This is a genomic window from Streptomyces sp. NPDC048192, from assembly GCF_043202415.1.
GTDB lineage: Bacteria > Actinomycetota > Actinomycetes > Streptomycetales > Streptomycetaceae > Streptomyces.
In genome coordinates, this window is sequence record NZ_JBIDAL010000012.1 from 226219 (window position 1) to 272882 (window position 46664).

Annotated in this window: 49 protein-coding genes and 1 tRNA gene (1 of these 50 running past the window's edge); 22 read left to right on the plus strand and 28 right to left on the minus strand. The window is 70.9% G+C overall.

Annotated features, from left to right (window positions below; genetic code table 11):
- Positions 1-356 carry the 3' portion of a DUF3427 domain-containing protein gene (locus ACGFZN_RS26495; RefSeq protein ID WP_393860977.1) on the plus strand. Its footprint begins 2794 nt before the window's first position, so 356 of the gene's 3150 nt are visible here — the last part of the coding sequence; its start codon lies beyond the left edge, outside the window; the stop codon is at positions 354-356.
- A 13-nt stretch (positions 357-369) separates the two neighbouring features.
- On the opposite strand, the gene ACGFZN_RS26500 is transcribed toward ACGFZN_RS26495, so the two are convergent.
- Entirely contained in the window at positions 370-1023 is a 654-nt protein-coding gene (locus ACGFZN_RS26500; protein WP_393860978.1) for an ATP-binding protein, read from the minus strand.
- A 212-nt stretch (positions 1024-1235) separates the two neighbouring features.
- On the opposite strand from ACGFZN_RS26500, the gene ACGFZN_RS26505 reads away from it, so the two are divergent.
- Both ACGFZN_RS26505 and ACGFZN_RS26510 read left to right on the plus strand, forming a co-directional pair.
- A complete protein-coding gene (locus ACGFZN_RS26505; protein WP_393860979.1) occupies positions 1236-2081 on the plus strand; it encodes a helix-turn-helix domain-containing protein in 846 nt (281 codons plus the stop codon).
- Positions 2081-2281, plus strand: coding sequence for a DUF397 domain-containing protein (locus tag ACGFZN_RS26510; protein ID WP_393860980.1), 201 nt, complete (start codon positions 2081-2083; stop codon positions 2279-2281). Before ACGFZN_RS26505 ends, ACGFZN_RS26510 begins: the two co-directional genes overlap by 1 nt.
- Positions 2282-2506: 225 nt before the next feature.
- Here the strand turns inward: ACGFZN_RS26510 and ACGFZN_RS26515 are convergent, their stop codons facing one another.
- The gene (locus tag ACGFZN_RS26515; RefSeq protein WP_393860981.1) at positions 2507-2986 is read right to left on the minus strand and encodes a DUF2267 domain-containing protein; all 480 of its coding nucleotides are present in this window, start codon (positions 2984-2986) and stop codon (positions 2507-2509) included.
- A gap of 254 nt (positions 2987-3240) precedes the next feature.
- Entirely contained in the window at positions 3241-3666 is a 426-nt protein-coding gene (locus ACGFZN_RS26520) for an Hsp20/alpha crystallin family protein (protein WP_393860982.1), read from the minus strand.
- A gap of 170 nt (positions 3667-3836) precedes the next feature.
- Here ACGFZN_RS26520 and ACGFZN_RS26525 point away from each other — a divergent pair, with 170 nt between their 5' ends.
- Positions 3837-4139, plus strand: a complete 303-nt coding sequence (locus ACGFZN_RS26525) for a hypothetical protein (protein WP_330339730.1) — start codon at positions 3837-3839, stop codon at positions 4137-4139.
- Between the two features lie 208 nt (positions 4140-4347).
- Here the strand turns inward: ACGFZN_RS26525 and ACGFZN_RS26530 are convergent, their stop codons facing one another.
- On the minus strand, positions 4348-5301 hold the full coding sequence (locus ACGFZN_RS26530; RefSeq protein ID WP_393860983.1) for a GlxA family transcriptional regulator: 954 nt from the start codon (positions 5299-5301) through the stop codon (positions 4348-4350).
- A gap of 164 nt (positions 5302-5465) precedes the next feature.
- Between ACGFZN_RS26530 and ACGFZN_RS26535 the strand changes: the two genes are divergently transcribed.
- Positions 5466-5909 (plus strand): hypothetical protein, encoded by a 444-nt coding sequence (locus ACGFZN_RS26535; protein ID WP_393860984.1) that lies wholly within the window; start codon positions 5466-5468, stop codon positions 5907-5909.
- Between the two features lie 145 nt (positions 5910-6054).
- Here the strand turns inward: ACGFZN_RS26535 and ACGFZN_RS26540 are convergent, their stop codons facing one another.
- Together ACGFZN_RS26540 and ACGFZN_RS26545 are read right to left on the minus strand one after the other, a co-directional pair.
- The gene (locus ACGFZN_RS26540) at positions 6055-7623 is read right to left on the minus strand and encodes an MFS transporter (RefSeq protein ID WP_393860985.1); all 1569 of its coding nucleotides are present in this window, start codon (positions 7621-7623) and stop codon (positions 6055-6057) included.
- A 195-nt stretch (positions 7624-7818) separates the two neighbouring features.
- A complete protein-coding gene (locus ACGFZN_RS26545; RefSeq protein ID WP_393860986.1) occupies positions 7819-9135 on the minus strand; it encodes a DUF445 domain-containing protein in 1317 nt (438 codons plus the stop codon).
- Between the two features lie 257 nt (positions 9136-9392).
- Here ACGFZN_RS26545 and ACGFZN_RS26550 point away from each other — a divergent pair, with 257 nt between their 5' ends.
- A complete protein-coding gene (locus ACGFZN_RS26550) occupies positions 9393-10727 on the plus strand; it encodes an SGNH/GDSL hydrolase family protein (protein ID WP_393860987.1) in 1335 nt (444 codons plus the stop codon).
- 30 nt (positions 10728-10757) lie between these two features.
- A complete protein-coding gene (rdgB, locus tag ACGFZN_RS26555) occupies positions 10758-11360 on the plus strand; it encodes an RdgB/HAM1 family non-canonical purine NTP pyrophosphatase (protein WP_393860988.1) in 603 nt (200 codons plus the stop codon).
- 41 nt (positions 11361-11401) lie between these two features.
- Here rdgB and ACGFZN_RS26560 read toward each other — a convergent pair.
- Both ACGFZN_RS26560 and bcp read right to left on the minus strand, forming a co-directional pair.
- Positions 11402-11486: transfer RNA gene (locus ACGFZN_RS26560), tRNA-Leu, on the minus strand.
- 224 nt (positions 11487-11710) lie between these two features.
- Entirely contained in the window at positions 11711-12178 is a 468-nt protein-coding gene (bcp, locus tag ACGFZN_RS26565; protein ID WP_393860989.1) for a thioredoxin-dependent thiol peroxidase, read from the minus strand.
- Between the two features lie 103 nt (positions 12179-12281).
- On the opposite strand from bcp, the gene ACGFZN_RS26570 reads away from it, so the two are divergent.
- The 3 genes from ACGFZN_RS26570 (at position 12282) to ACGFZN_RS26580 (ending at position 13510) form a co-directional block, all read left to right on the plus strand.
- On the plus strand, positions 12282-12611 hold the full coding sequence (locus tag ACGFZN_RS26570) for a DUF3618 domain-containing protein (RefSeq protein ID WP_393860990.1): 330 nt from the start codon (positions 12282-12284) through the stop codon (positions 12609-12611).
- 43 nt (positions 12612-12654) lie between these two features.
- A complete protein-coding gene (locus ACGFZN_RS26575) occupies positions 12655-13014 on the plus strand; it encodes a co-chaperone GroES (RefSeq protein WP_330339721.1) in 360 nt (119 codons plus the stop codon).
- Between the two features lie 175 nt (positions 13015-13189).
- Positions 13190-13510, plus strand: coding sequence for a DMT family transporter (locus tag ACGFZN_RS26580; protein ID WP_393860991.1), 321 nt, complete (start codon positions 13190-13192; stop codon positions 13508-13510).
- Between the two features lie 65 nt (positions 13511-13575).
- Here ACGFZN_RS26580 and ACGFZN_RS26585 read toward each other — a convergent pair whose 3' ends face one another.
- Positions 13576-16365 (minus strand): transglycosylase domain-containing protein, encoded by a 2790-nt coding sequence (locus ACGFZN_RS26585; RefSeq protein ID WP_393861030.1) that lies wholly within the window; start codon positions 16363-16365, stop codon positions 13576-13578.
- 619 nt (positions 16366-16984) lie between these two features.
- Between ACGFZN_RS26585 and ACGFZN_RS26590 the strand changes: the two genes are divergently transcribed.
- The 4 genes from ACGFZN_RS26590 to ACGFZN_RS26605 are packed head-to-tail and all read left to right on the plus strand — an operon-like array spanning position 16985 to position 20308.
- Positions 16985-17785: an ABC transporter permease gene (locus tag ACGFZN_RS26590; RefSeq protein ID WP_393860992.1), complete on the plus strand. Its 801-nt coding sequence runs from the start codon at positions 16985-16987 to the stop codon at positions 17783-17785.
- Entirely contained in the window at positions 17691-18599 is a 909-nt protein-coding gene (locus ACGFZN_RS26595; RefSeq protein ID WP_393860993.1) for an ABC transporter permease, read from the plus strand. The genes ACGFZN_RS26590 and ACGFZN_RS26595 overlap by 95 nt, the downstream gene beginning before the upstream one ends.
- Complete coding sequence (locus ACGFZN_RS26600; protein ID WP_393861031.1) at positions 18557-19564, plus strand: ATP-binding cassette domain-containing protein; 1008 nt, start codon at positions 18557-18559, stop codon at positions 19562-19564. The genes ACGFZN_RS26595 and ACGFZN_RS26600 overlap by 43 nt, the downstream gene beginning before the upstream one ends.
- 9 nt (positions 19565-19573) lie before the next feature.
- Complete coding sequence (locus ACGFZN_RS26605) at positions 19574-20308, plus strand: DUF1707 domain-containing protein (RefSeq protein WP_393860994.1); 735 nt, start codon at positions 19574-19576, stop codon at positions 20306-20308.
- Between the two features lie 255 nt (positions 20309-20563).
- Here ACGFZN_RS26605 and ACGFZN_RS26610 read toward each other — a convergent pair whose 3' ends face one another.
- The 3 genes from ACGFZN_RS26610 to ACGFZN_RS26620 all read right to left on the minus strand — a co-directional run bounded on the left by ACGFZN_RS26610 (position 20564) and on the right by ACGFZN_RS26620 (position 22164).
- Positions 20564-20968 (minus strand): hypothetical protein, encoded by a 405-nt coding sequence (locus tag ACGFZN_RS26610; protein WP_393860995.1) that lies wholly within the window; start codon positions 20966-20968, stop codon positions 20564-20566.
- Between the two features lie 115 nt (positions 20969-21083).
- Entirely contained in the window at positions 21084-21827 is a 744-nt protein-coding gene (gene rph / locus ACGFZN_RS26615; RefSeq protein ID WP_393860996.1) for a ribonuclease PH, read from the minus strand.
- A gap of 103 nt (positions 21828-21930) precedes the next feature.
- Positions 21931-22164, minus strand: coding sequence for a PTS glucose/sucrose transporter subunit IIB (locus ACGFZN_RS26620; protein ID WP_356309433.1), 234 nt, complete (start codon positions 22162-22164; stop codon positions 21931-21933).
- A gap of 183 nt (positions 22165-22347) precedes the next feature.
- Between ACGFZN_RS26620 and ACGFZN_RS26625 the strand changes: the two genes are divergently transcribed.
- Complete coding sequence (locus ACGFZN_RS26625; protein WP_393860997.1) at positions 22348-23664, plus strand: PTS transporter subunit EIIC; 1317 nt, start codon at positions 22348-22350, stop codon at positions 23662-23664.
- Positions 23665-23796: 132 nt separating this feature from the next.
- Positions 23797-25044 carry a PTS transporter subunit EIIC gene (locus tag ACGFZN_RS26630; protein WP_393860998.1) on the plus strand — a complete coding sequence of 416 codons (1248 nt, stop codon included), beginning with the start codon at positions 23797-23799 and terminating at the stop codon, positions 25042-25044.
- 69 nt (positions 25045-25113) lie between these two features.
- On the opposite strand, the gene ACGFZN_RS26635 is transcribed toward ACGFZN_RS26630, so the two are convergent.
- Positions 25114-25866: an MBL fold metallo-hydrolase gene (locus ACGFZN_RS26635; protein ID WP_393860999.1), complete on the minus strand. Its 753-nt coding sequence runs from the start codon at positions 25864-25866 to the stop codon at positions 25114-25116.
- A 215-nt stretch (positions 25867-26081) separates the two neighbouring features.
- On the opposite strand from ACGFZN_RS26635, the gene ACGFZN_RS26640 reads away from it, so the two are divergent.
- Positions 26082-26540 carry a type II toxin-antitoxin system PemK/MazF family toxin gene (locus ACGFZN_RS26640; RefSeq protein WP_393861000.1) on the plus strand — a complete coding sequence of 153 codons (459 nt, stop codon included), beginning with the start codon at positions 26082-26084 and terminating at the stop codon, positions 26538-26540.
- Here ACGFZN_RS26640 and ACGFZN_RS26645 read toward each other — a convergent pair whose 3' ends face one another.
- The 9 genes from ACGFZN_RS26645 to clpS form a co-directional block, all read right to left on the minus strand.
- Positions 26541-26996, minus strand: coding sequence for a hypothetical protein (locus ACGFZN_RS26645; RefSeq protein WP_393861001.1), 456 nt, complete (start codon positions 26994-26996; stop codon positions 26541-26543).
- Positions 26997-27121: 125 nt separating this feature from the next.
- Complete coding sequence (locus ACGFZN_RS26650) at positions 27122-29188, minus strand: putative Ig domain-containing protein (protein ID WP_393861002.1); 2067 nt, start codon at positions 29186-29188, stop codon at positions 27122-27124.
- Positions 29189-29462: 274 nt separating this feature from the next.
- The gene (locus ACGFZN_RS26655; protein WP_393861003.1) at positions 29463-30413 is read right to left on the minus strand and encodes a PLP-dependent cysteine synthase family protein; all 951 of its coding nucleotides are present in this window, start codon (positions 30411-30413) and stop codon (positions 29463-29465) included.
- Positions 30414-30419: 6 nt separating this feature from the next.
- On the minus strand, positions 30420-30698 hold the full coding sequence (locus ACGFZN_RS26660) for a MoaD/ThiS family protein (RefSeq protein ID WP_330339705.1): 279 nt from the start codon (positions 30696-30698) through the stop codon (positions 30420-30422).
- 95 nt (positions 30699-30793) lie between these two features.
- On the minus strand, positions 30794-30889 hold the full coding sequence (locus ACGFZN_RS26665; protein WP_393861004.1) for a putative leader peptide: 96 nt from the start codon (positions 30887-30889) through the stop codon (positions 30794-30796).
- A 79-nt stretch (positions 30890-30968) separates the two neighbouring features.
- Positions 30969-31391: a Mov34/MPN/PAD-1 family protein gene (locus tag ACGFZN_RS26670; RefSeq protein ID WP_393861005.1), complete on the minus strand. Its 423-nt coding sequence runs from the start codon at positions 31389-31391 to the stop codon at positions 30969-30971.
- Between the two features lie 135 nt (positions 31392-31526).
- Complete coding sequence (locus tag ACGFZN_RS26675; protein ID WP_393861006.1) at positions 31527-32960, minus strand: amino acid permease; 1434 nt, start codon at positions 32958-32960, stop codon at positions 31527-31529.
- A gap of 343 nt (positions 32961-33303) precedes the next feature.
- Positions 33304-33909: a DUF2017 domain-containing protein gene (locus ACGFZN_RS26680; protein ID WP_393861007.1), complete on the minus strand. Its 606-nt coding sequence runs from the start codon at positions 33907-33909 to the stop codon at positions 33304-33306.
- 42 nt (positions 33910-33951) lie between these two features.
- Entirely contained in the window at positions 33952-34269 is a 318-nt protein-coding gene (gene clpS / locus ACGFZN_RS26685) for an ATP-dependent Clp protease adapter ClpS (RefSeq protein WP_393861008.1), read from the minus strand.
- Positions 34270-34326: 57 nt separating this feature from the next.
- Between clpS and ACGFZN_RS26690 the strand changes: the two genes are divergently transcribed.
- Positions 34327-35655 (plus strand): nicotinate phosphoribosyltransferase, encoded by a 1329-nt coding sequence (locus ACGFZN_RS26690; protein WP_393861009.1) that lies wholly within the window; start codon positions 34327-34329, stop codon positions 35653-35655.
- Positions 35656-35823: 168 nt separating this feature from the next.
- Positions 35824-36417 (plus strand): isochorismatase family protein, encoded by a 594-nt coding sequence (locus ACGFZN_RS26695; RefSeq protein WP_393861010.1) that lies wholly within the window; start codon positions 35824-35826, stop codon positions 36415-36417.
- Between the two features lie 10 nt (positions 36418-36427).
- Here the strand turns inward: ACGFZN_RS26695 and ACGFZN_RS26700 are convergent, their stop codons facing one another.
- Both ACGFZN_RS26700 and ACGFZN_RS26705 read right to left on the minus strand, forming a co-directional pair.
- Positions 36428-36748, minus strand: coding sequence for a hypothetical protein (locus tag ACGFZN_RS26700; RefSeq protein WP_393861011.1), 321 nt, complete (start codon positions 36746-36748; stop codon positions 36428-36430).
- Positions 36749-36869: 121 nt separating this feature from the next.
- Complete coding sequence (locus tag ACGFZN_RS26705; RefSeq protein ID WP_393861012.1) at positions 36870-39227, minus strand: immune inhibitor A domain-containing protein; 2358 nt, start codon at positions 39225-39227, stop codon at positions 36870-36872.
- A 298-nt stretch (positions 39228-39525) separates the two neighbouring features.
- Between ACGFZN_RS26705 and ACGFZN_RS26710 the strand changes: the two genes are divergently transcribed.
- Complete coding sequence (locus ACGFZN_RS26710) at positions 39526-39771, plus strand: hypothetical protein (protein ID WP_393861013.1); 246 nt, start codon at positions 39526-39528, stop codon at positions 39769-39771.
- 87 nt (positions 39772-39858) lie between these two features.
- Here the strand turns inward: ACGFZN_RS26710 and ACGFZN_RS26715 are convergent, their stop codons facing one another.
- Positions 39859-40662: an RDD family protein gene (locus ACGFZN_RS26715; protein ID WP_393861014.1), complete on the minus strand. Its 804-nt coding sequence runs from the start codon at positions 40660-40662 to the stop codon at positions 39859-39861.
- 97 nt (positions 40663-40759) lie between these two features.
- Complete coding sequence (locus ACGFZN_RS26720) at positions 40760-42523, minus strand: RDD family protein (protein ID WP_393861015.1); 1764 nt, start codon at positions 42521-42523, stop codon at positions 40760-40762.
- Positions 42524-42757: 234 nt separating this feature from the next.
- On the opposite strand from ACGFZN_RS26720, the gene ACGFZN_RS26725 reads away from it, so the two are divergent.
- Positions 42758-43171 carry an SsgA family sporulation/cell division regulator gene (locus tag ACGFZN_RS26725; protein WP_393861016.1) on the plus strand — a complete coding sequence of 138 codons (414 nt, stop codon included), beginning with the start codon at positions 42758-42760 and terminating at the stop codon, positions 43169-43171.
- Positions 43172-43194: 23 nt separating this feature from the next.
- Here ACGFZN_RS26725 and ACGFZN_RS26730 read toward each other — a convergent pair whose 3' ends face one another.
- Complete coding sequence (locus ACGFZN_RS26730) at positions 43195-44652, minus strand: FAD-binding oxidoreductase (protein WP_393861017.1); 1458 nt, start codon at positions 44650-44652, stop codon at positions 43195-43197.
- A 148-nt stretch (positions 44653-44800) separates the two neighbouring features.
- Positions 44801-45946, minus strand: coding sequence for a 4-hydroxyphenylpyruvate dioxygenase (gene hppD, locus ACGFZN_RS26735; RefSeq protein ID WP_393861018.1), 1146 nt, complete (start codon positions 45944-45946; stop codon positions 44801-44803).
- Between the two features lie 122 nt (positions 45947-46068).
- Between hppD and ACGFZN_RS26740 the strand changes: the two genes are divergently transcribed.
- Positions 46069-46551 (plus strand): Lrp/AsnC family transcriptional regulator, encoded by a 483-nt coding sequence (locus ACGFZN_RS26740; RefSeq protein WP_393861019.1) that lies wholly within the window; start codon positions 46069-46071, stop codon positions 46549-46551.
- The last annotated feature ends 113 nt before the right edge of the window (positions 46552-46664 follow it).

Consider the following 46664-nt stretch of genomic DNA (forward strand, 5'->3'; position numbering starts at 1 on the left):
AGACCGACGCACTCCTCATCACCCTCGATAAGAACGAGAAGGACTTCTCGCCCACCATCCGGTACAAGGACTACGCGCTGAGCCCAACGCTCTTCCACTGGGAGTCGCAGAACTCAACCGCCGCCAACTCCCCCACTGGCTTGCGCTACCAGCACCACAAGGACCACGGCAGTCACGTCCTGCTGTTCATGCGGCGCTACAAAGACACCGACATAGGAAAGTCGCAGCCGTGGATGCTCCTCGGCCCGGCCACCTACGAGAGCCACACGGGCAGCAAGCCGATGGCGATCACATGGCGCTTGAAGCACGAACTACCGGCGGACGTGTGGACGTACTCGGCCATCACAGCAAGCTGACTCAGGCTGACGATCAGCGGGCTTCCACGTCGGCTTCAAAGTGGGTCTGCGCCCGCTCCAGTACCTCATCCGGGTCTCGTCCGTGCGCACCGAACCAGTGCAAGAGGTCGGCGATCACGCTGATCGCCGCCTCTTGGGCCACTGCCGTCCCCAGCCGGCCGACCGTGGCTCCTGTCGGCAGGTTCATCACATCGGCGTAGTACCGGAGAACGTTCGTGGCCCGGACCACGCGCGGGCCCGTCGTGTGCCCATCGGCCGTCTTGAGGTTCGTACGGAGCTCGCACCACGTCACCTTGCGCGCAGGGGCAAGGTCGACGCCCCACCGATCGGTGATGGCCTCGATGAGCGCCATGCCACGCCCCGTCTCCGCATCGGCGTCCGCGTGGACGAGTGTCGGAAGTGCACGAGGGTCGGGATCGTGGACTTCGATGCGCAAGCGCGTCCCGTTCATAGAGACCGCGAGTGTGGTCGGGGTTCCCGGGCCGACGTGTTTGATGACGTTGGCGACGAGCTCGCTGACGCACAGTTCGGCAGCCTCACTGAGGTCATGCAATCCCCAGCGCTCGACGTGCAGCCGCAGGATCCGCCGCAACGCGGCAACTTCTTCCAGCTCCGCTAGAAACGGCAGCCTCCACGCCCTTCGCGGCGTGCATCCCGTGCAGTCCATGACCTACTCCGCTCCCTCGCTCCCAACTGAAGGCACCCCGTGCGCTCAGTAACTTCATAACAACCAAGAGTTGCAGTGAGACTTCCAAAATGGAACTCTCATTCCGAGCGAGGAGGAGCACACGGGTTCACAACGCGCCCCGGCGCGCACCACCTTGCAGACCCCTCAGGGGGCGAGGACGATCTACCGCATCGACAGGAAGGGCCGTAGGCATGGGGGTTGGACCCACCACTCGTAGGCGTCAACTGGGTGCTGACCTACGTCGGCTCCGTGAGTCGAAGGGGCTGACCCTGGAGGAGGCGGGAGCCCGCGTCGGCATCTCGAAGGCGACACTCAGCCGGTATGAGACGAAGGGAGGCACGGTCAAGTGGCCGGCGGTCGACGCCCTTTGCCGCGAGTACGGCGCCACGGAGGAGGAGCGCCTGGCTCTGGTCGAGCTCGCCAAAGGCGCCAAGATCCAAGGCTGGTGGCGTTCTCTCGCCGACCCCGTTCCCGAGTCCATGAACCTCATGCTGACTCTTGAAGACGAGGTCGTGCGCGAGGACCACTACGCCTGTATGTACATCCCCGGCCTGCTCCAGACCCGCGCGTACGCCGAAGCCGTACACCGGGCCTCGGAGGTCCAGTGCCCGGAGCGCGAGGTCCAGCACATGGTCGACATCCGCATGAAGCGTCAGGAGTTGCTGGAGCGTGAGGAGCCACCACACATCTGGTGTGTGATCGACGAGGCCGCCATTCGTCGGCTGGTAGGTGGCCGACAGGTCATGCGGCAGCAACTGGAATACCTGCTCACCCAGGCTCAACGTCCGCACATCACTGTCCAGGTACTGCCGTTCGCACGCGGTGCGCACGCAGCGGCCGTAGGCAGCTTCGCCGTCCTGCGCGGCCAGGCGCGAGAACTCGACGTGGTGTACGTGGACCTCATCGGCGGCGGCCTCTTCATGGAGAAACCACAGGAACTGGATCGTTATAAGTTGGCGTTCGAATACCTCAGCGCTCAAGCGCTCGACTTCGAGTCGTCGGCCGAGCTCATTGAGCGGGTAAGCAAGGAGACTTGATGTCAGAGCAGCCGGAAGTTCACTGGTACAAGTCCTCTTACAGCGGTGGCAGCGGGACGGAATGCGTGGAGTGCGCGCATACCACCACCGGCACGCTCATACGCGACTCGAAACAGACGGAGTCCACACCGCTCCGCGTACAACCCAAGGCATGGCACGCCTTCATAAGCGCCCTGGCGCACAACACCCTCAGATGGTGACCGCGCCACGTGACCGAGCACGTGAGGCGGAGCTTGCCCTGAGGGGTTGCCGTAGGTCCGCGGAAAAGTGGGCGGCTTGGCGGAGTTGGGCCCCCGGGCGTGTTGCGTTCGCGTCGTTGGCTGGGGGCGCGGTCGCGGTGGGGGGCGACGGATGGATTGGCTGCCTTGCGGGGGAGGAGGGGCGCGGCGGGCGCCGCACGGGGTGGTGCGGCGCCCGGTGCCTTGTCAGGCCGTGGGGATCAGGTCCGCGCGGCCGAAGAGGAGGGCGTAGCCCGGGGGGAGTTGGGCGAGGAGGTCGGTGGTCAGGGGGTCGCCCACCCAGTCCGCGAGGACGCTGAGGACCGAGCTGACGTCCCAGCGGGCCGTCGCCGGGGTCGCGCCCTCGATGCGGGTGGCGACCGAGTCGACGAACTCCCTGGCTGTGAGGGGGTGGGTCGCGGGGATCTGGGAGGCGACCACGCGGCCCGCCTCCTGGGGGAGCGCCTGCACCAGGGCGACGCGTTCGTCGCCGGTCACATGGCCGCCCAGGGCCGAGAGGACGATGCGTGTCACGCGTTCCGCCTCCGCCCTCGTGGTGTACTGACCCGCTTCCCGCACCTTCTCGGTCAGTTCGTGCCAGCGTGCGGCGTCGGTGTCGCGGTCGCGGGTGACCAGGGGGGACGGGGTCGGGATCGTCGTTCTCGGCTGCGGGGTCGTCACGGTCATCGTGGTGGCTCCTCCTCCGGGCACTTCGATACTCGGCGGATCGCCGATCCGGGGATCGGCAGGTCGCGCCGCGAGGTATCGGGTGGGTGGGTCCCGAATACCCCGTTCTGCTGTTGTTATAGGTGCGATTCAGGCCAAGGCATGACCTGGGTGACTTGGGTGGTGGCCGTCCGGCTCGGCGCAGGGCGGCGCGTCCCGGGGCTCGCTGGGAGTCCGGGACGCGCGGTGTCGTCAGCCGGCCGGCGGGGCCGCCGTCAGCCGCTGATCTCCTTGCGGCCCGTGTCGCCGCCCGTGATCTGGATGCGGCGCGGCTTGGCCTGCTCGGCCACCGGGATGCGCAGGGTGAGGACGCCGGCCTCGTACGACGCGTCGATGCGGTCCGTGTCGAGGGTTTCACCGAGGAACAGCTGACGGGTGAACGTACCCGTCGGCCGTTCGGCGACCAGCATGTCCGCGTCCTCGGGAGCGGGGCTGCGCCGCTCCGCCCGGACGTTGAGGACGTTGCGTTCCACGTCCAGTTCGATCGACTCGGGGTCGATGCCGGGCAGGTCGAAGTGGACCAGGAATTCGTCGCCCGCGCGGTAGGCGTCCATCGGCATCGCGGACGGGCGCGTGGCTTCTCCGAGGAACTGCTGCGTGAGGCGGTCGAGTTCACGGAAGGGGTCCGTGCGCATGAGCATCACAGGTCACTCCTCTCCACGGGGCTGGTATGCGATGCCCTACGGCTCCTTCTTATATAACTCTCCGCCGAAAACTTGACAAGCCTCGACTCAGGTCTGAGGCGTGCGGTCGGCTGCGCGTTAGCCTCGGGATCGGACACAGCGCAAAAGAGGAGAAAGAGGAGGCTGTCGTGGCCAGGGTTCCCAGTGCGGTCGTCGCCGCGACCGGGCTCGTCGGTGGGTACGGCGTGGCCCGTTGGACCAAGAAGCGGCAGCTGGGCGGGGCCGTCCTGGCCGCCGCCGGGGTCGCCGCCGCCCAGCAGTGGCGGGCGCAGGCAGGCGGGAAGGCCGCCGGTGCGCTGAGCGCCGCCTACCTCGCCGCGTTCGCCGGCTCCCACCCGCTGGCCAAGAAGGTCGGCGCCTGGCCCTCCGTCCTCGGTGTCGCCGGCGCCGTCGCCCTCGCCTCCTGGGCCGTCGCCGACCGCAAGGCCTGACACCGGCAGGCCTGGGAGGCGCCTTCGCCGACTGTAAGACCCGATGTCGCCAGACCTGACGGACGCCGTCGCCGGCTGGAAGGCCTGATACCGCCAGGCCTGACGGACGCCGTCGCCGGTCAAGGGCTGGACCCGCCGGGCCCGGAGCCGCCAGGCCCGGAGCCGCCAGGCCTGAAAGACGCCGTCGCCGGCCCCAGGCCCTGCCCGGTTACACCCTCTCCCCCGCCCGGAACGCCCTCCGGTACGCCTGCGGGCTCGTGCCCACCACCCTGCGGAAGCGTTCCCGGAACGCCGTGGGCGAGCCGAAGCCGGTCTGGGCGGCGATGCGTTCCACCGGGTACGGCGTGGTCTCCAGCAGGTGCTGGGCCCGCCGTACCCGTGCCCGGTGCAGCCACTGCAAGGGCGTCGTGCCCGTCTGCTCGCGGAAGCGGCGGTTGAGGGTACGGGTGCTCATGCCGGCCCGCGCCGCGATCTCGTCCAGCGGCAGATCGCGGCCGCAGTGGTCCTCCAGCCAGTGCAGCAGCGGCTCCAAGGTGGCGCCCGACGGCGCGGGCGGCAGGTCGTGCACGATGAACTGGGCCTGCCCGCCCTCCCGTTCCAGCGGCATCACCGACATCCGGGCCGCGTGCGCGGCCACCGCCGAGCCGAAGTCCCTGCGGATCATGTGCAGGCACATGTCCAGCGCCGCCGCCGCGCCCGCCGACGTCAGGAACTGGCCGTTGTCGACGTACAGGACGTTCGGGTCCACCGTCACCGCCGGGTACCGCGCCGCCAGCCGCTCCGCCGCCCGCCAGTGCGTCGTCGCCCGCAGCCCGTCCAGCAGGCCCGTCGCCGCGAGCAGGAACGCGCCCACGCAGACCGACGCGATCCGGGTGCCGTTCGCCGCCGCCGCGCGCAGCGCCTCGGTCACGCCCGGCGGCAGCTCCGGCGGGGGTTCGGCCACGCCCGGCAGGACGATCGTGTCGGCGTCCGCCAGCTCCTCGAGGCCGTACGGCGCCCGCATCGTGAACGCGCCCGCGCTCACGTCGTCCCGCACCGAGCACACCCGCACCCGGTACGGCTCCCGGCCGTCCGGCAGGCGCGCCCGGCCGAAGGTGTCGATGGGGGCGGACAGGTCGAACGGGATGACGCCGTCCAGCGCCAGTACGGCCACGGAGTGCATGGCGGGATCCTAGGGCTGCGACGGATTGCGGCCAACGGCACCCCACCAGCACCTGGCTGCCCGGATGCCGGATCGGCACCCCGTCCACCCGCCTGGCGGGAATCCGTCGGAGGCTGGCACTTTCGCCAGTTCTGCAAGATCCTTCCGGTCCCTAGGGTCACCCCGTGACCAAGTTCCTCCTCGTCGTCCACGTCCTCGCCGCGATCGTCGCGGTCGGGCCCGTGACCGTCGCCGCCAGCATGTTCCCGCCCGCCGCGCGCCGGGCACTCGCCGCCCCGGACGACGAGGGCGCCGCCGGGGCCCTGGGCCTGCTGCACCGGGTCTGCCGGGTCTACGCCCTGGTCGGTGTCGCCGTACCCGTCTTCGGGTTCGCCACCGCGAGCGAGATGGGCGTGCTGGGGAGCGCGTGGCTGATCGCGTCCATCGTGCTCACCGCCCTCGCGGCCGTCGTCCTGGCCGCGCTGGTGCTGCCCGCCCAGAGCGCGCTGGTGGAGGGGCGCGGCACGGACACCGTGCGGCTCGCCGTGCTCACCGGGGTGTTCAACCTGCTCTGGGCCGCCGTGACCGTCCTGATGATCGTGCGGCCCGGCTCCACCACCGGCGCCTGAACACCTGCCCGGCCGGGCTGCGTCCCGGCCGGGCCAAGGCGTGGCCGGGCCAAGGCATGGCCGGGCCAAGGCATGGCCGGGCCAAGGCATGGCCGGGCCAAGGCATGGCCGGGCCAAGGCATGGCCGGGCCAAGGCATGGCCGGGTTATGGCGTGCTCGCCGCCGGCGGTGCCGTGGGGCCCTCGCTCTGGCCCCGCCTCCCCCGGGTCGCCCGCGTCGCCGTCCTGGCGCGGCTCGCCACCGCCGTCAGCGGGCGGGCCACGTCCTCCAGGGAGCGGCGCTCCGCCCGTACCGCCAGCGCGGCGGCGACCAGGCCCGCCGCGCACATCAGGGCCGCGCCGATCGAGAACGCCAGGACCGTGTCGCCGACCCGGCCGGTGCCCGTGAGGTCCGCGAACAGCAGCGGACCGCTGATGCCGCCGGCCGCGGTGCCGAGGGCGTAGAAGAACGCGATCGACATCGCCCGGGTCTCCATGGGGAAGATCTCCGAGACGGTCAGATACGCGCTGGACGCGCCCGCCGAGGCGAAGAACAGCACCGCGCACCAGCAGGCCGTCAGCGTCCCCGCGCTCAGCGCGCCCCGGTCGAACAGCCACGCCGTGCCGAACAGCAGCACGCCCGACAGCAGGTACGTCGAGGAGATCATCACCCGGCGGCCCACCGTGTCGAACAGCTTGCCCAGCAGCAGCGGCCCGCAGAAGTTGCCGACCGCGATCACCGCGAAGTAGTAACCGGTGCGGTCCGAGGGCACGTTGAAGAACTTCGTCAGGATCGCCCCGAAGCCGAAGGTGATCGCGTTGTACAGGAACGCCTGGCCGATGAACAGGGAGAAGCCGAGCACGGCCCGCCTGCGGTACCGGGCGAACACGGTGTGGGCGATCTCCAGGAACGTCACGCTCTTGCGCTGGTGGATCTCCAGCTCGCCCTCGGGCTCCGGCAGCCGTACCCCCTTCTCCTGCTCCACCTGGTGCTCGATGCCGGAGACGATCTCCTCCGCCTCCCGGTCCCTGCCGTGGATCAGCAGCCACCGCGGACTCTCCGGGACGTGCCGCCGTACCAGCAGGATCACCAGGGCCAGGACGGCGCCGAGGGCGAACGTCAGACGCCAGCCGACGTCCTTCGCCAGCAGGTCGGTGTTCAGCGCGACGATCGACAGCAGGGAGCCGCCCACCGCGCCGAGCCAGAAGCTGCCGTTGATGATCAGGTCCACCCGGCCGCGGTACTGCGCCGGGATCAGCTCGTCGATCGCGGAGTTGATCGCCGCGTACTCACCGCCGATGCCGAACCCGGTCAGGAAGCGGAACAGGAAGAACCACCAGGCCTCCCAGGACACGGCCGTGAGCGCCGTGGCCGCGAGATACACCGCAAGGGTGATCATGAAGAGCTTCTTGCGGCCGAACCGGTCGGTCAGCCGCCCCCAGAACAGGGCCCCCGTGCAGGCGCCGGCCACGTACAGCGCGGCCGCCACACCGGTGATCTGACTCGATGTGATCGACACCCCGCTGCCCGGCTCGGCCAGCCGGCTCGCGATGTTGCCGACGACCGTGACCTCCAGACCGTCCAGGATCCACACCGTCCCCAGACCGATCACGATCGTCCAGTGCCAGCGGGACCAGGGCAGCCGGTCCAGCCGCGCGGGAATGTCGGTGGTGATCGTCCTGCCGGTCTCCCCGGGCCTCCCGATGCCCGGCGACGACGCCTCGGCTGCGCTCATGGGCTCCCTCCTCCTCGAAGGACGTCCCCCCGCCGGCGGCGAAAGGGGGACGGCACAACGGGTGCCCCCGACCCGCGGAAACAGTCGGAAGCGCCCCTCGAGCCCCTCAGAGGCGCCCCTTCAGCTCCCCTCAAGCGCCCTCGAGCTCCCCGCAAGCGCTCGTCACGCGCTCCTTACGCACCGCTCACGCACCGCTCACGCGCCCAGCGTTCGCGTCACCGTGTAGATCAGCAGTCCCGCCAGTGACCCCACCACCGTGCCGTTGATCCGGATGAACTGCAGGTCGCGGCCGATGTGCGCCTCGATCTTCCGGGTGGTGTGCTCCGCGTCCCAGCCCGCCACCGTGTCCGTGATCAGCGAGGTGATCTCCTTGCGGTACGTCGTCACCACGTGGACCGCCGCGCCCTCCACCCAGCTGTCGACCTTCCCCTGCACCTTCGGCTCGGTCGCCATCCGCGCCCCCAGCGACAGCAGCGCCGCCCGCACCCGCACCCGCAGCTCGCTGCGCTCGTCCTCGGCCGCCGCCACCACCATCGACCGCACGGCCGTCCAGACCGACGCGATCAGGTCCTGCACCTCGCCCCGGCCCAGCACCTCCGCCTTCAGCCGCTCCACCCGCACCCGGGTGTCCGAGTCGGACTGCAGGTCGGAGGCGAAATCGGTGAGGAACCGGTCGAGCGCGCCGCGCGCCGGATGCGAGGGCATGTCCCGCATCTCGGTGACGAACCGCAGCAGTTCCTTGTAGACCCGCTCGCCGACCTTCCGGTCCACGAACCTCGGCGTCCAGCCGGGTGCGCCGCCCTCCACCGCCACCATCACGTCGTCGCGGTGCAGCACCAGCCAGTCGTGCGCACGCGCCACCACCAGGTCCACCGCGCGCCGGTGCCCGCCGTCCGCCACGATCTTCTCCAGCATCTTGCCGATGCCCGGCGCGACCTCCTGCGTGTTCGCCCGCCGCGTGATCGCCTCGCTCACCACCGCCTGCACGTCCGCGTCCCGCAGCACCGTCAGCGCCCCGCGCAGCGCCGTCGCCAGCTCCGCCGTCACCCGGTCCGCGTGCTCCGGCTCCGCCAGCCACGCCCCCAGCCGGCTGCCGATGCCGACCGCGCGCAGCCGCTGCCGTACGACGTCCTCGGACAGGAAGTTCTCCCCGACGAACTCGCCCAGCGAGACGCCCAGCTGGTCCTTCTTGGTGGGGATGATCGCGGTGTGCGGGATGGGCAGCCCCAGCGGATGCCGGAACAGCGCCGTCACGGCGAACCAGTCGGCCAGCGCGCCCACCATGCCGGCCTCCGCCGCGGCCGCCACATAGCCCGCCCACGCGCCCGCCCCCTCGTGCGAGGCGAGCTTGGCCAGCACATAGACCACCGCCACGAACAGCAGCATGGCCGTCGCCGTCAGCTTCATCCGCCGCACCCCGCGCCGGCGTTCCTCGTCGGCCGGGGTGAAGGCCGTCATGGTCCGGTACGACACACCCCGCGCCTGCGCCGTCCCGGTCTCCGCAGGTCCCATCAGCTCCACCCGTTCAGCTCGGCCGTACGGTGATCACGTCCGGCGATCACCTCGAGGATCAACTCCGCGATCACGTCGGTGATCCCGCACACAATTGTCCCTTCCTGACCGACTCCCGGAACGGAACAACAGTTCCCGGCGTCTGACAGAACGGGGGCTCGGACAGGGTCACGACAGCTCTCCGCCGCCCATGACGCATCATGGGCACATCACGATCGGAGCCTCGGGCTCCCATCCCCGAGGAGAACAACACAAGCATGACCAAGCGTCATGGTTATGCGGTGCTCAGCGCGCTCGTCGCGCTGGTCCTGGCCGTGTCCGCCGCCATCTACCTCACGGTGGCCGCCGACGGCGGCACCGCGCGCGGCACCTTCAGCGACGACCGCCCCCACCACGGATCCTCCGCCGCCCCCGCCTCCACCGGCATCTGGGTCGGCGCCTGGTCCACCTCCCCCGTCGGCGGCGAACCCGGCACCGAGACCGAAGGCCTCGCCGGCCACTCCGTCCGCAACGTCGTCCACGCCGGCACCGGCGGTACGAGTGCCCGCATCACGCTGTCCAATCTCTACGGCCACACCCCGCTGACCGTCACACACGCCTCCATCGCCCTCTCCACGGGCGACGGCGCCGCCGCGGCCGACCCCGGCTCCATGCGCCGCCTCACCTTCAACGGCTCCACCACCGTCGTCATCCCCGCCGGCGAACAGGCCGTCAGCGACGCCGTACGCCTCACCGTCCCGCACGACACCGACGTCCTGGTCACCACCTACTCCCCCACCCCCTCCGGCCCCGTCACCTACCACCCGCACGCCCGGCAGATCTCCTACGTCGCCGCCGGGGACGCCACCGAGGACGCCACCGGCGCCCCCTACACCGAGCAGACCCCCTACTGGCGCTATGTGACCGGCCTGGACGTCCTCAGCAACGAGGCCGACGGCACCGTCGTCGTCTTCGGCGACTCCATCACCGACGGCATCACCTCCACCATCGGCGCCAACCACCGCTGGCCCGACCTCCTCGCCGGCCGCCTGCGCACCGCCGTCGAGAGCGGACGCCAGGTGCCGCGCTACAGCGTCGTCAACGAGGGCATCAGCGGCAACCAGGTCCTCGCCGACGGACTCGGCCGGCCCGCCGAGAACCAGAGCGGCCTCGGCCGCTTCGGCCGCGACGCCCTTTCCCACCCCGACGTCAAGGTCGTCGTCATCGACCTCGGCGTCAACGACATCCTGCGCAACCCCCGCCTCGCCGACCCGAACAAGATCATCGGCGGGCTGCGCACCCTCGTGCGCGAGGCCCACGCCCACGGCCTGAGGGCCGTCGGCGCCACCCTCATGCCCTTCGAGGGCCACCGCGGCTGGACCCCGGCCCGGGAGGCCGTCCGCCGGCAGGTCAACGCGGCGATCCGCGCGGGCGGCGTCTACGACGCCGTCGTCGACTTCGACAAGGCCCTGCGCGACCCCTACGACCCCCGCCGCCTCCGCCCCGACTACGACTCCGGCGACCACCTCCACCCCAGCGACCTCGGCTTCGCCAGGATGGCCGCGGTCTTCGACCTCGGCACGCTCAAGGGCGCCGGGCAGGCGGAACTGTAGGCGCGGGGGCGGGGAAATAGGGTGGCGGGCATGACCCGCTTGATCCTCGCCACCCGCAACGCCGGAAAGATCACCGAACTCAGGGCGATCCTCGCCGAGGCCGGACTCCCCCACGAGCTGATCGGCGCCGACGCCTACCCGGACGTCCCCGACGTCAAGGAGACCGGCGTCACCTTCGCCGAGAACGCCCTCCTCAAGGCGCACGCCCTCGCCCAGGCCACCGGCCTCCCGGCGGTCGCCGACGACTCCGGCCTCTGCGTCGACGTCCTGGGCGGCGCCCCCGGCATCTTCTCCGCCCGCTGGGCGGGCCGCCACGGCGACGACAAGGCCAACCTCGACCTCCTCCTCGCCCAGCTCGCCGACATCGCCGACGAGCACCGCGGCGCCCACTTCGCCTGCGCCGCGGCCCTGGCCCTGCCGGACGGACGCGAGCGCGTGGTCGAGGGCCGGCTGCCGGGCGTCCTGCGCCGCGAACCGGCAGGCACGAACGGCTTCGGCTACGACCCGATCCTCCAGCCGGAGGGCGAGACGCGCACCTGCGCCGAGCTGACCCCGGCCGAGAAGAACGCGATCAGCCACCGCGGCAAGGCCTTCCGCGCCCTGGTACCGGTGGTGCGGGAGCTGGTGGGCTGAGAGCGGACGAGGGGCCGCCCGGACGGACGGCCCCTCACACGTGCGGTCGGTGGGACTCGAACCCACACGGGATTTCTCCCACGGGCACCTAAAACCCGCGCGTATCGCCTATTTCGCCACGACCGCCTCAAAACGGACAATCAGCCTTGGGGGCCGTTGTGCCTCGCCCAGTGTACGGGGCAGCGTCTTTCCCCGTGCGCCCCCTCGGCACCAGATGCTCGCGGCCGCAGGGCAGTTGGGGCGGGGCGAACGGAGTAACGAACGGGTTATCCGGACCATCACGCGCGGTAAGACAGAAAGCGGCTCGCACCACGTCCTTCCGGTGCGAGCCGCCAGTCGTCGGGGCGGGGTCAGATGCCCAGGTCTTTGATGATCTTGGCTACGTGGCCGGTGGCGCGGACGTTGTAGAGGGCTCGTTCGACCTTGCCGTCCTCGTCGACGACGACCGTGGAGCGGATGACGCCCAGGTAGGTCTTGCCGTAGTTCTTCTTCTCGCCGTACGCGCCGTAGGCCTCGGTGACCTTCTTGTCGGGGTCGGCCAGCAGCGTGACCTTCAGGGACTCCTTCTCGCGGAACCTGGCGAGCTTCTCCGGGGAGTCGGGGCTGATGCCGACGACGTCGTAGCCGGCGTCGGCCAGGAGGGAGAGGTTGTCGGTGAAGTCGCAGGCCTGCTTGGTGCAGCCGGGCGTCAGGGCGGCGGGGTAGAAGTAGACGATGACCTTGCGGCCCTGGTAGGAGGACAGGGAGACCTCGTTGCCGTCGGCGTCGGGGAGGGTGAAGGCGGGGGCCACGTCCCCCGGCTGGAGTCGCTCGCTCATCGGGCCAGCGTAACCGGGGGGCCTTGCGGTGCGCCGTGAGGAGAAGCTGACAGACTGTTCGGGACAGCATCAGGAGACTTCGGCAGACTTCGGAGGCCGTACGGTGGCGGACACGGCGGACACCAGAACCCCGGCGCAGATCGAGGCGGACATCAAGCGCCGCCGTGAAGTGCTGGCCGAGACGCTCGACGAGATCGGGGTGCGGGTGCACCCGCAGACGATCATCGGGGATGCGAAGGCGAAGGTCGTCGCCCAGGTCGATCACACCGTCGGGCGGGCCTACGTCCAGGTCAACCGGGTGGTGAGCGAGGTCAGGGCGCAGTTCGTCGACGAGGAGGGCGCGCTGCGGATGGCGCGGGTGGTGCCCGTCGCGCTGGTCGCGGTCGGTGTCGTCGGGCTGCTGGCCATGGGCACGCGGCGGCGCAAGGGCTGACCCGGACGCGGACGTGCGGGGCGAAGGCAGGTAGGTTCGAGGCGTGAGCGCCAACAGAAACGAGCACAGCACCCCCCATCACGACAAGCTGCCCATCCGGATGCTGCACGACCGGGTTCTGGTCAAGCAGGAGACCGGTGAGGGCGAGCGGCGGTCGGGGGGCGGCATTCTGATTCCCGCCACCGCCGCGGTCGGTCGGCGGCTGGCCTGGGCCGAGGTCGTCGCGGTCGGGCAGAACGTGCGGACCGTGGAGCCGGGCGACCGGGTTCTGTTCGACCCGGAGGACCGGGCCGAGGTCGAGGTGCGCGGTGTGCCGTACGTGCTCATGCGTGAGCGGGATCTGCACGCCGTGGCCGCGGACCGCTTCGAGGGGTCGGAGGACTCCACCGGGCTGTATCTGTGACTCCGCCCCGGTGAACCGGCCGGCGGCAAGGGGCCGGTGACCGCGGTCACCGGCCCCTTTGCCGTTCCTTTGCTAGGGTCGGAAGCCCGCCCGACGAGACGCGCCGTACCGGGAACCCGGCCTTCAGGCAAAGACGACGCACCCCCGTTCAGAGATCTTTTCCGGAGGTGCCGTCGTGGCCTGGGTCCTGCTTGTCGTCGCCGGCCTGCTCGAGGTGGGCTGGTCGATCGGGATGAAGTACAGCGCGGGGTTCACCCGGCTGGTGCCCAGTGTGTTCACCGGCGCCGGGATCGTCGCGAGCATGGTGCTGCTGTCGTACGCGGCGAAGTCGCTGCCCATCGGGACCGCCTACGGCGTGTGGGTGGGCATCGGGGCGGCCGGTGCGGCGGTGCTCGGCATGGTGGTGCTGGGTGAGCCGGTCACCGCCGCCTGGATCTTCTTCGTGTGTCTGCTGCTGGTCGCCGTGGTGGGGCTGAAGGCGACCTCGGGTCACTGACGGCCTTCGGTGCGCCGAAGAGTTCCACGGTCGCCGTGGGTACTGCTTCGGCGCCCCCGCCTGCGTCAGGCCGCTGGGTCGCCGCCCCCCGCGCCGGCGGCGGCGCCTGCCGGACCACCGCCGTCGGTTCCGCCGCCCGTGGTCGTGCCGCCCCCGTCGGTGCCTCCGTCGGTCGTGCCGCCGCCGGTGGTGTCCGTACCGGTGGTGGTGCCGCCGGTGGTGGTGCCGGTCGTGGTGCCGCCACCGGTGGTGCCGCCGTTGGTGGTGCCCCCGGTGGTGGTCGGACCGCCCGTGGTGGGCGTGCTGGTGCCGCCGGTGGTCGGGCTGGTGGTCGGACCGCCGGTGGGGGGCGTGCCGGTGGTGCCGCCGTTGTTCTGCCCGGCGGTGGCCGCGGGCTGGCTGGGGTTGCCGGAGCCGGACGGCTGCGGCTGGTCGGCGCCCTGCTCCAGCTGGAGGTCGAAGTCGGAGGCCGGCTGGTTCTTGAGCGCGGCCCCCGTGTACTGCGCCCAGATCTGGGTGGGGGCGCCGCCGCCGTTGATGCGGTCCAGGCCGAGGGCGCCGTACAGCGGCTCGTGCTTGGCGGTCACCGGGTCCTGGCCCATGACGGAGACGACCGTGGCCAGGTCGGGGGTGTAGCCGGCGAACCAGGCGGCGGTGTCGTTCTCGGCGGTGCCGGTCTTGCCGGCCGCCGGGCGGCCCGCGGCCTGGGCGGCGGTGGCGGTGCCGTTGTCGACCACGCTCTGCAGGATGGAGGTGGTGGTGTCGGCGGCCTCGCGGGGGACGGCCTGCTTGACCGCCTGGTCGGGCAGCTCGACCTCGTCCGTGCCGTCCTTCGTGATCTTCTCGACCATCGTGTACGTGCCGTGCCGGCCGTGGTTGGCGAGGGTGGCGTAGGACTCCGCCATGTCCAGGACGCTGGCGGTGGCGGTGCCGAGGGCGATCGACGGGTACGGCTGGAGGTCCGGGGTGTCGGCGGGCACGCCGAGGTCGATCGCGGTCTGCTTGACCTTGGCGGGGCCGACGTCGACGGCCATCTGCGCGTAGACGGCGTTGACGGACAGGTCGGTCGCCTTGGTGACGGTGATCTGGCCGTACGACTTCTGGTCCTCGTTCTGCGGGGCGTAGGCGCCGCCGCTCCAGCCCTGCACGGGGCGCTCGTTGGTGCCGTCGTACATGGTGTTCGGGGTGATGGGGCGGCCGTCCTGCGTGGTCGAGCCGTTCTGCACCGCGGAGGTGAACACGAACGGCTTGAAGGTGGAGCCGACCTGGAAGTCACCGCGGGTGGCGCCGTTGGTGTACTGCTTGACGTAGTCGATGCCGCCGTACATGGCGACGACCTTGCCGGTCTTCGGGTCCACGGAGGCGCCGCCGGCCCGGACGTAGGTGTCGACCTTGTTGTTCTTCTTGTCCAGCTTGGAGATCAGCTGGTCGTCCACCGCCTTGACGAAGGCGTTCTGCTTGTCCTTCTGGATGGTGGTGGTGATGCGGTAGCCGCCGGCCGAGAGCTGGTCGTCGGTGAGGATGTGCTGGGTGGTCAGGTAGTGCTTGACCGCGTCGACGAGGTAGCCGCGCTGTCCGGACATGCCGGTGGAGAGCGTCTGCTCCTTGGGCATCGGGAACTTCATGCCGGCCCGCTCGGACTCGCTCAGCCAGCCCTTCTTCACCATGCCGTCCAGGACGTAGTTCCAGCGGGCGACGGCCGCGGCCTTGTTCTCGGGGTGCGCGACGACGTCGTACTCGCTGGGCGCGTTGACGAGCGCGGCGAGGTAGGCGGCGCGGGCCGGGTCCAGGTCCCGGGCGTCCACGCCGTAGTAGGCCTGCGCGGCGGCCTGGATGCCGTAGGCGTTGCGGCCGAAGAAGCTGGTGTTGAGGTAGCCCTCGAGGATCTCGTCCTTGCTCTTGGTGCGGTCCAGCTTGATCGCGATGAAGAACTCCTTGGCCTTGCGGGTGAGCGTCTGCTCCTGGCCGAGGTAGTAGTTCTTCACGTACTGCTGGGTGATCGTCGAGCCGGACTGCGTGCCCTTGCCGGTCGCGGTGTTCCAGGCGGCGCGCACCATCGCCTTGGGGTCGACGGCGGACTCGCTGTAGAAGTCGCGGTCCTCGGCGGCGAGCACGGCGTGCTGGGCGTCCTTGGAGACCTGGGCGAGACTGACGTTCTCCCGGTTGACCTGGCTGTCGCGGGTGTCGCGGGCGATCTGGGAGCCGTCGGCGTACAGGTAGATGTTGGCCTGCTTGGTGGCGATGGCGTTGGCGGGCGGGATCTTCACCAGGGAGTAGCCGAGGAAGAACAGTCCGATCAGCAGGAGCACCCCGGTCACGAAGGTGCCGAGCACCATGCGCCAGGTGGGGATGATCCGCCGCCATCCGGTCCGCTTGGGCCGCTTCGGCTTCTTCCCGTTGCCCGCGGCGGGCTGCCCGTCGCCGGGGGCGGCGGCGAGGAGTGCGGTCCCGGCTTCGTCGTCCGGCGTGGAGGGGGCGGTGCCGCGGGCGGCCGCTCCGGCGGGGCCGCCCGCGCCCGCGGGGCCCGCCTGGGATGCCTGACCGGCGGAACCGGCGGCCGGACCGGCGGCGCCGAGCGCCCCGGCGGCCCGGGCGGCGCGGTCCGCACCGGCGGCCGGGCGGGCGGTGCCGGGGCCGGTGTTACGAGGGGTACCGCCGGTGGCGTTGGGGGCGCCGGACGCGGAGGCGGACGGTGTCGTGCCGGGGGCGCCCGGTGCGGCTGTCCGGGGCGCGGTGACGCGCCGCAGGACCTGGGTGGTCTCGGGCGTCCCCGCCTCACCGGTCCCCTGGGCAGCCCCGGCCGCCTTGCCGGACCGGTCCTTCCGGTCGCCGGGCGCGGTGACCCGCCGGAGCACCTGCGTGCTCTCGGCCGACCGAGCCTCCCCGGAGCCGTCACGCTCCGCCGGCACACGCGCGTCCCCGGAGCCGTCACGCGCCGCCGGCACCTGCGCCTTACCGGAGCCCGTGCGGGACGGTTCGGACGCCTCGGACCCGGTGTCGCCCGACGCGGCCGCGCGGGACTCACCGGCGTCTGCGCGACCGGAACCACCGGCGGACCCGCCGGCCCCCGCCGAGGTACGCGGCGTCTCCGGTTCCGTCTCGCTGCTCGGTTCCTCCGGGGTCGCGGGTTCGGTGGTGACCTCCGGCCGGGTCGGGCCGGCGGTGGTGCCGGCCGTCTTACGGTCCCCGGCGTCACCGGGCCCTTCAGCCGGCAGCGGCTTTCTCGGCGGCACGCCCTCGGTCGGCTGCTGCGGCTGCGGCTCGTCGCTCATGTCGTGCACGGACTCCTGTTTCGCGTCGTACGTTCCCGTACGCCTCGTACGCTTCTGCGCCCCCAGTCTGAAGACTCTCGCACCTGGCGTTCCGTTCCCGGATTCGAGCACGCTTCGGGCACGAAATTGCGTGGCCGGCCGCCGGGCCCGGGGGCTAGGCTCCTGCGCTTCGGTGTCGAGCGGTCCCGGGAGGTGGACTGGCGTGGGCGCGGGACGGTTGTACGTGGCCGTCGCGGCGGGGGGATTCAGACGGTACGCGACGTATCGGACCGCCACTGCGGCAGGGGTCTTCACGAACACGGTCTTCGGCCTGATCCTCGTGTACACGTATCGGGCCCTGTGGGACGAGCGGCCGCACCTCGGCGGCTGGGACCAGGCGCAGGTCGTGACCTATGTGTGGCTGGGGCAGGCGTTCCTGTCGACGCTCGCGATCGGCGGCGGCGGCGTCGAGGGCGAGCTGATGGAGCGCATCCGCACGGGTGACGTGGCGATCGACCTGTACCGGCCCGCCGACCTTCAGCTGTGGTGGCTGGCCACCGATCTGGGGCGGGCGTTCTTCCAGCTGCTGGGGCGGGGCCTGGTGCCGTTCGTCTTCGGCGCGCTGTGCTTCCCGGTGTACCTGCCGAGGGACGTGGGCACCTGGGCCGCCTTCCTCGTCTCCGTGCTGCTGGCGATGATCGTCGGGTTCGGCATCCGGTACCTGGTGGCGCTGAGCGCGTTCTGGCTGCTGGACGGCATGGGTGTGACGCAGATGTCCTGGCTGGTCGGCTACTTCTGTTCGGGGATGCTGCTGCCGCTGAACGTCTTCCCGGGGGCGCTGGGCGAGGTCGTACGGGCCCTGCCGTGGTCGTCGCTGCTGCAGGCGCCGGCGGAGATCCTGCTCGGGCACGGTGATCCGCTGGGCACGTATGTGTTCCAGGGCACGTGGGCGGTGGTGCTGCTGGGCGCCGGGCGGCTGGTGCAGTCGGCGGCGACGCGGCGGGTGGTGGTCCAGGGTGGCTGAGGCGGGGCGGGTCCGTGAGGGTGTGCGGGCCTATCTTCTGATCGCCGGGATGTGGATCCGGTCGACGATGGCGTATCGCGCCTCGTTCGCGATGACCACGTTCGGCAGCTTCGCGACGACGTTCTTCGACTTCGTCGCGATCCTGCTGATGTTCTCCCGGGTGGACGCGCTCGGCGGCTGGTCGCTGCCGGAGGTGGCGTTCCTCTACGGCCTGTCGGGGACGGCGTTCGGTCTGGCCGACCTGGTGATCGGGTCGATGGAGCGGCTGGGGCGCCGGGTGCGCGACGGCACGCTGGACACGCTGCTGGTGCGTCCGGCGCCGGTGCTGGCGCAGGTGGCCGCGGACCAGTTCGCGCTGCGGCGGCTGGGCCGGGTGACGCAGGGGCTGCTGGTGCTGGGGTGGGCGCTGGTGCGGCTGGACATCGACTGGACGCCGCTGAAGCTGCTGCTGATGCCGGTGATGCTGGTGAGCGGCTGCGGGATCTTCTGCGCGGTGTTCGTGGCGGGCGCGGCGTTCCAGTTCCTGGCGTCGGACGCGTCGGAGGTGCAGAACGCCTTCACCTACGGCGGGACGACGCTGCTGCAGTATCCGCCGACGGTGTTCGCGAAGGAGCTGGTGCGCGGGGTGACGTTCGTGCTGCCGCTGGCCTTCGTCAACTGGCTGCCCGCCACCTATGTGCTGGGGCGGTCGTATCCGCTGGGGCTGCCCGCGTGGACGGCGTTCGCTCCGCCGCCGGTGGCGGTGGGCTGCTGCGCGCTGGCGGGGCTGGCCTGGCGGGCGGGACTTCGTTCGTACCGGAGCACAGGGAGTTAGGCGTGGATGACTTCATCGCACTGGAGCGGGTGGAGAAGGTGTTCTCCGTGCGCAGGAAGACCGGGTTCCTGAAACGGGAGCGGCGCGAGGTGCGGGCGGTGGACTCGCTGTCGTTCACCGTGGGGCGCGGGGAGATGGTCGGGTACATCGGGCCGAACGGCGCCGGGAAGTCGACCACGATCAAGATGCTGACGGGGATCCTCACGCCGAGCGCGGGCCGGCTGCGGGTGGCGGGGATCGACCCGGCGCGGGAGCGGCGGCGGCTGGCGCACCGGATCGGGGTGGTGTTCGGGCAGCGTACGACGCTGTGGTGGGACCTGCCGCTGATCGACTCCTACCGGCTGGCGCACCGCATGTACCGGATCCCCGAGGCGCGTTACCGGGAGAACCTGGACCGGTGCGTGGAACTGCTGGACCTGGCCGCCCTGTTGGACGTGCCGGTGCGGCAGCTGTCGCTGGGGCAGCGGATGCGCGGGGACATCGCGGCGGCGCTGCTGCACGACCCGGAGGTGCTGTACCTGGACGAGCCGACGATCGGCCTGGACGTGGTGTCGAAGGCGAAGGTGCGGGGCTTCCTACGGGAGTTGAACGCCGAGCGGGGCACGACGGTGCTGCTGACCACCCACGACCTTCAGGACATCGAGCAGTTGTGCTCGCGGGTGATGGTGATCGACCACGGCCGGCTGATGTACGACGGCCCGCTCGCGGGGCTGCACGAGGCCGGGGAGAGCGAGCGGACGCTGGTGGTGGACCTGGAGCGGGAGTTGCCGCCCGTGGAGGCGCCGTCGGCGCGGGTGGTGCGGGTGGAGGGGCCGCGGCAGTGGCTGGCGTTCCCGGCGGGGCAGTCGGCGGCGCCGCTGGTGGCGTATCTCGCGGCGCAGTATCCGCTGGTGGACCTGTCGGTGCGGGAGCCGGACATCGAGGCCGTCATCGCCAAGATGTACGCGGAGAAGGCGGTCTCGTAGGCTGCTGTCATGACCGACGACGCAGTCCCGGACCTGAGGGCGTCCGACGCCGACCGTGAGCGGGTCGCCGAGGTCCTGCGGGACGCTCTGGCCGAGGGCCGGCTGGACATGGGGGAGTTCGAGGAGCGGCTGGACGCGGCGTACAAGGCGCGTACGTACGGCGAGCTGGCGCCGCTCACGCGTGACCTGCCGGCGGGCGGCGCACCGGCTCCCGCTCCGGTGTCCTTCACCAAGGAGCCGGTGGGCGGCGGGGGTTGGGCCGGCCGGATCGTGGGGGGCGAGGGGTCCTCGACGGGTGCGGTCGCCGTCATGTCGGGGTTCCAGCGCAAGGGCCGCTGGACGGTGCCGCGGCAGTTCACCTGTTTCGCCCTCATGGGCGGCGGCGAGATCGACCTGCGGGAGGCGGACTTCGCGGACCGCGAGGTCGTCATCAACTGCGTGGCGGTCATGGGCGGGGTGCAGGTGATCGTGCCGCCCGGGGTCGAGGTCGTGGTGCGCGGCATCGGCATCATGGGCGGCTTCGACCACCCGCGGGACACCGGCCCGCCCGAGCCGGGCGCTCCGCGCGTGGTGATCGGCGGGTTCGCCTTCTGGGGCGGGGTCGCGGTGGAACGCAAGCTCACCCGCGCCGAACGCCTCGCCCTGAAGGAGCAGCGCCGCCAGGAGAGGCTGGAGCGCAGGGAGTCCCGCCACGAACTGCACCGGGCCCGCCGCGAGGAGCGCGAACGACGCCGGGGGCACTGAGCACGGCACCGGGGCCACTGAGCCGGGGCCACTGAGCACGGCGCCGCCGACCGGGATCCCCCACGGCCGGCCGCGCCCGCCGAGTGCCCACCGCCGCTCGGCCCCCGGCCACTTCGCGGCGCCGATCGGCCCGCGGCGGGATCCTGCCCGCTTCGCGGCCGAGCCGCCTGTCCGGCGCGACGCCGGGACCAGGGCGTCGTCCGGACCCTCGCCGTTGTCGCAGCGGAGCCGCACAGCCCCGCGTCCTGCTGGGGGCTACTTCGTGCACACCTTGGTCAGTTCGCCGGCCGCGTCCGTGACCGGGCTGACGTCCGGTGTGCGGTCCCCGTTCCTGAGGGCCGTACGGACGTTGCCCACGGCCTTCCTCAGGTCGTCGACCGCCTTGTCGACGTCGGCGCTGCCGGTCTTGTCGCCGATCTTGCCGAGGTCGGTTTCGATGGAGTTCAGGGCGGTGTCCGCCTGGGTGGGGTCGTTCGCGGCGTTCTCCACGGCCTGCTGCAGGCTGGTGACGCTGTCGGCGATGGCGTCGGCGGTCTGCACGCAGTCCAGGGCCTTGTCCACGCTGTCGCAGCCGGTGGTGAGGCCGGCGGCGAGCGCGGCGAGCGCCACCGCGGCGGCTGCGGTGAGACGGCGTCGGCGTCGGCACGGACTGACGGCCATGGCGGTGTTCCCCTCCCCTGGTGGGCTGTCCGTTGCTAGGACGCCGAGGAGGGCGCGGGGGTTGCCCGCGCACCCTGGTTCTCTTGGTCTGCCGTTTACTTCCGCTTGCGTCCGCTTACTTCGCGGGCGCGAGCGTGGCCTCGAGCGCCGCCCGCTGGTGGGCGGCGAGTTCGGCGCAGCCGCCGACGGCGAGGTCGAGCAGGGCGTCGAGCTCCGCGCGGGCGAAGGGGGCGGCCTCGGCGGTGCCCTGGACCTCGACGAAGCGGCCGTCGCCGGTGCAGACGACGTTCATGTCGGTCTCGGCGCGCACGTCCTCCTCGTAGCACAGGTCGAGCAGCGGGACGCCGCCGACGATGCCGACGGAGACCGCGGAGACGGTTCCGGTGAGCGGCTGCCGGCCGGCCTTGATCAGCTTCCGGCCCTGGGCCCAGGCGACGGCGTCGGCGAGCGCGACGTACGCGCCGGTGATGGCCGCCGTACGGGTGCCGCCGTCGGCCTGGAGGACGTCGCAGTCGAGGACGATGGTGTTCTCGCCGAGCGCCTTGTAGTCGATGACGGCGCGCAGGGAGCGGCCGATGAGCCGGGAGATCTCGTGGGTACGGCCGCCGATCTTGCCCTTGACGGACTCGCGGTCGCCGCGGGTGTTGGTGGCGCGCGGCAGCATGGCGTACTCGGCGGTGACCCAGCCCTCGCCGCTGCCCTTGCGCCAGCGCGGGACGCCCTCGGTCACGGAGGCGGTGCAGAACACCTTGGTGTCGCCGAAGGAGACGAGGACGGAGCCCTCGGCGTGCTTGCTCCAGCCGCGTTCGATGGTGACCGGTCGGAGCTGTTCGGGAGTACGGCCGTCGATGCGAGACATGGCCAGGAGCCTAGCCGTTCGCGCGCGAGGGGCTCCTCCCGCGTCGGGAGAAGCCCCTTCCGGAGTGAACCGGTGCGTGAACCGGCACGTGAGCCGGTGCGGCTCACATCATGTCTTCGATCTCCGCGGCGATGGGGTCGGCGTCGGTGCCGATGACGACCTGGACGGCGGTGCCCATCTTGACGACGCCGTGGGCGCCGGCGGCCTTCAGGGCGGCCTCGTCGACCAGGGAGGGGTCGGACACCTCGGTGCGCAGCCGGGTGATGCAGCCCTCGATCTCCTCGATGTTGTCGATACCGCCGAGGCCGGCGACGATCTTCTCAGCCTTGCTGGCCATGTTCCTTCTCCCTGATCCGAACCGCTTGGTCGTAGTAACCCACAGTTGGCCCATCTTCGCGAGCGGTCATGCCGTACGTGCCGAATGATGGCGATCACGACAGCGGAACCGTCCGCCGACTGGTCTACACCACAGGGGGTACGGTCGCCAAACCGCGTGCGAGTCGAGTGCCGGGAGGACGCCATGAGTGCCGGGAGCGCGCCCGCCGACAGCACGGCCCGTCCGGCGCGGGAGCACTGGAACCGCCTGTTCCAGGGCCTGCAGAAGATGGGCCGCAGTCTGCAGCTGCCGATCGCGGTGCTGCCGGCGGCGGGCATCCTCAACCGGCTGGGCCAGCCGGACGTGTTCGGGGACCAGGGGCTGGGCTGGACGGCCGTCTCCAAGGTCATGACGGGCGCGGGCGGTGCCCTGCTCGACGGCTCCCTCGGGCTTCCGCTGCTGTTCTGCGTGGGCGTGGCGATCGGCATGGCGAGGAAGGCGGACGGTTCCACCGCGCTCGCGGCGGTGGCGGGCTTCCTCGTCTATTACGGGGTGCTGCACCAGTTCCCGGAGGCCTGCCCCGGCGGGTCGAAGGCGATCCCGCAGGTCGGCTGCCAGGTGAGCGCCGGGGCCGGCGTGGGGTCGGTGACGCCGTTCACCTTCCAGAACCCGGGCGTGTTCGGCGGCATCGTCATCGGACTGCTGGCCGCCTTCTTCTGGGCGCGGTTCCATCGCACCCGGCTGGTGGACTGGCTGGGCTTCTTCAACGGCCGGCGGCTGGTGCCGATCGTCATGGCGTTCGTGGCGATCGCGTTCGCGGCACTGTGCCTGTGGATCTGGCCGCCGATCGGCGGTGCGCTGGAGAGCTTCGGCCACTGGCTGCGGTCCATCGGGGCGTGGGGCGCGGGCGTGTTCGGTCTAGCCAACCGGGCGCTGCTCGTGGTGGGCCTGCACCAGTTCCTGAACGTGCCCGTCTGGTTCCAGTTCGGCAGCTACACCAAGCCGGACGGCACGGTGGTGCACGGCGACATCAACATGTTCCTCGCGGGCGACCCGCACGCCGGCCAGTTCACCTCGGGCTTCTTCCCGATCATGATGTTCGCGCTGCCCGCGGCCGCGCTGGCGATCACGCACTGCGCCAGGCCGCACCGCCGCAAGGAGGTCGGCGGGCTGATGCTGTCGGTGGCGCTGACGTCGTTCGTCACCGGCATCACCGAGCCGATCGAGTACTCCTTCCTCTTCATCGCTCCCCTGCTGTACGCCGTCCACGCCGTGCTCACCGGGGTGTCGATGGCGGTGACCTGGGCGCTCGGGGTGCATGACGGCTTCAGCTTCTCGGCGGGCCTGATCGACTATGTGATCAACTGGAACCTGGCGACGAAACCGTGGGCGATCATCCCGATCGGCCTGTGCTTCGCGGTCGTCTACTACGCGGTCTTCCGGTTCGCGATCACGACGTTCGACCTGAAGACGCCGGGCCGTGAGCCGGAGGACGAGGTCGAGGACATCACCAGGGCGTGAGGCCCTGGCACACCGGCACGGCGCGTAGCGATTTCGTCGCGGATTTCGCGGTTCCTTATCCGGCCTTCATCGTGCTACAACAGGTCTACACCACTGAGTGGTGTAGACCACCACCCGATGGAGGAACCCATCATGAGCACCGCCACCGCGACGGCGGCCCCCGCGAAGAAGCGGGGATCCGGCCTGTTCCAGGGCCTGCAGAAGGTCGGCCGCAGCCTGCAGCTCCCCATCGCCGTGCTGCCGGCGGCGGGCATCCTGCTGCGCCTGGGCCAGCAGGACATCCATGACAAGCTGAACCTGCCCGACAAGGTCACGGCGGTGTTCGCCACGGCAGGTGGCGCGATCTTCGACAATCTGCCGATGCTGTTCTGCATCGGCGTCGCGATCGGCTTCGCCAAGAAGGCGGACGGCTCGACGGCGCTGGCCGCCCTGGTCGGCTTCCTCGTCTACAGCAATGTACTCAAGGCGTTCCCGGTCACCGAGGCCAAGGTCACCAAGGGCGCGGACATAGCCGCGACGTACAACAACCCCGGTGTCCTCGGCGGCATCCTGATGGGTCTGCTGGCCGCCGTGCTCTGGCAGCGCTACCACCGCAAGAAGCTGGTGGACTGGCTCGGCTTCTTCAACGGCCGCCGGCTGGTGCCGATCATCATGGCCTTCGTCGGCACCGCCATGGGCGTCTTCTTCGGGCTGGTCTGGAAGCCGATCGGCGAGGGCATCTCCAACGCCGGCGAGTGGATCACCGGTCTCGGCGCGTTCGGCGCGGGTCTGTTCGGTCTGGTCAACCGCGCGCTGATCCCGGTCGGCATGCACCAGTTCGTCAACACCGTCTCCTGGTTCCAGATCGGCGACTACAAGAATGCCGCCGGCCAGGTCGTGCACGGTGACCTCAACCGGTTCTTCGCCGGTGACCCGCACGCCGGTATGTTCATGTCCGGCTTCTTCCCGATCATGATGTTCGGTCTGCCGGCCGCCGCGCTCGCCATCGCGCACTGCGCCCGTCCCGAGCGCCGCAAGGCCGTCCTCGGCATGATGGTCTCCCTCGCGCTGACCTCGTTCGTCACCGGCGTCACCGAGCCCATCGAGTTCTCCTTCATGTTCATCGCGCCGCTGCTGTACGCGATCCACGCGGTGCTGACGGCGCTGTCCATGGCGATCACCTGGGCGCTCGGCGTCCACGCGGGCTTCACCTTCTCCGCGGGCTTCATCGACTACGCGCTCAACTGGAACCTGGCGACCAAGCCCTGGCTGATCATCCCGATCGGTCTGGTCTTCGGCGTGATCTACTACACCGTCTTCCGGTTCGCCATCACCAAGTTCGACCTCCCCACCCCGGGCCGCGAGCCCGAGGAGGAGATCGAGGACCTGACCAAGGCGTGAGCCCGGCCCGCGCGGCACACGCGAAGGCCCCGGAACCGACACGGTTCCGGGGCCTTCGCGCTGCGCGTCTCAGATCTCGTACGTCGCCCGGGGCGCGGCCAGCTCCACCGGCCCCGCGAACACCTCGCGTGCGTCACGGAGGTTGATGCCGGGGTCCGTCCACGGCGGGATGTGGGTGAGGACCAGCCGCCGGGCGCCGGCCCGCGCCGCCGTCTCGCCCGCCTGGCGGCCGTTGAGATGCAGGTCGGGGATGTCCTCCTTGCCGTGCGTGAACGCGGCCTCGCACAGGAACAGGTCGGTGTCCCGGGCCAGCTGGTCCAGCGCCTCGGTGACCCCCGTGTCGCCGGAGTACGTCAGCGACCGCCCGCCGTGCTCGATCCGGATGGCGTACGCCTCCACCGGATGACGGACCCGCTCGGTGTGCACGGTGAACGGCCCCAGCTCGAACGTGGACGGCTTGACGGTGTGGAAGTCGAAGACCTCGCTCATGGAGGAGGCGGAGGGCGTGTCGGCGTAGGCCGTCGTCAGGCGGTGCTCGGTGCCCTCGGGGCCGTAGACCGGGATCGGGTCGCAGCGGCCGCCGTCGTGGCGGTAGTAGCGCGCGACGAAATAGCCCAGCATGTCGATGCAGTGATCGGCGTGCAGATGACTGAGGAAGATCGCGTCGAGGTCGTAGAGACCGCAGTGGCGCTGCAGCTCGCCCAGGGCGCCGTTGCCCATGTCGAGAAGCAGCCGGAAGCCGTCGGCCTCGACGAGGTAGCTCGAGCAGGCCGATTCCGCGGACGGGAACGACCCCGAGCAGCCGACGACGGTGAGCTTCATGAAGCAGAAACCTCCGTTGGCGGAAAAGATCACAAGGGCGGGAAACGGGGGTCGTGCGGTCCGTCGAGCGTAAGGCGCAAAAGCACGGGTCGCTCCTCCACCAGGGGCCGTTGTGGGCGAACTCACCTGTGCTGTCACCGGTTCGGCTGGACCAGGGGCGCACAAGGTTCCGCAGAGGGCGCGCAATCCTTGGCGTGCGCCGGTAACGTCGTCGTATGGACACGTCCTGGTGGCTGGCGCTCGCGGCGGTGGTACTGCTCGCGCTGGTCGCCACGCTCGTCGACGGCTGGGGACGCGGCCGCCGGTACGCCGGCCGGCGCCTCGGTGCGCTGGGCCGCGCGGGCACGCGTGAGGGCCGGGCCGCCCGGCCGGCCCCCGGCGACATATGGTGGGCGGACGTGCCCTACGAGGACCGCGCCGGGAACAAGGACCGGCCCTGTCTGGTGCTGGCGGTGCGCGGGAACCGGGCCACGGTCGCCAAGATCACCAGCAAGTACCACGACGAACGGGCCGGGGTGATCCCGCTGCCGCCCGGCGCGGTCGGCGACGCCCGCGGCCGTCCCAGCTTCGTGGAGACCGACGAGCTGCGCGAGGTGCCGGTGGGCGACTTCCGCCGCCGGGTGGGCGTGGTCGACCCCGTCCTGTGGGACCAGGTACGGCACCTGGCCGGCTGATCACTTCACGTTCACCGTGACCGTCCACTCCTGGATCCCCTTGCAGGACACCTGGCCCGGCGCCGTCGGCTCGGCGCACAGCGGGCGGGAGGACGTGAGTTTCTCGGTGCCGGCGGCGACCGCACGGTAGGCGGCCGAGGCCTGGCCCGGCTGGATGACGAAGCCCGCGTTGATGCCCTGCAGCACGCTGCCGTGGGCCGTCACCGGCTTCCAGGGGCGGGACTTGGTGCCGTCCAGGGTGAGGCGGACCTCGCCGCCCTTGGCCACGCACACGGTACGGCCGCCGTCGGCGGCCTTGAGCAGCACCAGGGGGGCGCAGCCGCGGGTGGCCGGTGCGGAGGGCGAGGGCGAGACCCTGCCGGCGCTCGAGTCGTCCTTGCCGCTGTGCGAGGAGCCGCATCCGGCGAGGAGCAGCGCTGCCGCCGAGAGGGCGAGGGTGGTCGTCGTACGCCGCATGGGGTTCGCCTTTCTGCCGTGGCCGTGAGGGGCGGCCGGTGGTGCGGATGAGACGTACCCGGGCGCGAAAAGGATCCCGCACGCGGACGGCCTCCGCGTGCGGGATCACCTGTTCGGCGGGCAGGTCAGCTGGTCGTCAGGGCGGTGTCGTCCACGACGAAGCTGGTCTGCAGCGAGGAGTCCTCCACGCCGTTGAACTTCAGGGTGACCGTCTGGCCCGCCAGCGAGGACAGGTCGAAGGTCTTCTGCGCGTAACCCGAGTTGGCGTTCACGTTCGAGTACGTCGCCAGCGTGGTCGAACCGGCGGTGACCGTGAGCTTGTCGTACGCGGTGCTGCCGGTCTCGGCGGTGTCGATGTGCAGATAGAAGGTGAGCGTGGCCTTGCAGCCGGCCGGGATCGTCACCGACTGGGACAGGGTGTCGGTGTGCGAGGAGCCGTAGCCGTCGAGCCAGGCGTAGTACGAGCCGCCGTGGGCCGCCTCACCGGTGTCGTTGGTGATGACGCCGCTGGACGCGGTCCAGCCGGTGTTGCCGGACTCGAAGCCGGGGTTGGCCAGCAGCTGGGAGGAGGAGCAGGTGCCGCCGGAGGAGCCGACCGTCCAGGTGAAGGACGTCGAGCCGGAGGCGCCGGTGGAGTCCTTCGCGGTGACCGTGACCTGGTAGGTGCCCGCGGTGGACGCCGTGCCGGAGATCAGGCCGGTGGAGCTGTTGATGGACAGCCCGGTGGGCAGGCCGGAGGCGCTGTAGGTGAGGGCCGCGCCCGCGCTGTCGCTGGCGTGGATCTGCAGGCTGACCGCGCTGCCGGTGGTGGTGGACTGGCTGCCGGGGTTGGTGACGGTCACCGTGTTGCCGGTGCTGGAGCCGGCGGTGAAGGCGGCGGTGCCGTTCGGGGTGCCCCAGCCGGTCGGGCCGTCGTAGCCGGTGCGGGCGGTGCAGAAGTACGAGGTGGAGCAGGAGCCGTTGGAGCCGCTGGTCACGTCGTACAGGTTGCCGGTGTGGGCGTACGGGTACTTCGCCGGGTAGTCGGTCGAGCCCGGGGTGCCCGCGAGGGCGTAGACGCCGGCGATGATCGGGGCGGAGGCGCTGGTGCCGCCGTAGACCGCCCAGCCGGAGCCGCCGTAGGTGTCGTAGACCGCCACGCCGGTGGCCGGGTCGGCGACCGCGGAGACGTCGGCCTCCATGCGCTTGGAGCAGCCGGTGTCGGTCTGCCAGCTCGGCTTGGGGTCGTAGGCCGAGCAGCCGGAGCCGGTGCCCTCGGTGGAGCTGGTGTTCCACACCGACTCGCTCCAGCCACGGGAGTTGGAGGCGGTGGTGAGCGCGGTGCCGCCGACGGCGGTCACGTACTGGGAGGTCGCCGGGTACTCGGCGCCGTAGCCGGAGTCACCCGCGGAGACGGTGATCGCGACGCCCGGGTGCTTGAAGTACTGGGTGTCCTCGGTGGTCTGCGAGGACGCCTCGGAGCCGCCCCAGCTGTTGGAGACGAACTTGGCGCCGAGGGAGACCGCCTCGTTCTCGGCGATGCCGAGGTCGGTGTCGTTGGCGGAGTTGGCCTCGACCAGGATGATGCTGCAGTTCGGGCAGACCGCGCTGACCATGTCGACGTCGAGCATCTCCTCACCGGCCCAGCCGCTGTCGTTCGTCGGCAGCTGGGTGGTGGAGCCGGTCTGGCTGACCTGCTTGAAGCAGCCGTTGGCCTTGGTGCAGGCGGACAGGCCGTAGGTGGAGCGGTACGTCGCCAGGTCCGACTCGGCGTTGGGGTCGTTGTAGGCGTCGACGATGGCGACCGTCATGCCCGAACCGGCCGTGGTGGGCAGGTTGTAGGCGCTGTGCAGGTTGGCCGGGGAGAGGCCGGACGGCGCGGCGGCGGCGACCGCCGAGGCGAGCCGCTGCCTGATGTCGGTGCGGCGCTGGGCGAAGCAGGCCGCGTGGCCCGGCGAGGGCTTGCCGCACAGGTGCTCGGTCGGCACCTTCTGGCCGGCCTTGCCGGTCGCGTGGAAGGTCTGCCGCGCGGGGTCGGTCAGCGCTGTGGCGTTCTGCGTGACCTTGGTGGTGTGGGGGTGTCCGACAGCGGTCTGTGCTCCGGCCGTGGGGGCCGCGACGAGACCGGCGACGGTGAGGGCGAGGGCGGGGAACGCGACGGCGACCAGTCTTCGCAGACTCCGTCTCCGCCTGCTCGGGCGTGACTCACGCATGGGGTGCTGCCTCCGGTTGACGTGGGGTTTCGCACTGGATTGGCAGGCCCGTGACGCGCGTGAAGCGGCGGCGAACCACGCAGTCATGAGCATGACACTCACAGACACCTGACCTGGCGCCGGGTGAGCGTGACATGTCAGGTGCGGGAGGAACGTAGCCTCGACCCGGGTGCTACCGGCAGTACCCCAAGGAATTCTTTGCCCTGCCATAGGAATGGCTTAGCCCCCTCATAAGAGGGGGCTGGGCCGTGCTTGGAGGGTGCGCGCCGCCGGGCTACGCCCAGAGCTGGCCCTGCAGCGTCTCGATGGCCTCCTCGGTGGTGGCCGCGGTGTAGACGCCGGTGGACAGGTACTTCCAGCCTCCGTCGGCCACGATGAAGACGATGTCGGCGGACTGACCCGCCTTGACCGCCTTGCGGCCCACGCCGATCGCCGCGTGCAGGGCGGCGCCGGTCGAGACGCCCGCGAAGATGCCCTCCTGCTGGAGGAGTTCACGGGTGCGGGTGACCGCGTCGGCCGAGCCGACCGAGTAGCGGGTGGTGAGCACCGAGGCGTCGTACAGCTCGGGCACGAAGCCCTCGTCGAGGTTGCGCAGGCCGTAGACCAGGTCGTCGTAGCGCGGTTCGGCCGCGACGATCTGCACGCCCGGCCGGTGCTCGCGCAGATAGCGGCCGACGCCCATCAGGGTGCCGGTGGTGCCGAGGCCCGCGACGAAGTGGGTGATCGAGGGCAGGTCGGCGAGGATCTCGGGGCCGGTGGTGGCGTAGTGGGCGCCCGCGTTGTCCGGGTTGCCGTACTGGTACAGCATCACCCAGTCGGGGTGCTCGGCGGCCAGCTCCTTGGCCACGCGCACCGCGGTGTTGGAGCCGCCCGCGGCCGGGGAGGAGATGATCTCGGCGCCCCACATGCCGAGCAGGTCCCGGCGCTCCTGCGAGGTGTTCTCCGGCATCACGCACACCATGCGGTAGCCCTTGAGCTTGGCCGCCATGGCGAGGGAGATGCCGGTGTTGCCGGAGGTGGGCTCCAGGATCGTGCAGCCCGGGGTGAGCCGGCCGTCCTTCTCCGCCTGCTCGATCATGTGCAGCGCGGGACGGTCCTTGACCGAGCCCGTCGGGTTGCGGTCCTCCAGCTTGGCCCAGATGCGGACGTCGGGGGACGGCGACAGGCGCGGCAGGCGCACCAGGGGGGTGTTGCCCACCGCGGCGAGCGGAGAGTCGTACCTCATGCCGGATCAGGCCATGCCGCCGGCCACGGCCGGCAGGATCGTCACGGTGTCCCCGTCCGACAGCTTGGTGTCGATGCCGTCGATGAAGCGCACGTCCTCGTCGTTCAGGTACACGTTGACGAAGCGGCGCAGCTTGCCCTCGTCCACGATGCGGTCCTGGATGCCCGCGTGCCGGGTCTCGAGGTCGGCGAACAGCTCGGCGAGGGTGTTCCCGGTGCCCTCCACCGCCTTCTGACCGTCGGTGTAGGTGCGGAGGATGGTCGGGATGCGGACCTCGATGGCCATGGCTCAGGGCTCCTGTCGGAAGGTGTCGTCGGTTCGGTCAGGCGCGCGGCGGGGCCGCGCCGCGGCTCACGGCCGGACGGGCGCAGCGGGGTGGATCAACAGATGGCGCTGTTCAGCCTGCACAGGTCGACGTGCAGCCGCGCCACGAGCAGCGTGCCCGGCGCCTTGTCGCTCACGTCGGTAAGAACCATGGGCTCATCGTATCGATTCCCGGTCCGGATCCCGGAGTGTGATCCCGCATGCCGGACGATTTCCGTCCGAGCGGCGAGACTAGTACGCCTCCACCACCCTGACCTCCTCCTCGGTGACCTCGCCGTCCACGATCCGGAAGGAGCGGAACTGGAAGTCGCCGAGGTCGTCGGTGTCGCGGGTGGAGACCAGGACGTAGTGGGCGCCGGGCTCGTTGGCGTAGGAGATGTCGGTGCGCGAGGGGTAGGCCTCGGTGGCGGTGTGGGAGTGGTAGATCACCACCGGCTCCTCGTCGCGGTCGTCCATGTCGCGGTAGAGCCGGAGCAGGTCGCCCGAGTCGAACTCGTAGAAGGTCGGGGACATCGCCGCGTTCAGCATGGGGACGAAGCGCTCGGGCCGGTCGGAGCCCGCCGGGCCCGCCACGACGCCGCACGCCTCGTCGGGGTGGTCCTTGCGCGCGTGGGCGACGATCTGGTCGACGAGGGCCTGGGTGATGGTCAGCATGATGGTCAGGATAAGCAAGGGGGCCGTTCCGTACCGAGAGGTGGTACGGAACGGCCCACATGGCGGACGTCCTGAGCGGCAGCCGCGAACGGGGCGCCACGAGAGCCCCGTGCGGCTGGACGTCCTCGGAGAGGGTCAGCGCTTCTTGAAGGCCGCGGCGTCCGGGTTGCGGCGCCGGAGCACCCAGTAGGAGACGCCGAGGATCGCGGCCCACAGCGGAGCACAGTAAAGCGACACCCGGGCGTCCTTGTCGATACCCATCAGTACGATCACCATGAAGATGAAGGCCAGCGCGAAGAGGCTCGTGTACGGCGCTCCCGGCGCGCGGAACTCGCTCTGCGGCAGCTCCCCGCGGTCGGCCCTGGCCCGGTAGCGGAGCTGGCAGAGCAGGATGACGATCCAGGCCCACATGCCGGAGATGGTCGCGAAGGAGACGACGTAGTCGAACGCCTTGCCCGGCCACTGGTAGTTGATCCAGACGCCGACCAGCATCAGCGCCGCGGAGAACGTGGTGCCGACCAGCGGGGTGCCGCTGCGCGTCAGCTTGGTGAAGAACTTCGGGCCCTGGCTGTTGAGCGCCAGGTCGCGCAGCATGCGGCCGGTGGAGTACATGCCGGAGTTGCAGGAGGACAGCGCGGCGGTGAGCACGACGAAGTTCACGATGCCGGCGCCGGCGGCGAGGCCCATCTTCTGGAATGCGGCCACGAAGGGGCTGACGCCGGGATGGAAGTTGGTCCACGGCACGACCGACAGGATCATGATCAGCGCGCCGACGTAGAACACGGCGATGCGCCACGGCACGGTGTTGATCGCCTTCGGCAGCACCGTCTTGGGGTCCTTGGACTCGCCCGCGGTGACGCCGACCAGCTCGACGGCGAGGAAGGCGAACATGACCATCTGCAGGGTCATCAGGGTGCTGCCGACGCCGTGCGGGAAGAAGCCGCCGTCGCTCCACAGGTGGCTCACGGACGCGGTGTCGCCGGCGTCGGAGAAGCCGATGGTCAGGATGCCGGCGCAGATCAGGATCATGCCGACGATCGCGGTGACCTTGACCATGGAGAACCAGAACTCCAGCTCGCCGAAGAGCTTCACGGAGATCAGGTTGGCGCCGTACAGCACGACCGTGAAGATCAGCGCCGAGACCCACTGCGGGATGTCGAACCAGTACGTCATGTAGGCGGCCGCGGCCGTGACCTCGGTGATGCCGGTGACCACCCAGAACAGCCAGTACGTCCAGCCGGTGACGAAGCCGGCGAAGGGGCCGATGAACTCGCGCGCGTACTCGGAGAACGAGCCCGACACCGGGCGGTACATCAGCAGTTCGCCGAGCGCCCGCATGATCAGGAAGATGACGAGGCCCGCGACCGCGTAGGCCAGGATCAGGCTCGGCCCGGCCTTGGAAATGCCCTTGCCCGCGCCGAGGAACAGGCCGGTGCCGATGGCACCGCCGATGGCGATCATCTGGATCTGCCGGGCCCCGAGCCCGCGCTGGTATCCCTCGCCGCCCTCGCTGTCGGCCGCCGCGGCCTGCGTGCCGTCGCGATGCTGGTCGACCTGCGCTGAGGTCATTTTTGGTGCGCCTTTCTCCATGCCGACCCGGGCCTCACCTCGGCCTCGGATCGGGTTTCGATCCCCCCGGATTGCTGGAGCTGTTGCCTGGCCGACGGTCGTCGGCTCGGTGGCGCACCCGGCCTGACATGGGTGGTGTCGGCCGGGCGATCGTGAAGATTTATCACGGCCGCAACAATGATCACAGGGCTCGATTGTGGCGCAGGCCACAGGGAGAAGCGGACAGATGGTGCGCTGAACGGGCAAACCAGGCCGCAACGGTGACGGGATCGTTATCCGGATTTGAGCGTCCGCTGAGCGAACACTCGTGCACCGTAAAATGCCCGGTTTACGACATCACGGCTTACGGCATCAGCGTGTGGACGAGGGTTTCCTGGAGCCCGCCGAGCCACAGGTACGCCATCACCATCGGCTTGCGCGGATCCTCGTCCGGGAGCCGGTAGAGCAGCTCGGTGTCGTCCTCGTCGGTGATCTCCAGCCGGATGCCGATCGCGAGGCGCAGGTCGTTCAGGGCGCCGAGCCACCGCTGGGAGTCCTGGGGCGTCAGCTTCAGCACCGCGCCGCTCTCGTCCACCGGGGCGAGCGCGTCCAGGGCGCGGATCACGGCGAGCGCGTTGTCCCGCTTGCCGGCCCGCAGGTCGTTCTCGGTGTAGCGGCGGAACTCGGCGGAGTGGGCTCGCCGCTCCTCGGCCTCGGCGGGCGAGGCCGGCGCCTCCTCCGGGTCGCTGTAGGCGTCCGGGAAGAGCCTGTGGAGCACCGGGTCGGCAGGCGGTTCGCTCGGACCGTCGGCGAACAGCTCCGCGAGCGGGTCCTCCGGGCTGTCCGCGCCGGGGCCGGGGCCGATGAGCTCCAGCAGCTGGACGGCCAGCGAGCGGATGATCGAGATCTCGACGGCGTCGAGCGCGACGGCCGCGCCGCCGCCGGGGAGCGGTTCGAAGTGTCCGGGCATGTAAGTGAGTTCGCTACTTCCGGTCCTGCGGACGGGGTCGGGTCATTTCCGGTCCTGCTGGAGGGTGGCCCACAGACCGTAGCCGTGCATCGCCTGCACGTCGCGCTCCATCTCCTCGCGCGTCCCGCTGGAGACGACGGCCCGGCCCTTGTGGTGGACGTCGAGCATGAGCTTGGTGGCCTTGTCCTTGGAGTAGCCGAAGTACGTCTGGAAGACGTACGTCACATAGCTCATGAGGTTGACCGGGTCGTTGTGCACGATGGTGACCCAGGGGACGTCGGGCTCGGGTACGGCGAAGACCTCCTCCGCCGACTCGGGGCGTTCGATCTCTACGGGCGCGGGTGACGTCACACAGCCCATGCTGCCACGGAGGCCGGAAATCGTCACACCGACGAAAAGGGAGTACGATCCAGTCCTATGAACACAGCGGACCTTGGGCTGCCGGTGAACGTTCCCTCGACGGCGCTCTTCACGGACCAGTACGAGCTGACGATGCTGCAGGCCGCTTTGAAGGGCGGTACCGCCGAGCGGCGCAGCGTGTTCGAGGTCTTCTCCCGGCGGCTGCCGGAAGGACGCCGCTACGGCGTCGTGGCGGGCACCGGGCGCGTCCTGGACGCGGTGGAGAACTTCCGCTTCGACGAGGGCGTCCTCGGCTTCCTGCGCGAGCGGAAGATCGTCGACGAGGAGACCCTGGCGTGGCTGGCGGGCTACCGCTTCAGCGGTGACATCTGGGGCTACCCGGAGGGCGAGGTGTACTTCCCCGGCTCGCCGATCATGCGCGTCGAGGGTTCCTTCGCCGAGTGCGTGCTGCTGGAGACGGTGATCCTCTCCATCCTCACCCACGACTCCGCGATCGCCGCCGCGGCCTCCCGGATGGCCTCCGCCGCCGGGGACCGCCCGCTGATCGAGATGGGCGCCCGCCGCACCCACGAGCTGTCCGCGGTCGCCGCCGCGCGCGCCGCGTACGTCGGCGGCTTCGCCACCACCTCGGACCTGGCCGCCGGCTTCCGCTACGGCATCCCGACCGTCGGCACCTCCGCGCACGCCTTCACCCTGCTGCACGACCGCGAGCGGGACGCCTTCCGGGCCCAGGTCGACAGCCTCGGCCGGGGCACCACCCTGCTCGTGGACACCTACGACGTCGCCGAGGCCGTCCGCACGGCGGTGGAGGTGGCCGGCCCCGAGCTGGGCGCCGTCCGCATCGACTCCGGCGACCTGCTGCTCGTCGCGCACCGGGTCCGGCAGCAGCTGGACGAGCTGGGCGCCACGAACACGAAGATCGTCGTCACCTCCGACCTGGACGAGTACGCGATCGCCTCGCTCGCCGCCGCCCCCGTGGACGCGTACGGCGTCGGCACCCAGCTGGTCACCGGCTCCGGGCACCCGACCTGCTCCATGGTCTACAAGCTGGTCGCGCGCGCCGAGTCCGGCGACCCCGGGGCGCCGCTGGTGCCGGTCGCGAAGAAGTCCAGCGGCGGCAAGACCTCCATCGGCGGCCGCAAGTGGGCGGCGCGCCGGCTGGACGAGGACGGGGTCGCGGAGGCGGAGGTCGTGGGCACCGGGCCGGTGCCGGCGGAGCTCACCGACCGGCAGCTGCTGGTCCAGCTGGTCAAGGGCGGGGACGTCGTCGCCCGCGAGCCGCTGGACGTGCCCCGGGACCGGCACCGGGCCGCCCGCGCGAACCTGCCGCTGTCCGCGACCCAGCTCTCCCGGGGGGAACCCGTCCTTCCCACCGAGTACCTCTGAGGGCGGGGTATGTCCGAGGGCGGAGCACGTCTGAGGGCGGAGTACGGCCGAGGGGACCCGGGTAGCCAGAACGGGACCGCCGCCCGCTCCGCGTCCGACGCCCTCTCCCGTACGGGCCCGTAACTCTCTAGGCTCAGTTACTCCATTCACAGTCGAAGGACACCCACCATGCGCCGCGCCTTGATCGTCGTAGACGTGCAGAACGACTTCTGCGAGGGAGGCAGCCTCGCGGTGGCCGGGGGTGCGGACGTGGCCGCCGCCGTGACCGAGCTGATCGGCCAGGCGGCGGGCTCCGGATACCGCCATGTGGTGGCGACCCGGGACCACCACATCGCGCCCGGCGGCCACTTCGCCGACAATCCCGACTTCGTCCACTCCTGGCCCGCGCACTGCGTCGCGGGCACGGAGGGGGTGGGCTTCCACCCCAACTTCGCCCCCGCCGTCGCCTCCGGCGCGGTCGACGCGGTCTTCTCCAAGGGCGAGTACTCGGCCGCCTACAGCGGCTTCGAGGGCAAGGAGGAGAACGGCGTCCCGCTGGCCGACTGGCTCCGCGCCCGCCGCATCGACGAGGTGGACGTGGTCGGCATCGCCACCGACCACTGCGTGCGGGCCACCGCCCTGGACGCCGCCAGGGAGGGCTTCCGCACCCAGGTGCTGCTGGACCTCACGGCGGGGGTCGCCCCGGAGACGACGGAGCGGGCGCTGGAGGAGCTGCGGGAGGCGGGGGTCGAGCTCATCGGCAAGCCGGTGGTGAGCGGCTAGCGCAGCGCGCCTACCGCACCACCGCCGACCTGCGAAGGAGCGCCCTGATCGGGTGCCACAGCTCGTTCACCATGACACCGTTGCCGGCCGGTGCCGTGCGCCATATCAGGCCGTCCGGGTGGTGCAGCACCGCCGTGATCTCGTCCGGCGTCGGGGGCGCGGCGTTCCCCCGCAGGTAGATGGCGCGCAGCCCCAGGTTGCGGAGCCTGGTCAGGGCTCGGGCGCGGTTCTGGGCGTGCACCAGGACCCGCACCCCGGCGGAGTCGTAGGGCAGGTTCAGTGCCACCACGACCGCGCCGTTCGGCAGCTTGCAGAAGCCTCCAGCGGCCATGCGGTCACATCCCCGTTTCGGTCGGTGTCAATAAGCGGTCCACAGGACGCACCTAAACACGATCGACGGCGACCCGCCAAGGGGTCGCCGTCGATACGTCTCTGACCTGCGAAAACGCGGACTACTTCACCGCAGGGCCGACCTTGATCAAGATCGTCGAGCCGTCCCGGGCCTCCTTGACGATCGCGATCTTGGTGTTGGTGTCAGTGACCCGCACACCCGCGGTGGGGTTCGACGGGTCGTAGTAGGTGCTGGTGTGGTCGTTGAAGACCGGAACACCCTTCGACGCCTTGATCACCGTCGGGACGTCCGCCTTGTGCAGCGTGACGCCGTCGGTGCCGTACAGGCTGAACGGCGAGTCGTAGGCCTGGATGCGGCCCCGCATCAGCGTGCCGTCGGACCACTTCAGCGCCTTCGGGTGCGAGTCGACCGGCAGGATCAGACCCGAACCCGGGTGGCCGTTCGCGCTGTTGGTGTTGTTGTCCGCCTGGGAGGTGTCCCACTTCCAGATCAGCAGGCCGTTCTGGTACGGGTAGTGCTCCACCCAGTCGGGGCGCGAGGCGAAGCCGAAGTTGTACGGACCCGCCTTCAGGGTCTTGTCGTACGACACGTACTGCCGGTTCTCGGCGATGTAGTACTGCTTGTAGTCCTTGGTGAAGGACGCGCCGATGCGGGAGAAGCCGTCCGCGGTCCAGCCGGCGTCCTGCGTCTCGGCGTTGTCCGAGAAGACCGGCGCGCCGTCGGCGGTCACCGTGATCTCGTCGGCCGTGAAGCCGTTCTCCGCGACACCGCCGTCGGTGGCGTAGCGGAAGCGCAGGTCGATCTTCTTGCCCGCGTAGGCGTCGAGGGAGTACGACAGCTTCTTGTGCGTCTGCGAGAAGCCGGTCAGCGCCGGCTTGCCGCTGCCGTCCTTCGGCAGGGCCTGGCCGTCCGCGGTGCCGTCCAGCGCGGTCCAGTTGGCGCCGCCGTCCGTCGACACCTCGGCGTACAGGTAGTCGTAGCCTTCCTCGATGGCCCACCAGCCGTCCAGGTCCAGCTTCGCGGAGGACTTGCCGGTCAGGTCGACGGACCGGGTCAGCGTGTTCTTCAGGTCGTTGCCGCTGCCGCTCCACCACTGGGTCCTGCCCTCGGCGGGCTCGGTGATCGTGGTGGTGACGGCCTTGTCCGGCAGGGTGACCACGAGGGCCTGCTTGTCCCAGGTGTTGTACTCGGCGAGGCCCAGCTTGTGCGTGGACTGGGTGCCGGCCTTGGCGGTGTCGTAGTTCAGCCAGCCCAGCTGCAGCTTGTCCCAGGCGTTGAGGTCGCCGGGCAGGTCGCCGATGGACTCCTTGCCGGTGCCGAGCCAGGAGCCGGAGGACATCAGGGTCCAGAAACCGGTGGAGTTGTCGCCGCCCGCGGTGTCGTACTCGTCCGGCAGGCCGAGGTCGTGGCCGTACTCGTGGGCGAAGACGCCGAGGCCGCCGTTCTCCGGCTGGATGGTGTAGTCGCCGACCCAGACGCCGGTGTCGCCGACCTGGGCGCCGCCGAGCTTGTTGTTCGCCGGGCCGGTCGCGCCGGCGTCGGTGCCGAAGGCGTACCAGCGGTGGGCCCAGATCGCGTCGGTGCCCTGCGCGCCGCCGCCCGCGGACTCGTCCTCGCCGGCGTGCACGATCTGGAAGTGGTCGACATAGCCGTCGGGCTCGTTGAAGTCGCCGTCGCCGTCGTAGTCGTAGCGGTCCCACTGGTCGTACCGGGCGAGGTCCTTCTTGATGTCGGCGTCGGTCCTGCCGGCCGCCTTCTGCTGGGCGACCCAGGCGCTGAGACCGTCGCTGACTATGTTCCAGACGCTGGAGCAGTTGGTCTGGCCGCAGGCGTTGTTGCCGTAACGGGCCTCGTTGTAGGGGACCTTGACCCAGTCCGTGACCTCGCCGTCCACCGAGTAGCGGCCCGAGGACTGCTTCTCGTAGTACTTCTTCAGCGACTCGGTCTTCTTGCCGGTGCCGAAGTAGAGGTCCTGGTAGTGCTGCTGGTTGTAGTCCTTCTGCCAGGCCGTGGAGTTGTCCTTCGTGCGGTCCGGCGCGGCGATCTGGTTGTGCAGCGGGCCGGGCGTGCCGCCGTACCTGGGGTCGGTCTTGTCGCCGAACTCCACCAGGATCGTGAAGATCTTGTCGGTCTTCTCGCGGCTCAGCTCGACGTACTTGCTCCTGCCCTTGCGGCTCTTGAGAGCCACGACCTTGGAGCCGTCGCGGTCCTGCGCCTTGGCCTTGCCCGAGATGAGCTGGCTGAGCGCCTCGCGGCGCTGGGCTTCCTGGGTCTTGCTGAGCGGGCCGTCGAGGTCGTGCGCCCGCTGCTTCACCGGTGCCGGGTCGTGCCGGTTGACGGCAGCGGGCCGGGTCTGGGTGCTCGCCTCCGCGACGGCGAACGTGGCGAACGTGGCGGAGGCCGCCGCGAGCGTCACGCCGATCGCGGCCGCTCTGAACGTCCAGGATCTGCTGGTCACTTGAGTTCCTCCCCTGCGCCTGTTCGGCGCATGCCAAGTGACGTCATTTGACTAGACGTTGGGAGGAAAAAACAGATCTTGACTTGCTCGGGTCGAATGCACTACGTCCAGCGGACGATTTCTTTACGAATCTGCTCGCGGACTATGCCTCCACCCCATGACTCCGTGCGCCCCCTGTGCACCGGTACCCTGGGTTAGGTCACGCTTACCAGGCGTCCGGCTCGGGCATGCACGCGAAGAGAGACCAGTGGCGCCCCATCCGAAGAATCCCCCGAAGCCTTCCGAGGACACGATTGCCATGCCTCGTCCGACTGCCGCACAGCTCGTTTACGGTTCGTGCACCGTGATCTTCTCGACGCTCGCCATGCTGCTGCTGTCCCAGACGAGTTCGGGTGCCGGGGTCGCCGTCATCGCCCTGGTGGCGCTGGCCCTCGGGCTGCTCGTGGCGATGACGGTGCCGCTGCCGAAGGCGCGTACGACCGGGGCGCCGGCCGGGGCCGCCGAGCAGGCGCACCAGGAGCAGCGGGTGTCCACGGCCCTGTGACCGGCCCGCGGGCATGCCCGAGGGCACAAGAAGGCGGCGGCCGCGTGACGTTCACGCGGCCGCCGCCTTCTTGTGCGTCGCCGGTGCTCAACCCGTGCTGACCACCACCGTCTTGGCCGCCTTGTCGTGCAGCCCCTGCTTGTAGGGCTTGTCGAAGTAGCTCCAGCCGCCGCAGATCGCCGTCCAGATGCAGGCGCAGCAGAAGGCGAACGGCACCCACAGCACCAGGGAGCGGACCAGGTTGGCCTGCACCGACGGGGTGGCGCCGTCGTCGAGGTTCGCCACCCGCATGCGGAACCACTTCTTGCCCAGGGTCTGGCCGTACCGGCTCATCATGAGCGTGTCGTAGGCGATGTAGAGCACGGCGGCGACGACGGACTGCGCCACGGACCGGCCGACCTCCACGTGGTTGTCGTCGACGGTGTACTCGCGCACCCCGAACGCCCACGTCAGCAGCCAGACGACGATGCCGACGAGCACCATGTCGACGATCCTCGCGAGCGTCCGCCTGCCGCTGTCGGCGAGCGGGGGCATACCGGCGAGCGGATCACTGGGATAACCGCCGGGACCCGCGCCGTAGGGACCGGTGCCGTAGGGGCCACCGCCGTAGGGCCCGCCGCCGTACGGGCCGCCTCCGTAGGGGCCGGTGCCGGGCGGAGTGCCTCCGTAGGGGCCGGTGCCGTAGGGGGGAGGCTGGCCGCCGCCGGGGGGTGGGGGCTGGCCGCCGCCCGGGGGTGGGGGCTCGCCGCCGCCCGGCGGAGGGGGCTGCTGGGCGGCGCCGTACGGGGTCTCGTACGGCGAGCCCGACCCCTGGTCCGACGGGGGCCGCTTCCTGAACGGGTCGTCCTCGGGGGGCTGCTCTCCGGAGCCGGGGGGCGGTTCGCTGCTCATGGCCCGAGTGGACCGCGAACACCCCGGCTCCGCATCCGGCGGACCGCCGGACGGGGGACGGGGGCCGGGGGCGCGCTCCGCCGGCCCCTCCCCCGGCTCAGCCCGCGACGAAGGTGTGGGCCGCCTTGTCGTGCCAGCACTGGCGCCAGGGCCGGTCGAACAGGCACCACAGCACGCCCACGATCCCGATGCCGAGCAGCCCGGGCACGCTGTAAGCCAGCCAGCGGCGCAGCGCAGCGCCGAAGGCCGGGGGCTCGTGCGCCTCGATGTCCCGGACCTCGATACCGAGCAGCTTCTTGCCCAGGGTGCGACCCCACTTGGCGGTCGGCAGCACCTCGTAACCGACCCCGGCCAGCAGCAGGACGGCGAGCACGATGCCGAGGCTGGTGCCGGTCGTGCCGTCGAGCAGCCAGACGGTGACCTCCCGGCCGGACAGCCTGGCCGCGTCGATCTTCTGCTGGATGTGGTCGGCCGCCCTCAGTCCCAGCGGCACGGCGGCGGCGGCCGTCACGGCGCCCACGACCAGGGTGTCGATCAGCCGGGCGGCGAACCGCTTGCCGAGTCCGGCGGGACGGGCGGCTGCCTGCCGGCGGGCGGCCGCCTGGAACGGGTCCTCCACCGGCGGTTTCCACGGCGCCACCGGCTGCTCGTCCCCGCCGCCGGCCAGCTGGTGCACCTGCTGCGCCCAGGACGCCTGCCCACCACCGGGCCCGCTGGTCACCGGGGTGACCGGGGCGCCGCCCTGCGCGGGCACCGGCGGAGCCACGGCAGCCCGGGCGGGCTGGGCCTGCGGGGCGGGCTGGGCCTGGGGAGTGGGCTGGGCCTGGGGAGTGGGCTGGGCCTGCGGGGGTGTCTGCGCGGCGGCGGCACGGGCGGCGGCTGCCTTCCCGGCCCCGAAGCCGGGGCCCGCGGCGGGGGAAGCCGTCGCGGGGTCGGCGGGGGAAGGCGGCACCGGGGAGGCCGGTGCCGGTGAAGCCGGGGAGGCCGGTGCCGGGGAGGCCGGGGAGCCGACGGGGCCCTGCGGCCCGAAGCCACCGGGCGCGGCGCCGTCGCCGGCGGCGGGTGCGGCGAAGCCGGGGCCCTGGGGCGCCCCGTGCGGGCCGAAGCCGGGACCGGCGGCGGGGTCCGCGCCGGAGGCCGGGGCGCCGGAGGTCTGCGGGCCGGACGCGGGCCGCCCGCCCCGCCGCGCCTGGCCCGGTACCGGGCGGAACGTCATCGTGCCGTCGTCCGTGACCGCCGCGGGTCCCGGGACCGGGCGGCGGAAGATGAAGGTGCCGCCGGGATCCTGGTCGTCGCCCTCCCCCGGTGCGGTCGAGCCCGCGGCGGGCACCCGCGGATCGGCGCCCCATGCGGCCCGCCCGTCACCACCGCCGTGCCCACCGGCACCGGGCTGCCCGGCGCCGTGACCACCGGCCCCGGCGCCGGACGCACCGGCGCCCTGGCCACCGGGCTCCGCCTGCTGCGCAGCGCCCGCCGCCGTGCCCTGGTCGCCGTTCCCGGCGTGCCCGGAGCCGCCGTGCGCGTCGGTGCTCCAGGCGCCCGCGGCGGACTGGCCGTCGGACGTCCAGGCGCCCGCGCCGCCCTGGCCCTCCGAGGTCCAGGCGCCCGGTCCGCCCTGGGCGGAAGGGGCCGGCTGCGGGTCCTCGTCGAAGAAGTGGGGGCCCGTCTCCTCGACGGCGGGGACCGCGGGGCGGACGCCGGGCGGCGGGGTGAGCCGTTCGCCGTCCTTCGGCGCCGGTCGGCTGGTGCCGGGCACCCAGGAGGCGCCGTTCCAGTACCGGACGTATCCGGGGATGGACGGGTCCGGGTAGTAGCCCTCGCGGGGCCTTTCGTCACCTGGGGCCGGGGTTGGGGCGCTCATGTCCGTCGTCCCGTATCTGCTCGGGGGTGGGATGGGGGCCTCCACATCTATCAGACCGTGGGCATCCGCAGCGCCAGTCCCGCGGGACCCACCCCTTTCCGGGCAATGCCGTACCCGTGTCCCACACCTCGGCGAAAAAAATTTCCCCGAACCCGCGTAATGGCGCGGCCCCCGCTCGCTCTCCCTCTGCGCGGGCCCGGTCCGAGCGGCCCCCGAGGAAAGGAAACGCAGGTCATGCATCACACCGTGGTGGAGCGGGAGCTGGAGATGAGGCTCGTCCTGTCACCGGAGCGGAGCGTCCCGGTGCCGGCCAGGCTGAGCTACCGGTCCGGCGATCCGTACGCCGTCCACATCTCCTTCCACATCAACTCCGACTGCCCCGTCAACTGGACGTTCGCCAGGGACCTCCTGGTGGAGGGGGTGTTCCGGCCGTCCGGGCAGGGGGACGTCCGGGTGTGGCCGACGAAGTCGGACGGGCGCAGCGTCGTGCTGATGGCGCTCAGCTCCCCGGACGGGGACGCGCTGCTCCAGGCGCCGGCCGCGCAGGTGTCGGCCTGGCTGGAGCGCACGCTGCGGGCCGTGCCGCCGGGGACCGAGGGCGGGCAGCTGGGCATCGACGACGCGCTCGACCAGCTGCTCGCCCAGTGAGTCCCTGGGAGCAGGGGCAGGGGTCAGAAGAGCTTGCCCGGATTGAGGATGCCGAGCGGGTCGAAGGCCTGTTTCACGGCCCGCTGCATCTCGAGGCCGACGGGGCCGATCTCCCGGGCGAGCCACTCCTTCTTCAGCACGCCGACGCCGTGTTCGCCGGTGATGGTGCCGCCGAGCTCCAGGCCGAGGGCCATGATCTCGTCGAAGGACTCGCGGGCCCGCCGGGACTCGTCGTCGTCCGCCGCGTCGAAGCAGACGGTGGGGTGGGTGTTGCCGTCGCCCGCGTGGGCGCACACGCCGATGGTCAGGCCGTACTTGGCGGCGATCCGCTCGACGCCCTCCAGCATCGCGGCGAGCTGCGAGCGGGGCACGCACACGTCGTCGATCATCGTCGTGCCCTTGACCGCCTCCAGCGCGGTCAGCGAGAGCCGCCGGGCCTTGAGCAGCATCTCGGACTCGGCCGCGTCCTCGGCCTGGACGACCTCGGTGGCGCCGGCGGCCTCGCACAGGGCGCCGACGGCGGCGAGGTCGGCGGCCGGGTCCGGGGTGTCGAAGGCGGCCAGCAGCAGGGCCTCGGTGGTCTCCGGCAGGCCCATGCGGGCGAGGTCGTTGACCGCCTTGACGGTCGTACGGTCCATCAGTTCGAGGAGGGACGGGACGTGACCGCCCGCCCGTCTCCCACCACCGCCCTTCTGCGGAAGCGCTTCGCGCCCCTTTGTTTCCATGATCCGGCACACGGCGTCGCAGGCGGCGGCCGCGGAGGGGAACTCGGCGGCCAGCACCAGCTGCTGCGGCGGCTTGGGCTTCAGCGCGAGCACGGCGCGTACGACGATGCCGAGCGAGCCCTCCGAGCCGACGAACAGGCGGGTGAGGTCGTAGCCGGCGACGCCCTTGGCCGTGCGGCGGCCGGTGGACAGCAGCCGGCCGTCGGCGAGGACGACGTCCAGGCCGAGGACGTACTCGGCGGTGACGCCGTACTTCACGCAGCACAGGCCGCCGGAGCCGGTGCCGATGTTGCCGCCGATGGTGCACATCTCCCAGCTGGAGGGGTCCGGCGGGTAGTACAGGCCGTGCTCCTCGACCGCGCGGGACAGGGTCGCGTTGATCACGCCGGGTTCGACCACGGCGATGCGGTCGACGGGGCTGATCTCGAGGATGCGGTCCATCTTGGTCAGGGACAGCACGATGCAGCCGTCGCTGGCGTTCGCGGCGCCGGACAGGCCGCTGCGGGCGCCCTGCGGGACCACCGGCACGCGCAGCTCGGTGGCGGTGCGCATGACGTGCTGGACCTGCTCGACGGTGCGGGGCAGCACGACGACGGCCGGGGCGCCGGCCGGGCAGAAGCTCGCCATGTCGTGGGCGTAGGCGCCGGTGACGTCGGGGTCGGTGAGGACGGCCTCGGCGGGCAGGCCGGCCAGGAGCCGGTCGGTGAGAGTGCCGGTCGCCTCGTCGCGTGGGGCTTCGATACGGCTCATGATCACAAGGTTCGCACTCCCGGCCACCGGTGTGAACCCCGGCGGTCCCGCAACGGCGCGACGCTCTGGTTCCGGCTCCGGCTCCGGCCCTGGCTCTCGCGACGCGGGACGGCCACGGCGGTCGCACCCACCGTGGCCGTGTTCCGCACCCGCGTCAGAGGTTGCCGCGCTTGGCCTGCTCGCGCTCGATCGCCTCGAACAGGGCCTTGAAGTTGCCCTTGCCGAAGCCCATGGAGCCGTGCCGTTCGATGATCTCGAAGAAGACCGTCGGCCGGTCCTGGACCGGCTTGGTGAAGATCTGCAGCAGATAGCCGTCCTCGTCGCGGTCGGCGAGGATCTTCAGCTCGCGCAGGGTCTCCACCGGCACCCGGGTGTCACCGACCCACTCGCCGAGGGTGTCGTAGTAGGAGTCCGGGGTGTCGAGGAACTCGACGCCGGCCGCGCGCATGGTGCGCACCGTCTGGACGATGTCGTTGGTGTTCAGCGCGATGTGCTGGCAGCCGGGGCCGCCGTAGAACTCCAGGTACTCGTCGATCTGGGACTTCTTCTTGGCGATGGCGGGCTCGTTGAGCGGGAACTTCACCTTCAGCGTGCCGTCGGCCACGACCTTGGACATCAGCGCCGAGTACTCGGTGGCGATGTCGTCGCCCACGAACTCCTTCATGTTCGTGAAGCCCATGACGTTGTTGTAGAAGCCGACCCACTCGTCCATCCTGCCGAGCTCGACGTTGCCGACGCAGTGGTCGATCGCCTGGAAGGTGCGCTGGGCGGGCGGTTCGACGATCGGCTTGGCGGCGGTGTAACCGGGCAGGTAGGGGCCGTCGTAGCCGGTGCGCTCGACCAGGGTGTGGCGGGTCTCGCCGTAGGTGGCGATCGCGGCGAGGACGACGGTACCGTGCTCGTCCTTCAGCTCGTACGGCTCGGCGACGGACGTCGCGCCGTGCTCGACGGCGTAGGCGTGGGCGGCCCGCGCGTCGGGGACCTCGATGGCCAGGTCGATGACGCCGTCGCCGTGCTCGGCCACGTGCCGGGCGAGGAAGCGGCCCCAGTCGCTGCTCGGCTTGACCACCGAGGTGAACACGAACCGGGCGGAGCCGTTCTCAAGCACGTAACTGGCGGTCTCGCGGCTGCCGTTCTCCGGTCCGGAGTAGGCGACGAGCCGCATGCCGAAGGCGGTGGAGTAGTAGTGCGCCGCCTGCTTGGCGTTGCCCACGGCGAAGACGACCGCGTCCATTCCCTTGACCGGGAAGGGGTCGGCCTGCCGTGCGGTGTCGGGAGTGTGGTGTGTGGTCTGCGTCATAGCGGAAGGGTGGCCCGGCTCTGCAAGGTGCGCAATAGTTCGCGTATTCACTGGGCAAACTGCTCAGCGGTACGGCCGTTTCGGCGGTGTTTCTGTACAGGATGCCCACCCTGGAGGTTGCTGTGGCGATCGATCGGCTGGACGGGCGGATCATCGTGCTCCTCGCCCGGGAGCCGCGCATCGGCGTGCTGGAGATGTCCCGGCGGCTGGGGGTCGCGCGGGGCACGGTGCAGGCGCGGCTGGACCGGCTCCAGTCGAACGGGGTCATCCGCGGCTTCGGCCCGCAGGTGGATCCGGCGGCCCTCGGCTATCCGGTGACGGCGTTCGCGACACTCCAGATCCGCCAGGGCCAGGGCCCCGACGTCCGGGCGCACCTGGCGACCGTCCCGGAGGTCCTGGAACTCCTGACCACCACCGGCACGGGCGACATGCTGTGCCGCCTGGTGGCCCGCTCGAACGCCGACCTCCAGCGCGTCATCGACCGGGTCGTCGGCTTCGACGGCATCGTCCGCGCCTCCACGGCGATCGTCATGGAGAACCCGGTTCCCCTGCGCATCATCCCGCTGGTGGAGCAGGCGTCAGCGGACAGCGGGGAAGGGTCGTAGGCCGGGCCGGCGACGGCCTAGTGTGCTGCGCCAGAAATCACGAGGGTTAGTTGGTACCTTCTTTCCGTGGCGCATCGAGGTCCTGCTGCTGTGGAGATCGTTCTTTCCGAGGA

Coding starts and splice junctions, on each gene's coding strand:
- ACGFZN_RS26500 (WP_393860978.1), bottom strand. CDS start 1,023: ATGGACTGCACGGGATGCACGCCGCGAAGGGCGTGGAGGCTGCCGTTT.
- ACGFZN_RS26505 (WP_393860979.1), top strand. CDS start 1,236: ATGGGGGTTGGACCCACCACTCGTAGGCGTCAACTGGGTGCTGACCTA.
- ACGFZN_RS26510 (WP_393860980.1), top strand. CDS start 2,081: ATGTCAGAGCAGCCGGAAGTTCACTGGTACAAGTCCTCTTACAGCGGT.
- ACGFZN_RS26515 (WP_393860981.1), bottom strand. CDS start 2,986: ATGACCGTGACGACCCCGCAGCCGAGAACGACGATCCCGACCCCGTCC.
- ACGFZN_RS26520 (WP_393860982.1), bottom strand. CDS start 3,666: ATGCTCATGCGCACGGACCCCTTCCGTGAACTCGACCGCCTCACGCAG.
- ACGFZN_RS26530 (WP_393860983.1), bottom strand. CDS start 5,301: ATGCACTCCGTGGCCGTACTGGCGCTGGACGGCGTCATCCCGTTCGAC.
- ACGFZN_RS26540 (WP_393860985.1), bottom strand. CDS start 7,623: ATGAGCGCAGCCGAGGCGTCGTCGCCGGGCATCGGGAGGCCCGGGGAG.
- ACGFZN_RS26545 (WP_393860986.1), bottom strand. CDS start 9,135: ATGGGACCTGCGGAGACCGGGACGGCGCAGGCGCGGGGTGTGTCGTAC.
- ACGFZN_RS26550 (WP_393860987.1), top strand. CDS start 9,393: ATGACCAAGCGTCATGGTTATGCGGTGCTCAGCGCGCTCGTCGCGCTG.
- rdgB (WP_393860988.1), top strand. CDS start 10,758: ATGACCCGCTTGATCCTCGCCACCCGCAACGCCGGAAAGATCACCGAA.
- bcp (WP_393860989.1), bottom strand. CDS start 12,178: ATGAGCGAGCGACTCCAGCCGGGGGACGTGGCCCCCGCCTTCACCCTC.
- ACGFZN_RS26595 (WP_393860993.1), top strand. CDS start 17,691: ATGTGTTCCAGGGCACGTGGGCGGTGGTGCTGCTGGGCGCCGGGCGGC.
- ACGFZN_RS26605 (WP_393860994.1), top strand. CDS start 19,574: ATGACCGACGACGCAGTCCCGGACCTGAGGGCGTCCGACGCCGACCGT.
- ACGFZN_RS26610 (WP_393860995.1), bottom strand. CDS start 20,968: ATGGCCGTCAGTCCGTGCCGACGCCGACGCCGTCTCACCGCAGCCGCC.
- rph (WP_393860996.1), bottom strand. CDS start 21,827: ATGTCTCGCATCGACGGCCGTACTCCCGAACAGCTCCGACCGGTCACC.
- ACGFZN_RS26620 (WP_356309433.1), bottom strand. CDS start 22,164: ATGGCCAGCAAGGCTGAGAAGATCGTCGCCGGCCTCGGCGGTATCGAC.
- ACGFZN_RS26625 (WP_393860997.1), top strand. CDS start 22,348: ATGAGTGCCGGGAGCGCGCCCGCCGACAGCACGGCCCGTCCGGCGCGG.
- ACGFZN_RS26630 (WP_393860998.1), top strand. CDS start 23,797: ATGAGCACCGCCACCGCGACGGCGGCCCCCGCGAAGAAGCGGGGATCC.
- ACGFZN_RS26635 (WP_393860999.1), bottom strand. CDS start 25,866: ATGAAGCTCACCGTCGTCGGCTGCTCGGGGTCGTTCCCGTCCGCGGAA.
- ACGFZN_RS26640 (WP_393861000.1), top strand. CDS start 26,082: ATGGACACGTCCTGGTGGCTGGCGCTCGCGGCGGTGGTACTGCTCGCG.
- ACGFZN_RS26645 (WP_393861001.1), bottom strand. CDS start 26,996: ATGCGGCGTACGACGACCACCCTCGCCCTCTCGGCGGCAGCGCTGCTC.
- ACGFZN_RS26650 (WP_393861002.1), bottom strand. CDS start 29,188: ATGCGTGAGTCACGCCCGAGCAGGCGGAGACGGAGTCTGCGAAGACTG.
- ACGFZN_RS26655 (WP_393861003.1), bottom strand. CDS start 30,413: ATGAGGTACGACTCTCCGCTCGCCGCGGTGGGCAACACCCCCCTGGTG.
- ACGFZN_RS26660 (WP_330339705.1), bottom strand. CDS start 30,698: ATGGCCATCGAGGTCCGCATCCCGACCATCCTCCGCACCTACACCGAC.
- ACGFZN_RS26665 (WP_393861004.1), bottom strand. CDS start 30,889: ATGGTTCTTACCGACGTGAGCGACAAGGCGCCGGGCACGCTGCTCGTG.
- ACGFZN_RS26670 (WP_393861005.1), bottom strand. CDS start 31,391: ATGCTGACCATCACCCAGGCCCTCGTCGACCAGATCGTCGCCCACGCG.
- ACGFZN_RS26675 (WP_393861006.1), bottom strand. CDS start 32,960: ATGACCTCAGCGCAGGTCGACCAGCATCGCGACGGCACGCAGGCCGCG.
- ACGFZN_RS26680 (WP_393861007.1), bottom strand. CDS start 33,909: ATGCCCGGACACTTCGAACCGCTCCCCGGCGGCGGCGCGGCCGTCGCG.
- clpS (WP_393861008.1), bottom strand. CDS start 34,269: ATGGGCTGTGTGACGTCACCCGCGCCCGTAGAGATCGAACGCCCCGAG.
- ACGFZN_RS26690 (WP_393861009.1), top strand. CDS start 34,327: ATGAACACAGCGGACCTTGGGCTGCCGGTGAACGTTCCCTCGACGGCG.
- ACGFZN_RS26695 (WP_393861010.1), top strand. CDS start 35,824: ATGCGCCGCGCCTTGATCGTCGTAGACGTGCAGAACGACTTCTGCGAG.
- ACGFZN_RS26700 (WP_393861011.1), bottom strand. CDS start 36,748: ATGGCCGCTGGAGGCTTCTGCAAGCTGCCGAACGGCGCGGTCGTGGTG.
- ACGFZN_RS26710 (WP_393861013.1), top strand. CDS start 39,526: ATGCCTCGTCCGACTGCCGCACAGCTCGTTTACGGTTCGTGCACCGTG.
- ACGFZN_RS26715 (WP_393861014.1), bottom strand. CDS start 40,662: ATGAGCAGCGAACCGCCCCCCGGCTCCGGAGAGCAGCCCCCCGAGGAC.
- ACGFZN_RS26720 (WP_393861015.1), bottom strand. CDS start 42,523: ATGAGCGCCCCAACCCCGGCCCCAGGTGACGAAAGGCCCCGCGAGGGC.
- ACGFZN_RS26725 (WP_393861016.1), top strand. CDS start 42,758: ATGCATCACACCGTGGTGGAGCGGGAGCTGGAGATGAGGCTCGTCCTG.
- hppD (WP_393861018.1), bottom strand. CDS start 45,946: ATGACGCAGACCACACACCACACTCCCGACACCGCACGGCAGGCCGAC.